Origin of the sequence: Pseudomonas paeninsulae, assembly GCF_035621475.1 — a bacterium.
GTDB lineage: Bacteria > Pseudomonadota > Gammaproteobacteria > Pseudomonadales > Pseudomonadaceae > Aquipseudomonas > Aquipseudomonas paeninsulae.
The window spans coordinates 970,103-1,026,515 of the sequence record NZ_CP141799.1 but is presented as its reverse complement, the minus strand read 5'-3'; the positions used below and the strand labels follow the sequence as shown (position 1 = coordinate 1,026,515).

Sequence of the window (56,413 nt, the reverse complement as noted above, 5' to 3'; positions counted from 1 at the left end):
ACTGGTGCCGGTCTTGCCAGCCAATGCCAGAGAGCTGGGCAAGCGGCTGTATACCGAACGTCCGGTGCCCTCTCGCATCGTGCGTTGCATGGCATTTTGCAGCAGGTATATAGCCCCAGCATCGAAGCGCTGCTGAATCTGATAAGGGTAGCGTTTGAGCGGCTCACCGTCGGCAGTCAGTACGCTACGGATACCACGCAAGGGTGTGTTGAAGCCGCCATTGGCCACGGTCTGATACATGCCCGCCACCTCCATCGGAGTCAGCGCGCCAGCACCCAGCAACATCGACGGATAGGCCGGCCATTTACGCGCAACCCCCAGACGTTCAAGAGTTTTGAGTACATTCGGCACGCCCAGTTCCAGCCCTAGCTTGGCACTGGACAAGTTGTAGGAATGGACCAGCCCCTGGTACAGGTAAACGGTGCCGTGAGACTTGCGGTCATAGTTTTGCGGGCTCCAGACTTGGCCGTCCTGCCCCTTGATCGAGAAGGGTTGATCCTCCAGAAAACTGGTCAAGGTGTACTGACTAGGGCGCTCCAATGCAGCCAGATAGATCGCCGGTTTGACCAAGGAGCCGATCGGTCTTAGTGCATCCAGGGCGCGATTGAAGCCGGCATAACCTGGCTGGCGACTGCCGATAAGCACCTGTACTTCGCCTGTTTCCGGGTTGGTCACGACCATTCCGGCTTCAACCTGGTCCACCCCCTTGCGGCCGGATAGACGTTTCAGCGAATCGGCCAGGGCACTTTCGGCCTTGAGCTGGAGAATCGGGTCAAAGCTGGTGAAAATACGCAGCCCTTCTTCGGTCAAATCCTCATCGCGGTAATCCTCACGCAACTGGCGTTTAACCAGATCGAGGAACGCCGGGTACGAGCTATCGGCCATGCTGCCGCGCTGGGTCACGCCGAGCGGCTTCTGCTTGGCCGCAACTGCCTGCTCGAGCGTTACCACGCCCTGCTGGACCAGCACATCAAGCACCAGATTACGCCGCGCCAGGGCGCGCTCGGGATTGCGCCGCGGGTTGTAATAGGTTGGACCCTTGACCATGCCGACCAGTAAAGCCACCTGTTCGAGTTTCAACTCGGACAGCGGCTGACTGAAGAAATACTGACTGGCCAAACCGAAACCATGCACCGCGCGTGCGCCGTCCTGGCCCAGAAAAACCTCGTTGAGATAGGCCTCGAGAATATCCTGCTTGTCGTAATGCAGTTCGAGCAGCACCGCCATCATGGCCTCGGTGGCCTTGCGGATCAGGCTGCGTTCATTGGTCAGATAAAAATTCTTCACCAGCTGTTGCGTCAGGGTGCTGCCGCCCTGAACAACCTGCCCGGCCGTGGCGTTGACCCAGACGGCGCGGGCGATCGACTTGGGTGACACCCCGAAGTGATTGAAAAACTCGCGATCTTCGACCGCTACCAGGGTTTCCACCAGATAGGGCGGCACCTGCTCCAGCTTGATCAGCAAGCGGTCTTCCCGATGCGCCGGATACAAACCGCCGATCAACATTGGCTCCAGGCGCGCCACAGCAAGGCTGCTGCCATCGGCCTGGCTCAGGCCGGCGACGTAATCGCCGGAAAAACGCACACGTACCTGCTGTGACGGCTCACGACTTTCATAGAATTGGAAGCCGCGCGTATGCAGTTCGAGGTTATTACCGGCTACCGACACGGCGCCCGGACCATTGCCCGCACTCTCCCGGCGATAACCGAGGGCATCGAGCTCCTGGAGAAAGTCGTTTTTGGTCAGTTTCTGGCCGACGAACAGCTCCAGCGGCCGGGCATAAACCTTGGCGGGCACGGTCCAGCGCTTGCCGGAAAATTTCTCCTGCACCACTGCATCGAGATAAACCGCAAAGCCGGCGAACACCACCAAGCCGACCAGACCAAGCTTGATAGCCCAGCCCAACCAGGGGCGCATGCCACGCGAGCGGCGCTTTGAACGAGAACGAGGAGATCGGGTACGAGTCATGGCGCGGCATTATACGCACTTTGCCAAGGACAAGCAGGAGCAGTCCGGCGGTTTGCACAGCGGCTCTCAGCGGCCATAATGCCCGCCTCTTATTTGTTTGAAAGCCAAGGATCGCCCATGAGCCAAGCTCTGATTGCCGCCCTGCAGAACCCGGCCCTATATCCCCATCCGGTAGAGGCTTTCCAGGTCATCGAGACGCATATCTCCTGGGTAGTGTTGACCGGCCCCTACGCCTACAAGATCAAAAAACCGGTGAATTTCGGCTTCCTCGACTTCAGCGAACTGGCCGCTCGCGAACACTTCTGCAAGGAAGAGTTGCGCCTCAACCAGCGCCTCACCCAAGGCCTGTATCTGGAAGTCTTACCGATCGGCGGCAGTACCGAAGCACCGCAACTGGGCGGCGATGGCCCGGTCATCGAGTACGCTCTGAAGATGCGTCAGTTCCCTCAGGACCAGTTGCTCGCCGAAGTGCAGGCGCGCGGCGAGCTGAGCGAGGCGCATGTCGATGCGCTGGCCGAACAAATCGCCCAGTTCCACCTCGACGCGCCACAGGTAGCCCAGGCCCATGAACTGGGTTCCCCAGACGCGGTCATGGCGCCAGTCAGACAGAATTTCGAGCAGATCCGCCCACTGCTCTCGGACAAGGCCGACCTGCAACAACTCGATGCCCTGCAAGCCTGGGCTGAAAGCAGTTTCGTACGGCTCGAGCCACTGCTGGCGCGGCGCAAGGCCGAAGGTTTCATTCGCGAATGCCATGGCGATATCCACCTGGGCAACGTCACCCAGCTCGACGGTCAGGTCGTGCTGTTCGACTGCATCGAATTCAACGAACCATTCCGCCTGATCGATATCGCCTCGGACGCCGCCTTCCTCGCCATGGATCTGGAAGATCGTGGCCTCAAGGCCTTCTCCCGACGCTTTGTCAGCGCCTGGTTGGAGCGCACCGGCGACTATGCCGCGCTTGAATTGCTGAATTTCTACAAGGCCTACCGCGCCATGGTGCGCGGCAAAGTCAGCCTGTTCCGCCTCGGCCAGGAGACCGATGCGGTCCAGCGCGCAGTGATCCTGCGCCAGTACCGCCGCTATGCCGTGCTGGCGGAGAGCTACAGCGCGATCCCCTCGCGCTTGCTGGCCATCACCCACGGGGTTTCCGCCGTTGGCAAGAGCCACGTGGCCATGCGCCTGGTCGAAGCTCTGGGGGCCATTCGTCTGCGTTCGGATGTCGAGCGTAAGCGCCTGTTCGGCGAGCAGAACACTGCCGACAAAGACCAAATGAGCGCCGGCATCTACAACCAGGATGCCAGTGCGGCTACCTACCAACGCCTGCATCAACTGGCCGATGCCGCGCTGCATGCCGGCTTCCCGGTGGTGATCGATGCCACCTACCTCAAGCAGGCACAACGCCAGGCGGCCGGCCAGATTGCCGAAGACACCGGCGTTCCCTTCCTGATTCTCGACTGCAACGCCCCCGACGCCGTGATCGCCAGTTGGCTGGCACTGCGCCAGGACGCGGCCCAGGATCCCTCCGACGCGACGATGGACGTGATCAAAGCCCAGCAAGCTAACCGCGAAGCACTCTCCCAAGACGAGCTCATCCTCAGCACGCGGGTCGACACCCATGAAAGCGCCAGCCTGGACAGCCTGATAGCGCGCATTCGTCAGCACCTGCCCGGCCTGTAAGCGCAGCGATACCGAAAAACCGCGACGGGCAAAGCGCGTCGCGGCTTCTATACTGGCAGGGAACCCACCACGGACGTCCCGCCCATGAGCCAGCCCTGTCAGCTCGATAGCCCGCTCTACCACCTGCTGCACAATGAAGACATTGCCGGCTTCAATGCCCAGAAGCCCAAGGATGGCGAGGTAGACCTGTGCAATGGCGACTTTCGCGGGCTTGACTTGCGCGCTATCGACGCCAAGCGGATTAACTTCAGCCATGCCTACTTCCGCGGTACTGATCTACGCGGGCTTGATCTGCGCGAGGCACTACTTGAAGGCGCCAGCCTGGCCCATGCACAGATTTCCGGAGCCTACTTCCCCGCCGACCTGAGTGCCGACGAGATCCTCATGTCGGTTAATTTCGGCACGCGCCTGCGCTACCGCACGCGATGATCATGAGCGAAATTGCCCAATTGTTCGGCGCCCGTGCCGGTGCCTACGCCAGCTTCCGCCCACACTACCCAGCAACCCTGTTCGACTGGCTGGTCAGCCACTGCTCCGAACGGCAATGCGCCCTGGACATCGCCTGCGGTAATGGCCAGGCCAGCGTGCCATTGCGTCAGCACTTTGCCCAAGTCCTGGCCTGCGATGCCAGCATTGAGCAACTGCGGGCCGCCGCAACGCCAGACGGCATCACCCTGTTCGCCGCCAACGCCGAAGCCCAACCCCTGACCAGCGCCAGCCTCGATTTGATCGTGGTCGCCCAGGCTTTGCACTGGTTCGCCACCCCGGCCTTCTTCGCCGAAGTCACCCGACTGCTCAAACCCGGCGGCCTGTTCGGTGCCTGGTGTTACGGCTTGATGCGCATAAACAGTCCATTGGATGAGCTGATCGACGACTTTTACCGGAGCACTCTGAAGGGCTATTGGCCGCCTGGACGCGCCAGTGTCGACAGTGGCTACCGTGATATCCAGATGCCCTTCCCGCCCCTCGAACCACCAGCGTTCGCCATCGAGGCACACTGGAGTTTTGCCCAGCTGACCGGCTATCTGCGCACCTGGTCGGCCGTGCAGTACTGGGAGCGCCAACAAGGCCGCGACCCGGTCAGCGAACTGGAGCCTGCGCTACTCAGCGCCTGGGGCGATATCAAACAGCCACGCTTTGTCCGCTGGCCACTACACTTGCGGGTAGGCATCGCGCACTGAGTGTTTGTTCAACTGCTCGCAAACAGCGCAAGGAGGCTGGATGAATGACGAATTGCAACATTTGAAGAACCTTGGCAAAACCTCCGCACAGTGGTTGCATGCCGTCGGCATCCACAGCGCCAACGATCTGCGCCGGCTGGGGGCAGTCGATGCCTACCGCGCCGTCCGTGCGCGCGGCTTCCGCGCATCCAAGGTTTTGCTCTACGCCATTGAGGGCGCCTTGCTCGATGTGCACTGGAGCGAATTACCACCCGCCCACAAAGCCGAATTGAATGGTCAACTCAATGCTTGTCCGGCGCACAACAAGAGCTAGCTCACAACCTCTACGCAGAATGATTTACCTGTGACCTGGCAGCGCTTATTGTCTCAGGGACGTTCGTGCGCTTTAGCCAGACTAGCCAGTTCAAGGAATTACGTTCATGTATTTACTCGGGGAGCAACCGGCTTACGCCGACCAACTGATCAACCGACTGCAAAGCATCCCCACCCAGCTCCTGGAAGGCCTGGTACCCAGTGGGCCCGCCCTGCAGCTGGAACGAGCTGAGGATCTGGCTCAAGAGCTGCCAGAGAACCAGCTGTTCATTATCGAGAATGGTTTGCTGCATGCCCTAGTCGACGAACGCCCGCTGTTCTACCTGCAGGAAGGCGATCTGGTCGGCCTGCGCCAGGGTATCGATTTACCCAGCTGCCGCTACAGCAGTGAAGAACCGCTCAGCCTGATCCCCTATTCACGCAGTGAAGTGTTCAAGCACATCTATGTCAGCGAGCCGCGCCAGGAGCTGTTCATCCAGTACCTGATCGGCCACACCGCCCTGCTCTCTGACGCCTTGGCGCGCCTTAAACAACCGGAAATCCGCCCCGCGACCGGCTTCCAGCACTTCGCCGCCGGTGAGGAATTGATCCACCAAGGCGATGCCGCGGATCATGTGTTCATCATCATCGAAGGCCACGCCACCGCCTATGTCGACGGTCACAAGGTCGGTGACGTGCAGAAAGACGAGATCTTCGGCGCCATGGCCGTCTTCACCCGCGAAAAGCGCAGCGCCACTGTTCTGGCCAACGAACCTTGCACGGTGATGGTAATCCCCAAGGAACAGTTTCTCAGCCTGATGCAGAGCAACCCACGCATTGCCCACAGCCTGATAGAAAGCATGGCACGGCGGATCGACCTGCTAAACAAGGAAGTAACCCAGCTGCGCCTGCCCGCAACTGCCTGACAGCCAGTCGTGCGTCGCACTCACAAACCCGGCCATGTGCCGGGTTTGCTGTTTTTATTCTGACCCTGACGACGAACTGGAGTTATTTTGGCAAAGACGATTGACATGTAAATGATAATCGCTATTATTAGCAATAGCTGGTCGCGAGATCAGCCGGTAAGCTCAAGAGACCTTCAGTCGGCCTCTTCAGATTATCTCCTCATCAGGCTAATCACGGTTTTGACCCGGCTCTTGCCGGGTCTTTTTTTGCCCTGAAGAAAGCCCTCGCTCGCCCAACCTGCGCCCTGGCGGTCTGTCGGACCACGCGAGTATCCTTTTTTAGCAGTGGCGGGCTGAAGCGGAACGCCGCCCGGCCCACCCTACGCCCTGCTCACCCCTGCGCTGAACCTGCACTCAATATTCGAGCTTGGCGTAGAGCGTCTTGCGTGACGCCTCGCGCGCCTGTTTGAGGGTGTGGATGCCACGCTCGGCCAGCAAGGGGATCAGCTTGAGGAACACCTCGCCCGTGACCATGGCATCGCCCAACGCGGTATGCCGGCCAACCACGTGCACACCGAGGCGCGCAGCGATCTGCTCCAGACGATGTTCGTCGGCGGCATGCCCCGGATGCACCAGGGCGGACAGCAGCAGGGTATCGAGTACGGGCTGGATAAAACGGATACCGGTCTGCGCCTCCTTGAGTTGCAGGAAGCGCATGTCGAAGGCGGCGTTGTGGGCCACCAGCACCGTGTCTTCGGCAAAACGCTGAAACAACGGCAGCACCTCGCCGATGCTCGGCTGCCCCGCCAGCATCTGTGCCGAGAGGCCATGTATCAGCTGTGATTCGCGCGGGATCGCTCGGTGCGGGTCGATCAGTTGCTCGAAGCATTCCTGCATCAGCAGACGGCCGTTGACGATACGCGCCGCACCGATCGAGATGATTTCGTCGCCCTCGGAGGGCGCTAGCCCAGTGGTTTCGGTGTCGAACACGGTGTAGGCCAATTCGCGCAACGGCAGTTCGTCGAGTTCGGGGGTCTGCCCCGGCTGGCTGAACAGGTCGAAGTCGTAATACACCGGCCGCCCCTGCACCCTGGCGGGTAGCGGCGCCTGTGCTTGCGGCTGGCTCACCGGCAACTGCAGATACAGGCGATTGTCACCGCTGAGCGCATCGGCCTGGCACCAGAGTTCGCCGCCGTGCCGCTCCAGCACCTCCTTGAGGGTGCACGCGGCGGCATCGTCTTCGGCAACCGGACTGCACGGCCGCTGCTCCCACTCATGCAACTGCTGGGGCTCGAGCGCCGCCCCGCTCCAGCGCAGGGCCAGACGCACGAAACGGCCTTCGACGGCCAGTTCGAACGTCACTTCACGAATGCCCAACGTGGCGACCATAGCGCCCATCAACTGAGTCAGCGCCTGCACCAGGGAATAACTGTCCAGGCTCAACCAGAGCGACTCGTCGCCGCCCTGGTAACGGGCGGCTACCCCAAGCGTGGCAGCAAAATTACGCTGCAGGGCAAGCAGCAGGTCGGTCGCCAGCATGTCCTCCAGCGGCCACTGAGGGCGCAGCAGGTCGGCATGCTGGCTCAGTGTCTGCTCGAGGTGCTGGGAAAGCCGCTGCGCCTCATCGCTGATCACCTTGCCGAAGCGTTGACGGTGTTCGGCATCCATCTGCGGGTATTGCTCGACGGTTTCCGCCGCCGCGCGGATATTGCCCAACGCCGCCCGGGTGCCTTCGGTAAGTTTCTGCAACAGCGCATCGCGGCGACTGTTGAGTTCGACCGAGCGGGTGATGTCATCGAGGATCAGGACGAAACCAATCAGCCCGCCCTGCTGATCCAGCACCGGCGCCATCTGTGCCCGCAGCAGATGGGCACCACGTGCCGTGACGAAATGCGCCACCGGGCTGGGATTGTCCTGTTGCAGATGCTGCCTGACCCGTTCTAGGGCATGCACGATTAGGCGCTGGTCGAGCATGCCGAAGATCGAGCGGCCCAACCCGACCGGCGCACCGGCCGGGCCACCGGCGTCCGGTTCCAGCAACAGGCTGGCACTGCTGTTGTAGAGCAGGATGCGGCCCTCGCGATTACACACCAGCACGCTTTGTTCGAGTTCCGACATCAGCGCGGCCAGGCGATTCTTCTCTTGTTCGAGACGGGCATTGGCCTCCTCGATACGCACCGCCACCTCGCGCTGCAGTGCGCAGTGCGCCTCGGCAAAGGCATTCAGGGCAGCGCCCAGCCGCCGCATGTCGCGGCTGCCAGTGAGGCCCACGCGGTGCGCAGGGTTGACCCGATGGATGATGCCGACTTCCTCGCTCAAACGGATCACCACCTCGGGGTAGGCCGCCAGCCACAGGCGCAGGAGCACGCCGAACGGGATCAGCAGCAGCCCGGAGAGCACCACCAGCAGCGCGCCACGCCCGGCCATCAGCGAGAGCACGGCGGCACGCTCCTGACTGTTCAGGTCGGCCCACAGCAACCCCCCGGCGAGCGCCAGCAAACTGCCGAGCAGCAGACTGAGGATGGCCAGCCAGAAGGCGAAGCGCAGACGTGGGCTCATCGGTTACTCGACCGCCAGCTGCGCGCCGATCTGCGCCAGCAACTCCTGGGTCGAGAACGGCTTGGTGATGTAGGCATTGGCCCCCAGCGCCAGGCCCTTGCTGATCTCGACCTCGCGGCCCTTGGCCGTCAACATGACAACGCGCATGTGCTGCCAATCCGGATTCTCGCGGATCTTCTGGCACACATCGAAACCGCTCAGGCGTGGCAGCATCACATCGAGCAGCACCAGGTCTGGTGGTTGCCGCTCAATGGCCTCCAGGGCCTCCTGACCGTCGTGCGCCACCAGCACCTGATAGCCGGCCTGTTCGAGCAGGAACTCCAGTGAGATGACGATGTTCGGCTCGTCGTCGGCGATTAATACGGTTTTGCTCATACGCCATACTCCGTCTCGCGGCCTGCGTCTGACGCGGCCGCATTCGCCTGCCCCAAGGGCAGGGTAAAGGAAAAGGTCGCCCCCTGTCCGCGCGCACTGCGCACCCACAACCGGCCGCCGAAGTGCTCGATGATCTGCCGGCTGATAGGCAGCCCCAGACCAGTGCCCTGCGGCTTCTCGGTGAGGTTGTCACCGGCCTGGCGAAACTTCTCGAAGATGATCTGCTGATCGGCCGGGCCGATACCGCAGCCGTTGTCGCGCACGTCCACCTGCAACGCCTCGGGTAGCACCTGCACAGTGATGCCGATGCGCCCCGCCTCGCGGTCGCAGAACTTCACCGCATTGGAGATCAGATTAAGCAGCACCTGCAGCAGGCGATCGCGGTCGCCCAGCACTGGCGGAATCTGCGCCGGCAGCTCGAGGCGCAGTTCCACGCCCTGCTCCTGCAACAGCTGGCTGGTGCTGGCCTGGGCATCCTCGATCACCTCTTGCAGATCGAGCGCGCTGGTGTGCCATTCGGCACGCCCCGACTCGAGCTTGGCCAGGTCCAGCACCTGGTTGATCATCCGCGTCAGGCGCTCGCTCTCCTTGACGATGATGCCGATGAAACGCGCGCGCTGCGCCGGGTCCAGCTCGGGGTTGTCGTTGAGAATCTCGGAGAAGGCGCGGATCGAGGTCAGCGGCGTACGCAGTTCGTGGGTCACGGTGGAGATGAAGTCGTCCTTCAAGCGGTCGAGTTCCTGCAGCCGCGCATTGGCCGCGCGCAGTTCGCCGGTGGCGACCTCAAGCGCGTGCGACTGCTGCTCCAGGCGGCGGCTGTAGGCGATCACCTGCGAGGCTTCGTCGAGGATGCCGAGCACCTCGTCCATGCCCAGCGGCTCCTCCTGCACCACCGAGGCCAGCATCACCCGCGCCGAGGCAGTGCCAATCGCCCCGGCCAGTTGTTGCTCGGCGAAGTGCACCAGATCGGCATCCGGCACCAGTTCGGCACCGGGCGCCAGGCCCCGCTGCGCCGCGTAGCCAGCGAAGGCCTCGCGGGCCCGCAGCGGACCGAGGAAGCGCCCGACCAAGGCAATCACCTCCGTCACCGAGGCGCTACCGCGCCACAGGCTGGAACCGCGCCCGGCGACCTTGAAGGCATCGACGAACAGCAGCGCCTGAGCATGCTCGCGGCTGCTCTGCTGACCGAACAGCGACACGCCGACATAGGCGCCGAGATTGGCCAACATACTCCAGAACAGCGAATGACCGATCTCGTCCAGCCCCGCCAGGCCGAACAGCGCCAGCGGCTTGAGCCAGGCAATAGCGAACGGCCCCTGCTCAATGAAACTCAGCGGCAACCAACCGGACTTGGCGAACGCCGGCAACAGCAGGGTGTACAGCCACAACAGAAAGCCCAACGACAGCCCACTCAGGGCGCCAGCGCGGGTGCCCTGCTTCCAGTACATGCCACCGAGCATCGCCGGGGCGAACTGCGCCACCGCGGCGAACGACACCAGGCCGATCGAGACCAGCGCGTAAGCCTCGCCCGCCGCGCGGTAATACACATAACCGAGCAGCATCAGCAGCAGGATGGCGCCGCGGCGGATGCCCAGCAGCAAGCCCGAGAGATCCGTGCGCTGCGCCAGGCCGAGGGCCTTCCAGCGCAGCAGCAGCGGCATCGCCAGGTCGTTGCAGATCATTGTGGACAGCGCGATGGTCTCGACGATGACCATGCCGGTTGCGGCCGACAGCCCACCGACGAACACCAGCAGCGCCAACGACTCCTGGCGCAGGGCCATGGGCAGGGTGAGGACGAAGGTATCGGCATCCACCGTGCCGGCGGGAAAATGCATCAAGCCGGCGAAGGTGATCGGCAGGACGAAGATATTGATCGCCAGCATGTACAGCGGAAATAACCAGATGGCCTTGGCCACGTGGTTCTCGTTGACGTTCTCGACCACGCTGATCTGAAACTGGCGCGGCAGAAACAGGATCGACAGCATCGACAGAAAGATCAGCGAACCCCAGGAACCATAAGTCCCGGCAGGACCGCCGAGGGTCAGCAGTTGGTCGACATCGGGCAAGCGCGCGGCCTGTTCGAACACGTCGGCGAAGCCATGGTAGAGGCCGAAAGTGACGTACAGGCCGACCGCCAGAAAAGCCAGCAGCTTGACCAGCGACTCGAACGCGATAGCCGCCACCATGCCTTCGTGGCGCTCGGTCGCATCGAGGTGACGGGTGCCGAACAGGATGGTGAAGATCGCCAGCAGCAGCGCCACATAGAGCGCGGTGTCCTGCAGGGGGCCGAGCGCCTGGCCCTGGCTCGGCATCTGAATCGTCGGGTACTGCCAGAGAATCAGAAAGCTACTGGACACCGCCTTGAGCTGCAGGGCGATATAGGGAATCACCCCGACCACCGCGATCAGCGTGACCAGGCCGCCGAGCAGCGCGCTCTTGCCATAGCGCGCGGCGATGAAGTCGGCGATCGAGGTGATGCGATTGGCCTTGCTGATGCGGATCATCTTGCGCAGCACCAGCCAGAACAGCGCCGCCATCAGGGTCGGGCCGAGGTAGATCGGCAGAAAACCGACGCCACTGACCGCCGCTCGGCCAACGCTGCCGTAGAAGGTCCAGGAGGTGGCGTACACCGCCATCGACAGCGCATAGATATACGGATTGGCGATGATCGAGCGGCCAGCATCGGCGCGCTTGTCACCCCAGTAGGCGATAGCGAAGAGGATGCCCAAGTAGGCGCAGGCGGTCAGCAGGATCAGGCCACCGAGCGGCATGGGCAGCGCCTCCTCATCGGCTCGAGCACTCGACGACCAGGATCATCGCGACAATCAGCAGGGCCCAGGCCACGAACAGGTAGGCAAACAGCCGCGGAATACCGAACACCTCGCCGCCGCTATCGAACAGCGCGAGCAACGGATAGCTGAACAGCAGACAACCCAGCATGAACAATGCCACCAGCCGCTGTGCCCGCAGTGTGCGATTGACCATAGCCCGTACCTCCTGAGGCTAAGTGTGGCCGATTATTCACCCGGCGCACTGCGCGACCTTGGTAGGGGCAGGTTTTGCCAGCGGCGCCAACAGGTTCGCGCTAACAGGGTGCACAGCCTTAGCCGGCGAAATCGGCGCAGTAGTCCCGCTCCGGCAACGCCGGGGTGTACCAGACGAAGTCGGCTTCTGCGGCGCTGACCAGCGTGCCCACTTCAGCCAAGATCAGGACCAGACTGGCCGCCTTATCGCCCAGGTCGCTCAGGTGCAAGGGCACCCCCAGATCACGGCGCACATGATAGACGCCAGCCAGCAGCAGACTTGGCGGCGGTGCTGCCAACAGTGCCTCGGCCATGCGGCGGTCACGCTGCTGCTGTACGGCGAGCATGGCCGGCATCTGGCTTTCCGGTAACTGGTCGCAATGGGAGACGCGGATCTGCGTTAGCAGCGCCTCCTGCACGCTTTGTGCGGTCGAGGCCGAGCCGCTCAATGCCGGCCGCTGACGATAAATCTGCAACACATCCGAGCGCTGCAGATTGGCCGCCAGCATGGGGTAAGGCTGAGCCAGGGCGTGCTGCACGATCGGCCCGTACAGCAACCAATCCCAGCCCCGCTGCCAGGCCAATGCCGCCGGAAGGTCGGCGACCTGCTGCCCGGCGGCCAAACGTGCGCGCACGGTGTCGACCTTGCCCTGCTGATCCGCCGTGAGCATTTCCAGCAGCAGGCTACCTTGCGCGCGCCGCGCCGCCAACGCCTGCAACAACCAGAGCTGCAAGGCATGGTGATCGGGATTGTCGTGCCGCTCGCCGACCAGCACGTGCGGAGCCGGCGCCAGGCGCGCGAGCAGTTGTTGCGGAGTCAGGCGCTGACCGCTGCGCAGTTCGACGATCTGTCCCAATTCGGCATGCTCGCGTCCTTCCGGGCTTTGCCAGGCCGGTAGCGGCGGCAAGGACGCCTGGCAGCCCGCGAGAAGAAATAACAATAGGCCGGCAATACGCATGGACACTCCTTTTAACGCGCGACTATCAGCGGATGACCGCGTTCAGGATGGCGCTGCACCAACACTTCCAGGCCGAATACCGCCTGCAGTGGCTCGGCGCGCAGGACCTGCTCCGGGCTGCCCAGCGCATGCGGGCGACCGCGATCGAGCAACAGCAAACGGTCGCAGTAACGCGCGGCCAGGTTCAGGTCATGCAGGATCACCAGCACCGCCGCGCCCCGTTCGGCAAAGGCCTGGGTGGCTTGCAGGGTGGTGTGCTGGTGCAAGGGATCGAGCATTGAGGTCGGTTCGTCGAGCAACAGGATCTGCCCCTCACCACCCGGCCAGAGTTGCGCCAACACCCGCGCCAGGTGCACGCGCTGCCGCTCGCCGCCGGACAAGGCCAGGTAGCTGCGCCCGGCCAGGTGAGCGGCATCCGCCGCCTGCAGCGCTTCGCCGATGATCTGCGCATCACGCAGATGACCGCTGGCATGGGGCAGCCGGCCCATGGCCACGACCTCCTCGACGCGGAAGGCAAAATTCAGCGTCGAGGTTTGTGGCAACACCGCCAGCCGCCGGGCGCGCTCGGCGCCCGGCCAGTCACCGAGGTGGCGCTGATCAAGCCATACCCGGCCGTGCGACGGGCTCAACTCGCCGCAGAGCGCACCGAGCAAGGTGCTCTTGCCGGCGCCATTGGGGCCGAGCACACCGAGCACTTCGCCAGGGCGTAGCTCCAGGTCGATATCCGTCAATACAGTTCGGGAGCCGCGCTGCACCGCCAGGTTTTCCGCTCGCAGCATCAGGCACGTTCCCGCAGCAATAGATAGAGAAAGAACGGCGCGCCAATCAACGCGGTGACGATCCCGATCGGCAGTTCCGCTGGCGCCAGCAGCAGCCGCGCGGCCAGATCGGCGAACAGCAGCAGGCTGGCGCCCGCCAGTGCCGAGGCCGGCAGCAGCACGCGGTGATCCGGGCCGACCAGCAAGCGCATCAGGTGCGGCACCACCAGGCCGATAAAACCGATCATCCCCGCCGCCGCCACGGCGGCGCCGACGCCGAGGGCGGTGCACAACACCAGTTCGCGCTTGATCCGCTCCACGGCAAAACCGAGGTGGCGCGCTTCCGACTCGCCGAGCAACAGGGCATTCAGCGCCCTGGCTCGCCGCGGCAACCACAGCGCCACCGCCAGGGTGACTAACAGCAACGGCCACAGCCGCGCATAGCTGGCGCCGTTGAGGCTGCCCAGGTTCCAGAAGGTCAGGGTGCGCAGCGTGGCGTCATCGGCCAGGTAAGTGAACAGACCAATCGCCGCACCGGCCAACGCGGTCAGGGCGATGCCGGCCAGGAGCATGGTCGCCACGCTGGTCTCACCGTCGCGCCGACCCAGGCGATAGACCAGGGCAGTCACCCCGAGGCCGCCGATAAAGGCGCACAACGACAACAGGTAAGGCGCGAAGACCTCCGGCAGGCCGCCCAGCGCCGCGCCACCGACAATCGCGACCGCCGCGCCCAATGCCGCGCCGCTGGAGACGCCGACCAGGCCGGGGTCGGCCAACGGGTTGCGGAACAGGCCCTGCATCGCCACCCCGCACAGCGCCAGCACCGCCCCGACGGTCAGACCCAGCAGGGTGCGCGGCATGCGGATCTGCCCGAGGATCAATTCGGCCTGCTCCAGTTCGACGCCACCCACAGGCATGCCGAGCAGGCGCAACGCCGCGTGCAAGGTATCGGCCAGCGGCAGGCTGACCGGCCCCAGCGCCAGGGATAACCAGAGCGCGAGCGCCAGCAACAGGCTCAGCGCAATAAACAGTGAGCGCGGCTGAATGACAGGATTCATGGCGTGGGCTGGGCTTCTGCGGTCAAAGAGTGGCTGGCAGGATAAGAGGCTGCGGCGCAGGCCGCCAGTCAATCCAGCGCGGCTGGGCATTCCAAGCGCCAGTTTTTCTGCGCCTGCGGGCGGACTGCGCTTGGCAAGCCCGCGCAGTCCGGGATAATGCCCGCCTACTCTGGAGATGCCGATGATGCGTTTATGCGCCCCGAATGAGCTGGCCGAAGGTCAGAGCCGGGGCTTCGTGATTGACGGCGAAAAGCTGTTTGCCGTGCGCAAGGACGGCCAGGTATTCGCCTACCGCAACCGTTGTCCGCACAAGGGTATCCCCCTGGAGTGGCTGCCAGACCAGTTTCTCGACCACAGCGCCAGCCTGATCCAGTGCGCCACCCACGGCGCACTGTTTCTCATCGACTCGGGCGAGTGCGTCGCCGGCCCCTGCGCCGGGCAATCGCTGCACGCACTGACCTGCGAGGAAGACCACGAAGGGATCTGGATCGAAGCGTAAGCCGGGTGCCGATGCGCAAGCCTCTCTGGACGTATACGGAGCATGGGCCAGGCCCCTACGCAACACCTGGCCCACGGCTGACGCGCGCAGTCTTGTGGGAGGGGCTTCAGCCGCGATAGAAAAAGCGTCGCGGCTGAAGTCCCTTCCACAAAAGCCCCATCCGCTACAACACCTTGTCGAACACCTGCGAACCATGCTGGCAACCCGGATGCAAGCAAGGAGACACCCAACGGCCGATAACCCAGCGCGAACCCCCTCTGGCTTTACAACTGCACCTCAAGCCGACGCACCAGGCGGATTTCCTGCGGGGTGATCTGGGCGCCATAGGCCAGCACCTCGACGCCGGCACTGACCGCTTCACGCAGGGCCGCGGCGTAGGCCGGATCGATCTCTTCGGCCGGGCGCACCGCATCGATCTCCGCCAGATTGACGCAATACAGTTGCACGGCACGAATCCCCTCTCGCGCCAACGTCGCCAGTTCACGCAGGTGCTTGGCGCCGCGCTCGGTGCGCGCATCGGGAAAAGCCGCCACCCGGCTATCGGCATAGCCCAGGGTCACGCTTTTGACTTCGACGAAAGCCGCGCCGTGCGGGTAATCCAGACGAAAATCGATGCGGCTGCGCTCCTGGCCATAGGGCACTTCACGCTTCAAGGCGCTGAAACCGGCCAGTTCAGTGATCAGTCCGCCACGCAGCGCCTCTTCGACCAGGCCGTTGGCGCGTGCGGTATTGATCACCGCCAGGCGACCATGCGGCGTTTCGCCGATTTCCCAGGTACCCGGCAGCTTGCGCTTTGGATCATTGGTGCGACTGAACCAGACCCGCGCGCCGTCACTCATGCAGTTGAGCATCGAGCCAGTGTTGGGACAATGAATGGTCAGCAGCTCGCCATCTGCGGTTTCGATATCGGCCAGAAAGCGTTTGTAACGACGCAGCAGTCGGCCCTGCTCCAGCGGCGGCTCAAAGCGCATCGGGACGCCAGCTTTTCAGGCCACGGGCAATCCGCTCGACGGCCTGTTGCAGGCGCGGCAGATCCTGGGTGTAGGAGAAGCGCACATGCTGGCTGGCCAGGTGACGACCGAAATCCAGCCCCGGGGTGAAGGCCACATACTCGGTTTCCAGGAAGTGCTGACAGAAGGCGAAAGCATCGCCGCCAAAGGCGCTGATGTCGGCATATAGATAGAAGGCGCCTTCGGGCTCAACGGCAATCTTGAAGCCCAGCTCGCGCAACGCCGGCAGCAAAAAATCGCGGCGGCGGGCGAATTCATGCCGGCGCTGCTCGAGAATCTCCAGGGTCGACGCCTCGAAACAGGCCAGCGCGGCATGCTGGGCCATGCTCGGCGCGCTGATATAGAGGTTCTGCGCCAGCTTCTCCAGATCGGCCACCGCCGCCTGCGGTGCCACCAGCCAACCGAGACGCCAGCCGGTCATGCCGAAGTATTTGGAGAAGCTGTTGAGCACAAAGGCTTCGTCGTCCACTTCCAGCACGCTGCTGGCGTCCACGCCATAGGTCAGGCCGTGATAGATCTCGTCGACCACCAGATGGCCACCGCGTTCTTTCAGCGCGCGGGACAGCCCGCCCAACTCCTCGCGGGACAGCAACGTACCGGTCGGGTTGGCTGGCGAGGCAACCAGCGCGCCGACGCTGTCCTTGTCCCAATAGCGCGCAACCAGATCCGCGGTCAGTTGATAACGCACCTCCGGCCCCACCGGAACAAGCTGCGCGGCGCCTTCGACCAGGCGCAGGAAATGTCGGTTGCACGGATAGCCCGGGTCGGCCAGCAGCCAGTGCTTGCCTGGGTCGACCAACAGACTGGTGGCCAATAACAATGCGCCGGAGCCACCTGGGGTAATCAAAATTCGCTCAGGGTCTATGCTCAGTCGATAACGTTGTTCGTAGAAGCCGGCAATCGCTTCACGCAGGGCCGGTATTCCTCGCGCAGCGGTATAGCGGGTATGCCCGGCTGCCAGGGCGGCCTGGCCGGCAGCGACGATCGGCGCGGCGGTGGTGAAGTCCGGCTCACCGATCTCCAGATGGATGACATCGACACCGGCGGCTTGCAACTGGTTGGCGCGAGCCAGCAAGGCCATGACATGAAAGGGTTCGATGGCGCGGCTGCGCGCACTGTAGGACGGGGCCATGGACCTGCCTTGATAGAGGTTGAGGCGCGGATTCTACCTAAGGTATGAGCGAAACGGCAGCAACCACGACAACCGGGAGTAGCGCTGCGGGTATTGTTCTGGTAAGTTCGCCCGCTTGCAGCCGCAGGGCCGAACATTTCCGGCAATGGATAACATCCTGCGCAGTGGATTAGAGAGAGTGAGAGGCGGTCATCCATGCCCACCAAAGTAAAAGAAAAAGCAAAAAGCAGCCAACTGATTCGTGGCTTCGAACCCTATAAAGAAGTAAAGGGTGAGGAGTACATGGGTGAGCCGATGCGCACCCACTTCACCGGCATCCTCAACAAGTGGAAGCTGGAGTTGATGCAGGAAGTCGACCGTACTGTGCACCACATGCAGGACGAAGCGGCCAACTTCCCCGATCCAGCGGACCGCGCCAGCCAGGAAGAAGAATTCAGCCTGGAACTGCGTGCTCGTGATCGTGAGCGCAAACTGATAAAGAAGATCGACGAAACGCTGCAACTGATCGACGACAACGATTACGGCTGGTGCGACTCATGCGGCGTCGAGATCGGCATCCGCCGACTGGAAGCCCGCCCCACCGCCACCTTGTGTATCGATTGCAAGACTCTGGCGGAAATCAAAGAAAAACAGGTCGGTTCCTGACCTTACCCACGGGGCGCTTCGGCGCCCCGTGTTGTTTCTGCTCCTGCGCTACCCCGATCTGCCCCAGTGGCAACGGCCGGCCGGCGATCCGTTGGGCGGCACCCCGCTTCAGCTGCAATAGTTCTCCTTTCCCCCGCATATGCCTCTATATTCGCCCGTATGAACGTTCCCGCTTATATCGGTCGCTTCGCCCCTACCCCCAGTGGTTACCTGCACTTCGGCTCATTGGTCGCGGCGCTGGCGTCCTACCTCGACGCGCGCGCGGTCGGCGGTCGCTGGCTACTGCGCATGGAAGATCTCGACCCGCCGCGTGAAGTACCCGGCGCGCAAGAGGCGATCCGCGGCACCCTGGAAAGCTACGGCCTGCACTGGGACGGCGAAGTGGTGCGGCAAAGCCAGCGGGATGCAGAGTACCAGGCACTGGTCGAGCGCTTGCTGCAGCAGGGCCTGGCCTATGCCTGCACCTGCTCGCGCAAGCAACTGGAGGGCTACCACGGCATCTACCCCGGCACCTGCCGCGATGCCGGGCACGCACCACAGAACGCCGCGATCCGCCTGCGCGTGCCGGAGCTGAGCTACGACTTTATCGACCGCGTGCAAGGCGAATACCGCCAGCACCTGGCCCGCGAGGTCGGCGACTTCGTCATTCGCCGCCGCGACGGGCTGTACGCCTACCAACTGGCGGTGGTGCTCGACGATGCCTGGCAGGGCGTCACCGACGTGGTGCGCGGCGCCGACCTGCTCGATTCCACCCCGCGCCAGCTGTACCTGCAGGAACTGCTCGGCCTGGTGCAACCACGCTACCTGCACGTACCGCTGATCATCCAGCCGGACGGCCACAAACTGGGCAAGTCCTACCGCTCGCCACCGCTGCCAACCGACCAGGCCGCGCCACTGCTGGTTCGCGCGTTACGCGCCCTGGGCCAAGAGCTGCCTGCCGAACTGGAGCACGCTCGCCCGCCCGAGCTGCTGACCTGGGCGAGCAGCCACTGGGACGTCAGCCGCATTGCGCGCAGCCGCACCCTGGCCGAAGCGCAGTTGCGCTGAGTCATCGAGCCGAAGCCCCCATGTTCATCGACAACGTCTGCGTCATCCACCCTACCCAGTTTTAGTCGCAGGATGCGATCCGACAAAACCTATCCCTCACTGCCTCCACCGGATTGCCTCCGGCTACTTTCTGAGCGTCAATACACCGCACTCCCTTATCCTTGCGCCCACTATGCAACAGCCCCACAGGACCGCACCGCTGAAAGCCCAGCTCGAAGGCGCGTTTTTTGGGGACCTCAGCACCGCCTAGGCAAACGGGGCGAAACTCAGGTGGCCGCCTATGTTTTGCTGACTTCTAGCAACCAGTTAGTCAGGCTCACGACCCGAAGGTCATGCTGGATTTCCTTTCTACAAATAATCCCCCACTGCCCCTGGCCCTCGGCAAAATGCTCGACCGGTTTAACTAACCGCCCTGAACGCAGATCGTTATCGGCAAGCGGCCCATTGACCAGCGCAATCCCCTCGCCATTGATGGCCATCTCCAGCGACATGGCCAGGGTATCGACCACAATCGGCACCGCCCTGCTGGCCATCTTCAGCCCGGCAGACTCAAACCATTGACTCCAGTTCCAGTACCTATCCTCGGAGTTAACCGCAATCAACGGATAGCGCGCGAGGTCTTTGGGGCGTAACTGCGTTGCTTTATCAGCTAACAACGTTGGGCTGCAAACCGGGAAGAATCTGGAATCGAACAGCTTCACCCAATGCAGGTGCGCAGGGATAGGTTCGCTGCGATAGATCACCCCAATGTCCGCACTGTCTTCGTCGAAATCCCAGCCGGCACCAGAGGTAGCCAAACGCAACTCGATTTCCGGGTGCAGTGTTCGAAAGTGCGTCAATCGATGCGCCAGCCAACAGATCGCAAAGCTGATGTAGGTCTGTACGCGCAGTGCAGGCGCTGACGCCATGTGCCGGATCGCCGCGCCGCCTTCAAGCAGCTGCTCAAGCGCGGCCAGCACGTAAGGGTAATAGCGTTCGCCTTCCGGGGTCAGAATCAGACTGCGCCCTTTACGAGCAAACAGTTTCACCCCGAGGTCAGCCTCCAGAACCTGCATCTGGTGCGTAATCGCAGGGTGAGTCAGATTCAGCTCTTCGGCCGCGCCCCTTACACTGCCCAGCCGCGCTGTCGCCTCGAACCCCTTCAGCGACTTCAGAGGGGGCAGTTTCCGCAAATCGATACCGCTCGCCATCATCACACCTCAAACCTGCAAACCAACGCGACTACTCGCGCCCTCGACCGTGCCCAAAATATATCCGGCGCCAGATCGCGAATGGTAGATTTTTTTTACCAGTCCGTAAAAAACATCTCAATTGTCCCCTCCTGTCACAGGTAATAGTTTGGCTTCCGAGCCGTCGACATCCTCACGCTGATTGACGAGCAGAAGAGGCCCATGCCGAGCAACGTGGTCTTCACCAGGCAGCTGAGTCTCGAGCAACCTTTGCCCACAACTTCACAGCAGAAATAAATAAGAGGGTTATATGAAAGTAGGATTTATTGGCCTCGGTAATGTCGGTGGCAAACTCGCTGGAAGTTTGCTGCGTAATGGTTATGACCTCACGGTGCGCGACTTGGACCCTGAGTTGGCGCAGTCCTTCCTGGATAAAGGGGCTCACTGGGCCGACTCGCCCAAAGAGCTCGCAGAAAAAGTTGATCTGATTATCACCTGCCTGCCGTCTCCGGCCGCCTGCTCCAAGGTGATGGAAGCCGAAGACGGCCTGGTTCATGGCCTGACAACCGGCAAAATCTGGCTGGAGATGAGCACCACCGATGACGCCGAGGTACGTCGCCTCGGCGCCCTGGTGGAAGCGACCGGCGCGCTGGCCATGGACTGCCCGGTTTCCGGCGGCTGCCACCGCGCCGCCACCGGCAATATTTCAATTTTTGCCGGCGGTTCACGCGCCGCCTTCGAGCGCGTACTTCCGGTGCTGTCGACCCTCGGTCGGCGCGTGCTACACACCGGCGATATCGGTTCTGCATCGGTACTCAAGGTGATGACCAACTACCTGGCCACCACGCACCTGTGCGCCTTGGCGGAAGCCTTGGTGGTCTGCAAAAAAGCCGGGCTGGACCTGGGCACCACCTATGAAGCGATCCGTATTTCTTCCGGCAACTCCTTTGTCCATGAGACCGAATCTCAGCTGATCCTCAACGGCAGTCGCGATGTCAATTTCACCATGGACCTGGTGATCAAAGACGTCGGCCTGTTCGACTCGCTGGCCAACCAGCTGGGCGTACCACTGGAGATTTCCCCTCTCATCCTGGACATCTTCAAAGACGGTCAGCAGCGCTTTGGCGCACGCGAGTGGTCCTCAAACATCGTCAAGCGGCTGGAAGAAGCCTGCGACCTGCAGGTACTTGCACCAGGGTTCCCAGCAGAGTTGGTGGACTACGAACCGGAAGAGCAAGGTGCCGAAGTCGTGCCGCCGGGCCGCAACGCTTAGGTCATCCAGCCAAGGGTCACGCGTCACTGGCCGCGCGACCCTTTGCCTGCAGCGATCGCATGCACTTGCAGGTCGCGGCCTTCTTCTACACGCAACCAAGGACTGAACCATGTCGACCGAAGCGCTAGTGGCAGTAACACCCGAGACCCTGCGTCAGCATGACTGGTGCAGTCTGGCGAAGAATCTGAAGATCGAAACCGGACTGTTTATCGACGGTCACTTTGTCGAGGCACTTAAAGGCAATCGTTTCGACAGCATTAACCCAGCCACCGGCGAAGTACTGGCTTCGGTTGCTTACGGCGACGAGAACGATATCAATCGCGCCGTGGCTTGCGCCAAACTCGCCTGGCACAGCGGACATTGGCGGCACATGGCGCCGCGCACGCGCATGAGCATTCTCATGCGCCTGGCCGACCTGATAGAGAGAAACGCCGCCGAGCTGGCCTTGCTGGAAACCCTGGACATGGGCAAGCCGATTACCGATGCCCTGACCATCGACCTGCCCGAAGTCGTCAACACGTATCGTTATTACGCCGAGTGCATCGACAAAATCGACGGCGTCGTCACCAATACTGCCCCCGAAGCGCTGCATATGATCCAGCGCGAGCCCCTGGGCATTATCGGCGCCATCTCGCCCTGGAACTATCCACTGCTGATGGCTTCATGGAAGGTGGCCCCGGCACTGGCGGCGGGTAACTGCGTGGTGCTGAAGCCGGCACAACAAGCACCCTTGAGCTGCCTGCGACTGGCCCAGTTGTTCATCGAAGCCGGTGGCCCACCAGGGGTGTTCAACGTGGTCAACGGTGACGGCCCCGTTACAGGCAAAGCACTGGCCCTGCATATGGATGTAGCCAAAATCAGCTTTACCGGCTCAACTGCGGTCGGCAAACAAATCATGATTTATGCCGGCCAGTCCAATCTCAAACGCGTGGCGCTGGAAACCGGTGGCAAGAGCCCGCAAATATTCATGGCCGACCTCGAAAACCTCGATGCGGCAGTGGAACGTGCCTACGGCGGCATCTTCGACAATGCGGGTCAGGTGTGTAACGCCGGCTCCCGGCTGCTGGTGCATCGCGACATTCATGACGCCTTCGTGGAAAGGTTTGTCGAACGCAGCAGCAAGGCCTATCAACCGGGCGACCCGCTGGATCCAGCAACGACCCTGGGGCCAGTGGTCACCCGCGCCCACCAGCAAGGCGTACTAGAGAAGATCAAGCAAGGCAGCGCGGAGGGTGCCCATCTTGCGTTGGGCGGATGCGCCCCAGCGGGCATGGAACAGGGAGCGTATGTAACGCCAACGCTGTTTACCGGCGTAGATCAAAACATGAGCATCGCCCGGGAAGAAATATTCGGCCCGGTAGCCTCGGTGATGAGCTTTGACAACGAAGCGCAAGCCATCGCCATTGCCAACGACTCCATCTACGGACTGGCGGCCAGCGTCTGGACACAAGACCTGAAGACGGCCCATCGCATGGTGCGCTCGATTGAAGCCGGGGTGATCTGGGTTAACTGCTTTGGGGATGGCGACATGACCCAACCCTTTGGCGGCTATAAGCAATCAGGCAATACACGCGACAAGTCCTTCGAGTGCCTGCTCGGTTACACCCAGAGCAAATCTGCCTGGTTTAATCTCGACTGAGGCGGCCAGGGCTACGACCCTATGTCCGCCACTGAGCATGCCAGCCATAAAAAAAACAGCCTCAAAGGCAATACATTTATTGATAGGCAGCTTAAACATTCACGCCCACTATCGGATGATATAAAAAATACGAAACGTTTGAACCGCACCATCAGCCAAGCCAATAAATACTTCGAATAGAACCACTCAGCACTTGCAGCGCACTTAAACCAAGCGAAAAACACTCTTTCGCCTCACATAAGCACAGAGGAATAACATGACTATAAAAATAATTCCCGCACTGATGAGTACGCTCCTATGCTTCAGCGCCGGAGACCTTCTAGCGCAAGAGCAAAGCTCATGCAAAACCATGCGCATAGCCGATATAGGCTGGGTCGATAACGCGGCCAACAATAGTGTACTGGTGGTGTTGTCTGAGGCGCTTGGCTATAAGCCGAAGAAAACCATGGTTTCCTTGCCTATCACCTTGGCGTCTATCCAAAAGAAGCAAATGGACGTTTATCTTGACTATTGGTCCCCGTCCACCGACGAAACAGTTAAACCATTCCGCGATAAAAAATCTGTAAAGATTTCAGCAGAACCCAACATGCGCGGCGCCAAGTACACCCTTGCCGTGCCGACTTATCTATATGAAAAGGGCCTGAAAAATTTCGCCGACATTGCCCGATTCGAGGAAGAACTCGACGGCAGGATCTATGGCATTGAAGCGGGCTCCGGCGGTAATAAGCAAATCAATAAAATCATCGGCGAAAACAAATTCGACCTGGGTGAGTTCACGCATATTGAGTCGAGCGAGGCAGCCATGCGGGTAGCGGTGGCCCGCGCGATCAAGAAGGAGGAGGCTATCGTTTTTCTCGCCTGGGCCCCGCACCCGATGAACCTGCAGTTTGATATGACCTACCTTGCGGGCGGAGATGATTATTTTGGTCCGAACTTAGGCGCAGCCGAGGTCTATACCATTACCGCTACGGACTATGATCAACGCTGCCCGAATGCGGCGAAACTTGTCTCAAACATGAAGTACACGGTTGAGATGGAAGCTGCGTTGATGGATCGGATCATGCAGAAAGAAGATCCCAACGACGTGGCTAGGGACTGGATCAAAAACAACCCTCAATGGCTCGACACCTGGCTGGCCGACGTAACCACCATTGACGGCAAGAATGGCCTGGACGCGGTGAAAAAACACCTCGGTATATAAGCCTTCTCCTGGTTTCGGGTTGCCTTTGACCCGAGACCAGGTTCTCCCGGCCATCTACTGGCTGCTGAAGACATACCTCCCCGAAACAGCCCTACTCCCCACGCCCTAACTGAAGACCGGGGCAGCTTCGCATTCTCCATGCACGCTGATCATCCGAGTAGCCATTGCCTGACGCAGATCGACCACCTGGGACTCGTCCTTGCGTGGCCAGCATCAAGGTCGCCTTCCCGGTATCCACGGAGCAGTCGAGTGTCCAGATGCAGGCACCCTTCCCGGTTGGCTCGGTGTTGATGGACCCTGTGCCGGCGAATACCGATTCCTCGGCACTCAGGTACCTGGGGGTTGAAAGACCCTCGGTGACTCAGCTATTAGTCGGCAGCGCACGCTGGCTAACACCCATGGTGTGCGGCAACGCTGCCAACCTGCCCCGCGCCTCCCACCCTGAAGGCCAGAGCCCGAGCGACATGACAGCGCTTGAGCTATCCTTGGCGCCCTTTTTTTCCTCAGGAATGTCCACATGAAAGCCCAGCTCGAAGAGTTGATCAGCAAGATAAGCTCGGGCTGCATGCTGGCCGAAGACGTCGCGCGCATTGCCGACGAGGCGGCCCTGGCCTACGCCTACCCGCAGGCCTTCCTCGCGGCCAACCCGGACATCAACTACGACGACAGCTTTCCGATCCCGCTCGGCGAGTGGGTGGCGGTCGGCAGCCTGCCAGATACCGTGCTGTTCCAGGCCGATAGCTACGACCAGTTGTTCCAGCAGATCGTCGACTCCTTCGGCCAGCAAGTCAGCTTCGTGCTCAAGCCCAAGCAGCTGGTCAAGGTCGAGCCGCTGAAAGCGCTGAACCGCATCCAGGTGCAACTCGGCAGCCTGTCAGCGGAAACCCAAGGCTATGTACTGGTCGATTTCAGCGAACCGCTGGATGACGAGCTGCAAGCTGTGCTGGTGTATAGAAGCGACCTGGCACGGGTGCTGGAATTGGCCGTGGAAATCGGCATCTATGCCGCACCGGCTTATGAAGCGATGCAAGCCGCGCAGACCGAGTAGGCTGAGCCGCTCGCATCAACGCTGCGCTGACGGCCCACGGGGAACTCATCCCCGCGGGCCTGATCCAAAGACTATTGCGAACAGCTCACTCAACCGCCTCATGCAGCCATGCGTGAGGCGATGTCTGGTGCTTGAGCAGAGGGATGCACCACTACACGCAATAGCCGTCTTGCACGACACACCAGTGAAAAGATCGAGCGCGTCCGCAGCAACCGGGCGTCTTTCACTACCACTCACGCCTGTAACCGCCATTACTGTGCATTAATGGCACGTCGATTCCCCGCAACACGCTGAACGTGTGCCGAGCTTGCTCAGACACGCTGAAGTTCGCCCTGTTTGTTCGCTTGAGGATCGCATCTTGAACACAACAACCATGCTCACCTGCGCCATCACCCTGGCCCTTCAGGCAGCGGCCGTACCGTTGGCATTCGCTAGCGCTGAACCACTCACAACCGAGGTCAGCGTAGCTGCGCTGCCGCTCACCGCCGAGTTCGCCAACGACGCCAGCCTGCGCGGTGAAGTCGGCCCGAAGCAGCACAACGTCGCAGTGCTGCGCGCGCAGATCCTGCTCGATCGCGCGCGCTTCTTTCCGGGCGAGATCGACGCCAGTTTCGGCTCGAACACCCGTATCGCCATCAGTGGCTTCCAGAAAAACAACGGCCTGCCAGTCAGCGGCGTCATGGACGAAGCCACCTGGGTTGCACTCAACGCCGACGTCGAGCCAGTGCTCGTTTCCTATACCATCACCGACACCGACGCCGCCGGGCCCTTCCAGCAGATTCCAGCCGACATGATGGACAAGGCCACGCTGACAACCCTGGGTTACCGCGACCTGACAGAAGCGCTCGGCGAGAAATTTCACGCCAGCCCCAGGCTGCTGACACTACTGAATCCGGGCAAAGATCTGAGTCGCGCCGGCGAGGCCATCGTCGTACCCAACCTCGCCGACGCCGCGCCCCTGCCCAAGGCTGCACGGGTGGTCGTCGACAAGTCCGACTCGACCGTCACCCTCTTCGATGCCGCAGATGCCATCATCGCGCAATTCCCCGCCTCCACCGGTAGCGGGCGCGATCCGCTGCCACTCGGCGACTGGAAGATCCTCGGTGTGGCCAGAAATCCAGTGTTCCAATACAACCCCGAGCTGTTCTGGGACGCCAACCCCGGCCACGCCAAGGCGACCATCCCGGCCGGCCCGAACAACCCCGTCGGCGTCGCCTGGGTCGCCTTGTCCAAGCCGCATTACGGCATCCATGGCACGCCGGAGCCGTCGAAGATCGGCAAGACTCAATCGCACGGCTGCATCCGCCTCACCAACTGGAACGTCACAGCGATGGGGCATGCAGTCAAGCCCGGGCTACCCGCCCTTTTGCAAGAGTAAACAGACCCCGCCATGAAGAGCATTCTGACTTTCGCAACCGGCGCTCTCGTTGGCGCCGCGGGCCTGTTCTATGTCCTGCAGAACGACATCGCCACGCCTGGCGTGGCGGTCATCACGCAGTCCGTAGCAGCCCATGGCGAACCCGTGCAGCCTACGCCGGCAGCTGTCGCGCCCAGCGCGCAGGAGCCAGATACCACACAGGCCGCACCGGCGACGGCTCAGGTTGCGAGCGTAATAACCACCCGCACAACCAGCGCCAAGGCGACGCCCATCGAGATGCCGGAAGCACCGCCAACCGAGCCCCCGACTGACAGCCCGATTACCCAGGAGCCGAGCGACATTGCACCGAGCACCCCGCCCCCGGCGATCGAGGAAGCCCGCGTGCAGACAAAGCCCGTCGAGCCCTTGCAGGTGCACCCCGGCGCGCTGCTGATTCCCGTGACCGGCATAACCGCGGCGCAACTGAGCGACACCTTCAACGACAAGCGCGGCACCGACCGAATCCACGAAGCGCTCGACATCATGGCGCCGCTCAAAACCCCGGTGGTCGCGGTCGACGATGGCAAAGTGGTGAAACTCTTCGACAGCGTGCCCGGCGGCCTCACCGTCTACCAATACGATACGAGCGGCACCTTCGCTTATTACTACGCCCACCTGGACAGCTACGCGGCGGATCTGGTGGAGGGCCAGGAGCTCAAGCGCGGCGACCTGCTCGGTTACGTCGGCGCCACTGGCAACGCCAACCCGCTTGCACCGCACCTGCATTTCGCCATTTTCGAACTGGGTCCCGAGAAGCGGTGGTGGAAGGGCACGGCAATCAACCCTCTGCCCTTATTCAAACGCTGAGTTCGAGGCCGCCCCGCCCTACAGGTATGGAGCTACTGCCGTAGCCCAACTTAACGGCTATGTACCCGTTATGTACTGCATGTGCCGATGCTTTTGGCGGAGCGGGCTTGCCCGCGAATTCAAGCACCAACCAAACTTCATGAGCAAGGCGGATCAGCTATCCACAGCACATGTGGCGTGGCGCGTGCCCGGCTCGGGTAGGGCGGACCGGAACGCCGGCCGCTCAGGCGCGAAGCGAACAGTCCGCCATTTGTGGCAAGACAACGTACAGCTTCGCGAGTACGCGCTACCACCGAGAGATTGTTCAAGGAGATGACTGTTATCCGGTTACGCTAACCGGCGGCGCGCTACAACAGCCATTACGACCCGGAAATGGCCTGTTTAAGGGCTGACAACGCGGTCTTTCTGGATGAATTACGCTAACTTTCAGTCGGTTGAGTAGGTCCGACCTCGAGTGCAAGCTGCAGGTGCTGGGCACCCCAGGCCTTAGAAGTTGTGAACATATTGACCGCCGTCGCGAGGCCGGCTCCAGATGTTCGCGCCGGGGGGGGTGCGTTGCCAGCCCCCAGAAGCCTTGGTTTGGCTCGAGCGACACACTGCACTATGCTCGCTCAAACCAAGGGAATGCCAGCCAACCCCGCCTGCCCGGAAAGGACCGCCGCCACTCCCCGTATTTTTGACCATTCAGTCGCCAGCCCCGTTATGCGCAGGGGCGGCGGTAGCCTGCCTGAATCACCGCTAGCAGCCTGTCGGCCTTGACCGTCCGGGTAATAGGAGACCACGGATATCTCGGTGAAGAGTTGCAGCGTAAATCGTGTCCCCTGTGCTGCTCAACGGGCTTCTTGGCTCGTACTATCCCCTCCAGCCAGGGCAGGTCGACCTTCATTACTTTCTTGTAGAGGAACAACAACGCCGCCAGGGCCTAATTCTGCGTCGCCGCCGCCACATTGCGGTTGACCGCCAGATGGGTCAAAAACGCCTCAACCTCAGGCGCCCCCATCTCGGCCGGGTGGCGATAGTGGTGAAAGCGGATATAGCGCTTGACCCATTCGGCATAGACAGCCTCGGTCCGAATGGAATAGTTTCTGAGCCGAATCTGCTGGCGCACCTGCTCCAGCAGTTTGGGCTTGGCGTCATCCATGTCGCGTTTCTCCCTGTGTGATGTCGCGTTTCCTGCGACAAGCCAAGGTTAGACAAGGACTTAAAGGACGACAAGGAATGTTATACGACACAATGTCGCCTTTAAACGCGACATGATGTGTCGCCTAATTATAGTTACCCAACGATAGTGAAATCGGCGTCCAAGGACACGTAAATGACATGGAATCAAGGTGACCAAAAAGCAAAAAATATGCTATTAAGCGAAACCAAACAGCGCTGTCGCCTAACTGCTGTTAAGGCAAACAGCGCTGTTTGGTTTCGCTGGAAGCCGCTGTTTTCTGATTTCCCCCCCTTGAATTTTACCTGGGCGGCCGCGGAAACTGAGTGCAACACCTGACCTTTCCGGTAAGGTGCGGCCCAATGGAATATCACGAACTCAGCATTGAAGAGCGCGCCACGATTCAAGTGGGTCGGTTGCATGGCATGAGCCAGCAAGCAATTGCCCAAGCACTTGGTCGCAACCGCTCCACGATCAGTCGTGAACTGCGACGTAACACCGGCTCCAACGGCATCTATCACGCACCTACGGCCCAGGGGCATATGCGTCAACGTCGAGAGGCGTGTCGCCCGCAAAAGAAGCTAGTGCCGGGCAGCGAACTGCTTGAGTTGGTGGTGGAGTTGCTGCGAAAAAACTTCTCTCCCGAACAGATTGCCGGCAAGCTGCGCAGCATGGATATTCCCAGTTTTGAAGATGCTTACGTTTGCCGCGAGACGATCTACAGCGCGGTCTATGCCCTGCCTGTGGGCGAGCTGCGCAAGGAGCTGATCCAGTGCCTGCGCCAGGGCAAGAGTACGCGTAGGCCGCGTGCAGGGGGCGTTGATCGGCGCAACCAGATCCCGGAGATGGTGAGCATCCATCTGCGTCCGCCAGAGATTGAAGACCGCTTGATGCCGGGGCACTGGGAAGGTGATCTGATCAAAGGCAAGGCCAACGCCTCTGCTGTGGGCACGCTGAACGAGCGCAGTAGCAATTACCTGATGCTGATCAAGATGAACGATGCAACGGCAACTTCGGCGGTTGAGGGTTTCAGTGCGGCCCTCAACCGGATGCCGCTGGCTGTGCGCAAGAGCATGACCTACGACCAGGGCAGGGAAATGACCCGGCATGCTGAGATCACCCAGAAAACAGGGGTGGCAATCTACTTCTGCGACCCGCACAGCCCCTGGCAGCGCGGCAGCAACGAGAACATCAATGGCCTGATTCGCCAGTATCTGCCCAAGGGCACGGACTTGTCTGTATGTAGCCAGGAACAGCTGGATGCCATCGCTTATGAGTTGAACATTCGTCCACGTAAGCGCTTCAACTGGAAGTGCCCAATTGAGGTGATGTCAGAGATGATGGAAAAAGCGATGACGATGCAACATGATGCGCCCGCTTCAATTCAATAACCGTGTTGCACTCAGCTCCTGCAACCGCCCTGCATTTACCTGCCCGCTTCGCGGGCGAGTGCAAATCGTCGGATAACTACTCACTAGAGCGAACACTTCGTGTCGCTCACCTCGAACGTTATGTCTTAGGCGAAGATCATGGATTATGAACTAGACATCAAAGAAAATGCCTTAGACAGTTTCAATGAGGCCCTAGAAAAATTCGAACAAGGCGAGAGCGGCAATGCCAAATCGTATAAGTTCGCAATTCTGCACGCATCTCACTTCCTAGAATTAATATTAAAAATATACATAATCTCCGTGGATGAGAACCTTGTTTTCTCAAAATGCTATCGGCACGTTGCCAAAAAGGCCAACGAAGAAAAGACAAGTATTCTAGAAGCCTTTGAAAAAATCACGGAAGAAAAATTTGATCTTAAGTCACTTATAGCTTCGGATAGCAGCCCCCACACAATCACTCTTGATCAAGCGTTGGAATTTGCAAAGTGCGAGAAATGCAAAATTACAGGCGTTAACTTTGTTGACACTGCGTTTTGTAGCGACATCGAATGGATTAAAGGACTGAGAAACAATATTGAGCACTTCCAATTCAAACTTGAGCCTAAGGAGGTTCGGCTTTGTCTCGGTCGTTTAGTTAGAGGCGTAATTGAGTTTCTTGATATTTTCAGCCTAATGGATCTAGAGAACGAAATCGGAAAGGATAGATTTCACATCTTTGAAATGCTAGCCGATGAATACACTCAGCTTTTGAGAGAAGCCACCCGAGAAGTTAAAGAGCAAGAGTCTGAAACCTTTAGGGGCATCAGACCCAAACACTATGCATTTGTCGAGTGGAATGTATATTTATGCCCCGAATGCAACAACAACACAATGATTCCTAATCGTGAGTCCAGTACTGGGTACAAATGCACCTTCTGTAAAAATGAAGAAAGCGGTGAGATTGAAGTCCCATGTGATTGCTGCGGCGCACCTTCACCTTCCGATGAAATGGATACATGGTCTATGGATGACGGTTCAATCGAATATAGATGTTACTTTTGCTCTGGCCAGCACCAAGTAGACAAAGGTGATTAACATAACAACTGGTTCAAATCGTTCGCTTCGCTCACTGGGACGGGCTAAAGCCCGCCCCTTAACCAAACGTTAGGCCCCAAATCATGCGCTTAGAATTCAGTGATGCACAAAAAGCAGAAATCTTCGTCCGTGATCGTGGCGTTTGTGCCTTTTCTGGGAAAAGCCTTTGGATGCTCGACTATGGTGTCAGCCCAACTTATGGCATTGACTGGGTTGATCACATTATTCCTGCTGCTCGAGGCGGAGACAACTCCACAGAAAACGGAGTTTGCGCAAGCCACTTCTACAACTCCAAGAAGCGTGATAATTCTAACGACAACAAATTCATGTTTCGCAATGGAAGACCCACAAGCTATTTCTTCTATTTCTATGAGACGCTTCCATTAAATATCGCAGATCACTTGTCACGATTTTCCCAGGCTCAACCATCAGATTGGTATTTCAACCGCGCACTATTTCGCTTTATGCTCGGCGTAGCGAGTATTCGTGCAAGAGAAACAGGGAAGGTGAACAAACGTGATGAGAACTACTATGCGAAGTCCACGCTAAAAATTCTAAATAAATGGAAGTACCTTGCCATGGGGTCGAAATCAATTCACCTCAGAGGACTGGCCCCAGAAAACTGTACTGACGACCAATTGGCATTGCTGAAAATCGCGCAATTTAATGATCAAGAACAATTGGCAGAGCATATGCGTGCCTGCTACCCGTGGTTTTCGACCTCTTGCACTGCAATAAATCTTCTAGCTCATGCGAACAGCCCTCAAGAAATTAATAGTATTGCAGCTCAAATTGATCTAGAAAAATTACCTGCCAGAGTTGCCTCAATGATGCAGAAGAACCTTGAGCTTCTGCCGGCCGCCTACACAAACAGTGAAGTTGTGGCCTAACAATGCGTATATGGACTCTCCCCCGCAAGCAGTGAGTAACGCTCTTCCAGCCCTGTCGTCAGTGCGGTTGCATTCGTATATCCGGCCTGTGTTGGGCGTTGCCACCCTGGCCACTCTGTAGTTCGCGCAACGGCGGCCAAGCGCTCAATCGATCACGGGGATCAGACTTGTTATCGGCCTTGTTCCGCTGCAGGACTCGCCTGTTCCGACAGTGCTTGGCGCTCACCACAACCACGTGAAACTGCTTGCTGATTACTGCCGCCGTCAGCGGGCGCTTTGCTTGGCCAGGTGCCGCTCATGGGCGGCCGACGCTCCGGCCGCCCTACGCGTCTCAGACCCTCCATCCTTTGCGCTCAAGGTCTCGCAAGCATGTCATCTGCCTCCCGCTTGAATTCACTCCACCCTATAGGTTCCCGTGCAACGCCTTCTCGAACAGCCGACTGTACTCACTCGCGCTAAAGGCAATCGGGTTGGTCCCAGCCGAGGGGTCGACTGCGGCCATTTGTCCGATCTGCTCGATGCGGCTGTTGTCGATGCCGATCTCGGCCAGGCTGTGGGGGATACCGACTTCGTTGCGCAGGTGCAGCACCCAGTCGAGTACGCCGATAAAACCTAGCCTGGGCAGGTTGAGGTAGCGCGCGAGGCGTTCCATTTGTGGCTCGATGCTGGCGCGGTTGGCTTGCAACACGTAGGGCATCAGCACCGCATTGAGCAGGCCGTGGTGGGCGTCGTACAGCGCGCCGATTGGATGGGCCAGGGCGTGCATCGCGCCGAGACCGCGCTGGAAGGCGGTGGCGCCCATGGTCGAGGCCACCAGCATTTGCAGGCGGGCCTCGACATCGCTGCCCTTGGCCACCGCGCGCGGCAGGTACTGCTGGACCAGGCGCATGCCTTCCAGGGCGATGCCCTCGGCCATGGGGTGGAACAGCGGCGAGCAGTAGGCCTCAAGGCTGTGCGACAGGGCGTCCATGCCGGTGGCGGCGGTGATCTTCGGCGGCAGGCCGATGCTCAGTTGCGGGTCGAGGATGACCAGGGCCGGGAGCATCCTGGGGTGGAAGATGATGCGTTTGATGTGCTCGGCGTCGTCGGTGATCACCGAGGCGCGGCCGACTTCCGAGCCGGTGCCGGCGGTGGTCGGCACCGCCACCAGCGGAGCCATGCCGGCGACGTCGACGCGGTTGCAGTTATCGCCCACGTCTTCGAAATCCCACAGCGGGCGGCTCTGGCCGACCATCAGGGCGATGGCCTTGCCGGCGTCCAGCGCCGAGCCGCCGCCGAAGGCGATCACTCCGTCATGGCCGCCGGCCTTGAAGGCGGCGACGCCGTCGGTGACGTTCTGCCCGGTGGGGTTGCCCTTGATCGCCGCAAACAGCCCGGCCTTGAGGCCGTCGTCGCGGCACTGCAGCAGGGCGTGGTCGATCATCGACAGGGCGGCCAGGCCGGGGTCGGTAACCAGCAGCGGCGCGCTCATGCCGAGGGCGCGGCAGGCTTGCGGCAGTTCGGTGATGCGCCCGGCGCCGATGCGGATCGAGGTCGGGTAGTTCCAGTTCATGCGGTATTGATTCAGGTCCATGGGACGCCTCACAACTGGGTCTTGAAGTGGAAGGATTTCGGCCGGGTCAGGTGCTCGTAGCCGATGCTCGACAGGCTGCAACCGCGCCCGGAGTTTTTCACCCCGCTCCAGGCCAGGGCCGGGTCGAGATAATCGCAACGGTTGAGGAATACGCTGCCGGCCTCGACCCGCTCGGCCAGGGCCAGGGCGGCCTCGACATCGCGGCTGAAGATCGCGGCGGTGAGGCCAAACTCGCTATCGTTCATCAGCGCCACGGCCTCCTCGTCGTCCTTGACCTTCTGGATGCCGACCACCGGACCGAAGGATTCCTCGGTCATCACCCGCATGCCGTGGAAGACGTCGGTCAGCACCTGCGGCGCCAGGTAGGCCGAGCCGGGCCGATCGAGGGCAAAGCTGGCCGGGTCGATATGGGCGACCGCGCCCTGGGCCACGGCCTCGTTGATCTGCCGGCGGACGAAATCCGCCGCCTCGCTGCGCACCAGCGGGCCGAGGGTGGTTTCCGGATCGTCGGAGCGGCCCAGTTTGTAGTGCCTGACCAGCGCCACCGCCTGTTCGACGAAGGCGTCGTACAGCGACTCATGCACGTAGATGCGCTCGATACCGCAGCAGGACTGGCCGGAGTTGAAGAAAGCGCCGTCGATAGTGGTTGCCACCGCATGCGCCAGGTCGGCATCGGCGCGCACGTAGGCCGGGTCTTTGCCGCCCAGTTCCAGGCCGACGCTGATGAAGCGCCCTGCCGCCGCGCGCTCGACCATGGCGCCGCCCGGCACCGAGCCGGTGAAGGATACGTGCTGGATCGCCGGGGCCTGGATCAGCTGCTCGGTATCGGCGTGGCTCATGTGCAGGTACTGGAATACCCCATCCGGCAGGCCGGCTTCGCTGAAGGCCTCGACCATGCGCTCGGCGCACAGCGGGGTCTGCGCCGAGTGTTTGAGCAGCACCGCATTGCCGGCCAGCAGCGCCGGCATTACCGCGTTCACCGCCGTCAGATAAGGGTAGTTCCAGGGCGCGATGACCAGGGCCACGCCAAGCGGTTCGCGGCGAATAAAGCGGGTGAAGCCGGGCTGGTCGGGCAACTGGATATCGGCCAGGGCGCTCTCGGCGATATCGACCATATGGCTGGCGCGCTCGACGAAGCCACGAATCTCGCCGGCGGCGTAGCGGATCGGCCGGCCCATCATCCAGCACAGTTCCTCGGCGAGCTGCTCTTCCCTGGCGGCGAAGGCGGCGATAGCTAGGCGGCCGATAGCCACCCGCTCGACCAGCGAGGTCTGCTGCCAGCCCTTCTGCGCCAACGCGGCCGTGGCCAGGGCCGCCTGGATTTCACGGCCCGTGGCCAGCTCGCGCTCGACATACACCGAGCCGTCGATGGGGGATATGCATTGCAACTTGCTCATTGCTCACTCCGTAGGATGCTGTCTCGGTTAACACGTAGATCCCATTTTCATGTGCAGCCTCGCCGGACGTAAGAGCGGCGGGGACGCCGAGTCGGGGGCGCCTAGCTGGGGGCGTCCAGCGCCATGAGCGCGATAGCGTGCGCCAGCAAAAAGCATCGCGGGCATGGCCCGCTCCTACGCAATGCCCGATAACTGTTCCATTCAACCCATAGCCCGGATTGCATCCGGGCTATGGGTTTCGGCTGTTGCGCCGGAGCCGGGGCGTTGCGCCTAAACACAGGATCTGCGCACAGGGATTGCCGATCATTCAGATGATTTCAAAGTAGCGATCCAGCTCCCAATCGCTGACATGCCGACGGTATTCACGTTCCTCCCATTCGCGGCTGGCGGCGAAATGCTCGACGAACGGATCGCCGAACAACTCGCGGGCCGCCGCGGAGGCTTTCAGGCGCTGCGCCGCATCCCACAGGGTGCGCGGCAGGGCCAGCTCCGGCGGGTGTTTCTGCGCGTAGGCATTGCCAACCACCGGATCGGTCGGCTGCCACTGCTGCATCACCCCGTACAGACCGGAGCCGATGGCCACGGCGAGGGTCAGGTAGGGATTGCCATCCGCCGCGCCGAGGCGATATTCCTGGCGCTGCGACTTGTCGCTACCGGGGATCACCCGTAGCGCCGCGGTGCGGTTCTCCACGCCCCAGGTAGCGTCGGTCGGCGCCCAGAAGCCGGGAATCATCCGCCGGTAACTGTTCAGGGTGGGCGCCACCATGCACAGGAACTCCGGCATCAGGCGCTGCTGGCCGGCGAGGAACTGGCGCTGGATCAGGCTCATGTTGTGCGCCTGGCTCGGGTCGTGGAAGGCCGACTTGCCGCTGGTGCGGTCACGCAGGGAAACGTGGATATGCCCGCTCTGCCCTGGGTACTTGCCCGACCACTTGGCCATGAAGGTGGCCATCAGGCCGTTGCGCTGGGCCAGCACCTTCATGAAGGTCTTGAACAGCGCGCCCTTGTCGCCTGCGGCTTCGGCATGGTCATAGGCGATGGCCGCTTCCAGCACACCAGGGCCGGTCTCGGTGTGCAGGCCTTCGATGGGGAAGTCCATCTGCTCGGCCATTTCGAGAATCTCGTGATACAGCTCGGCATGCACCGAACTGCGGATCATCGAGTAGCCGAACCAGTCCGGGGTGAAGGGTTTGAGGTTGCGGTAACCCTTTTCCCGCGCCGACTCCGGGGTTTCATCGAACATGAAAAATTCGTACTCCAGCGCCGCGAAGGGATCGAAGCCCATCTCATGACAGCGCTCGATCACCCTGCGCAGGGTGGCGCGGGGGCAGACCTGCTCGGCGGCCTCGGCGAACTCGCAGATAAACAGCAGCATGCCGTTCTCGAAGGGAATGTCGCGGCAGGTATGCGGCAATACACGCACCGGCGCGTCCGGGTAGCCGGTGTGCCAGCCGGTGTAGCTGGCGTTGTCGTAGAGCTGATCCTTGACGTCCCAGCCGAGCACCACGTCGCAGAAGGCGAAACCTGAGTCCAGGGCGGAGAAGAACTTGCTGCGGCTCAGGTACTTGCCGCGCATCACGCCGTCGTTATCGAACACCCCGACCTTGATGTGACTGAGACCGCGCTCCTCGACGATGCGCCTGGCATCCTCGCTGGTTTTTACATCCCGCGGATTGAGCATATGCACCCCTTGGTCTTGTTATTGCCGACCTCCACTGTCGGCTGGTTGAGTCCGGTCATCCTGACACGCGCCAGCGATGCCGCCCCGTAACGCAGCACGCCCGCACCCTCGTCGACAGGGATGCGGGCGCATTGTCCTCTGGCTCAGTAGCGATAGGGCGGGCCGGCCTTGGTCATCAGGGCGTTGTACTTCTTGAAGATATCCACGACCTTGGCCGCACGCGGGCTGGTCTTGGCGATCTCGTCCCAGAACTTCTGCGCCTCGGCCTCGACCGTGGCCCACTCGGCATCGGGAATAGTGGTCAGTTCAAGCTTGCCGCCCTCGACCCGCAATTGCGCTTCGCCGCCCCAGTACCAGTGCTGGCGATAGTAGTGGGAGCTGTCCATGCACAGTTTGAACAGGGTCTTGAGGTGCTCGGGTACTTCGGCCCACTTCTCCGAGTTGGCGAAATAGGAGCCTATCCAGGCCCCGGAGATGTTGTTGGTGAGGAAGTACTTGGTCACGTTGGCCCAGCCGACGGTGTAGTCCTCGGTGATGCCCGACCAGGTGATGCCGTCCAGTTCGCCGGTCTGCACCGCCACTTCGACATCCTCCCAGGGCAGGGTCACCGGGATCACGCCGAAACGGGCGAGAAACTTGCCGGCGGTGGGAAAGGTAAAGATGCGCTTGCCCTTGAGGTCGGCCAGGCTTTTGATCGGCTCGACGGTGGCGAAATGGCACGGGTCCCAGGCACCAGCACCGAGCCAGGTGACGCCCTCAACCTCGCCGTAGGCCTCCTCCCAGATCTGCCGCAGGCCGTACTTCTCGAACAGCACCGGCACGTCCAGGCTGTAGCGGGTGGCGAACGGAAAGTAGCCACCGAATACCGAGACGTCCACCGGCGCGGCGATCGAGTCGTCGTCGCTCTGCACCGCATCGATGGTGCCGCGCTGCATGGCGCGGAACAGTTCGCCAGTCGGCACCAGTTGGTCGGCGTAGTAGAGCTGGATCTCCATCTGGCCGTTGGCCGCCTTATTGAAGGCATCGATGGACGGTTTGATCACATGCTCGCCGAGGGCCGGGCCGGCATAGGTTTGCAGGCGCCAGGTGATCTTCTTCGGCTCCTCGGCATAGATGTGCGCCGACCCCAGAGCGGTGGCCCCCGCCGCGCCAGTGGTGACCGCGGCGGTCTTGAGGAAACTACGTCTCGTACTCATGCGGTTATCTCCAATAGTGTCGATTCAGATGTCATACATCCGCATAGCACCACTGCGACCCGGCAAGGTCGGTGCAGCGTTTCAGGTGGGCAACTTGATCCTCATGGGTGGCTGTACCGTTGTGGTGCGCCGCAACAATCCAATCGTTATTTACTGCCGTTCCTGAATTCGTGGGTTCAACGTGCGTAGTGCCACTGCGGCAGCCACAGGGCAATTTGCGGAAAAATCATCACCAGCACCAACGCCAGGAGCATCACCAGCACGAAGGGCGTGACCGAGACGTAGATGTCCCTCAAGGTCACTTCCGGCGGCGCCATGGCGCGCATGAGGAATAGGTTGTAGCCAAAGGGCGGGGTCATGTAGGCGATCTGGCAGGTGATGGTGTAGAGCACGCCGTACCAGATCAGGTCGAAGCCCAAAGCGCCGACCAGCGGCACATAGAGCGGCGCGACGATCACCAGCATGGCGGTGTCGTCGAGGAACATGCCCATGATGATGAACGACAGCTGCATCATGATCAGCACCTGCCAGGGCCCCAGGTCCAGACGATCGATAAAGAACCCCTCGATAGCTTTCACCGCGCCGAGGCCATCGAATACCGCACCGAAGCACAAGGCGGCGAGGATGATCCACATGAACATGCAGGTGATACCGAGCGTCTTGCGCAGGGTTTCCTCCATCACCTTGGCGGTCAGCCTGCGCTTGACCAGGGCGGCTAGGGTCGCCGCCGCCGCGCCCACCGCCGAGCTCTCGACCAGACTGGTGATGCCCATCAGGAACAGGCCGGTCATCGAGAAGAAGATAAACAACGGTGCGATGCCGGCGTTGAGCAGCCGCAGTTTCTCGCCCCAGCTGATCGCCTGGCGCTCCTCTTCGGGCAGGGCGGGTCCCAACGCCGGGTTCAGGCGACAGCGAATGACGATATACAGCACGAACATGCTCGCCATCATCAGCCCGGGAAAGACCCCGGCCAGCCACAATTGGCCCACCGGCTGACGGGCGATCATGCCGTACAGCACCAGCACCACGCTGGGCGGAATGAGGATGCCCAGCGAACTGCCGGCCTGGATCACCCCGGTGACCATGATCTTGTCGTAGCCGCGGCGCAGCAGCTCAGGCAAGGCGATGCTGGCGCCGATGGCCATGCCGGCCACGCTCAGCCCGTTCATCGCCGAGATCGCCACCATCAGGGCGATGGTGCCAATGGCCAGGCCTCCGTGCAACGGCCCCATCCAGACATGGAACATGCGGTAGAGGTCATCGGCCAGCCCGGATTCGGAGAGCATGTAGCCCATGAACACGAACATCGGCAAGGTCAGCAGCGGATACCACTTCATCAACTTCATCGCGGCGCTGAAGGCCACTTCGGCACCACCGTCGCCCCACAGCAGCAGGGCCGCGGCTACCGCGACGAAGCCAATGGCACCGAACACCCGCTTGCCGGTTAGCAGCAGCAACATCATCGTGGAGAACATCAACAGCGCGATGAGCTCGTAACTCATTAAAGAGTCTCCCCGCGGGCTGCTGCGAGATCCCTGAAGAAGGTCGCAATCGACTGCAGCAGCATCAGTGCCACGCCGATGGTCATGATGATTTTGATCGGCGCCATATACGGCGACCAGGCCGAGTAGCTGGTTTCGCCATATTGAAGGGCATACAGCGTCGAGGAGATCCCGCCATAGAGCAGGAACACCAGATAGAAAATCAGGAAGCCGATGGTGATGGCATCCATCAACGCGGCGGTGCGCGGCGACCAGCGGCTATAGAACAGGTCCATGCGCACATGGGCATCGAGCTGCATGGAGTAGCCGCCGCCCAGGAGGAAGTAGGCGACCATCAGGAACTGCGCGGCTTCCAGGGTCCAGATCGCCGGATCGGCGAAGGTCTTGCTGACCGAGGAGTACAGCAGCACCGCCAGCATGACGAAGATCAGGTACATGGCGAAGCGACCGATGACCCGATTCATCGCGTCTACCGCTCGCACGAACACCCGTATGGCCTTAGGCATGCCACAGTCCCACAAAAGATTGGCTATTCCGAAACTCTAGTTGAACATTCGATAAAGCCAACCTGAACCGGGCAATCTGCCAGCAGCCGGAGCCTGGCAGCCCGGCTTACGCTGGCGCTGCCTGGAGCCGTGCGCCCTTACAACCCGGCGTCGTGCAGGCGCCGGGCATGCGCCACGAACAACCCAACCGGATCGGCGCCCTTGCCGACCAGGCCGAAGGTCTGGTTGACGATGTCGAAGTGGTCGAGCGGAAAGTCATCGCCGATCACCGTGCCCAGGTGCGAGCTGTAACGCCCGACCATGCCGTCGCAATGCCCAGCTTCGCGGCGAAAGGTGCGGGCGAATATTCGGCAGGCACGGTTTGGCCCGTCGAAGCGGTTGCCGCCACGATCGGTGATGCCGGGTTGCAAGGTGCCGGACCAGGAGTAATAGCGCACGCCATTGACCTCGGCAGCACCCTCGCCACCCCAGGTATCCGGCAGGCCTTGGGGGAATTGCCGATTGAAGGCGGCGACGCCCTCGGTGGTCAGCGACTGCTGGGCGGCGGCGACATCGACGGGCAGGCGCGGGCCTTTGTAGCCGGTCTCCAACCAGGCCATGCAGCGAGCCACGCCGCGCAGCACGGCGGCCAAAAATCTCTCGCGCCAGCTGCCCTGGACCGCCTTGCGCTGGAGAAAGTCGGCCAGCTCCGATCCATGATTGGGACCGGCGACCGAGGTCACCGAAGCCACCCACGCGGGCTTCAGTGCGGCGGCGTAACGCGCAGTCAGCGCGCCCTGGCTATGACCGATCAGGTGCACCTTGTCGGCACCGGTTTCCTTGAGGATCTGGGCGATGCGTTCGAGCAGTTGCTCGCCTCGCACCTCGCTGGAGTGCACCGCGGACACCAGCACCGGGAATACCCTGGCGCCCTGGCGGCGCAGCGCCGCGATGATGCCGAACCAGTAGGAATAACCGAGCAAACGGATGAAGCCGAGCAAGCCCGGCACCAACACCAGGGGATAACGAGGCGCAGCAGTAGTCGACATAACTGATCATCCCTGTTTGAAACGTATGGATCGGCGCCGCTGGCAGCAACGCCGGTAGGTGCGCAACGTGCGGCCACCATAACCCGAAGTCGGCGCAAACATGGCTGGCGCAGCGGCGGCGCCATAATCACCAAGATCGATGGGCACTATCAGACCGCTTAACTTCTTATTCGCAGCCAGGTCCCTAGTATTGGCTCCCATAGCCATTGATCTCCATCTGGAGGAGCCAATCATGAAACGTACCATCGTCATCAGCCTGCTGCTGGGTCTGTTCGCCGGCAATGCGGCGGCGCTGCCGAGCCAGAGCCCGATGCCATTGCTCGGTGAAGCGAGGGACAGTCAGCAAGAAACCCTGCCGCAGGATCTTCATGTCGCCGAAGGCGCTGCCGAGCATCTGCTGGAACAGCGGCGCAACGGTTGAGTCACGCGGCTCAGAGTAGCGTGAGCATCCACAACGGCAGCGTCAGCGCCGCCAGCACGGTAGAGAGGAAGACCGTCGAACTGACGTTGCGGGTGTCTTCCGGGGTTTTGGCGAAGGCCAGGATATTGACCCCGCTGGGACACGCCGCCAGCAGCACCAGCACGGTACGCGACGCCTCGTTCAGCCCGGGCAACTGGCCACTCAACCACCAGACCATGGCCGGGAACAGCAGCAGCTTGGCCGACGCCAGCCCCAGCACCGTGCGACTAGGGCGCAGGCGATAGCGCGACAGGCTGGCGCCCAGCACGATCAGGGCGCAGGGCAGCGCCGCTTGGGCCAGCCACTCAACGACCCGCCACAATGGCTCCGGCACCCGCAAGCCGGACACATTGAGCAGCGCGCCCAGCAACAAGCCGATGATCATCGGATTGGCCAGATTCTTCAGCAGCGCCCAGCCATTGACCCGCTCTTGCCCACCGAACGCGGCGTAGAAGCTGTGCAGGGAAAACAGCGTGAGGCTATGGAACACCAGGATGGCGAAGACATAGACCAATCCCTCCGGCCCCATCAGGCTGGTGACCAGGGGAATGCCCACCAGCACGTTATTGGAAAAGGCGGCAGTCAGGCCCAGCGGCGTAGCCGTGCCGCGCTGCCTGTGGGCAAGCAGATTGACCAGGCCGAACACCAGCAGCACCGGCAGGTAATAGGCCAAGAGCAACATCGGCGACAAACCATCGCCCAGGGAGGCCTTGGCAATGCCGGCGAACAGCAACGTCGGCATAAACAGTTTGAAGGTGATATTGGCCAGCCCGGCCGCCGATTCGGCGCTCAGCCATTGGCGCCAGCCGAGCAGGTAGCCCAGCAGCACCAACGCGAAGATCGGCAGAATCGCCTGAACAGCTACCATCAATGGAGAGGCTCCTGAACCACGCAACGAAAATGCAAACGTCGCTCGCGGGGGCGTGTTTGTGAGGGCGCAAGTGTATGCGCGCACCCGCCGCAATACGACTCACCCCATGCGCGTTGCGGACACTGCCTACCGGCTTTTGCGGTTCCAATAAGCTGTAGCTGGGACAGGCTCGCCACAAGGGAAGACACCATGTACATGCGAACCCTGAGAGTTGCCGGTGTGCTGGCGGCGTTGGCCGGGTGTGCCGGCCAGGCAGAGAACCCGATCGACTACCTGACCTATCGCGACGAGCCATTGGTACAGAAAGTGGCTCTAGACATGCACAAACAGCACGTCCTGGAAATCGCCGGCCCCCCGTCCAGCGAGGAGCCGCGCACGATCAACCCCGGCACCTGCAATAACTACATTCTCCATAAGGAAGGTCAGCAGCAGGCCTATTACGTCAGTTTCAACTCGGCGGACCGCGTCGATGGCAGAGGCTTTATGAGTTGTCAGCAGATGGAGAAAAACCAACGCGCACGCGCCCGTGCGCCGGTCTTCGACCGTGGCGGTGGTTATTGAGGCGGACAAGCCAGCAACACCGCCCCCAAACCGCGCAGTGCAGTGCAGTGCAGTGCAGTGCAGTGCAGTGCAAACAGTAGGGGCTGTGGCGACACTGTGCTTGCCTCACTACCGGTTCTGCTCGATGCAGGTGAGCCTGGCGCTAGGCGTGGTTTGTTTTCGCGGACGCCAACTGTGTGCCGGCGTGCAGTCGGCACACCATGAGCACCCAATCGGTGCATCAGAAACCGCGGCGCACCAAATAAACCCGAGCCACGCCTCATTGTTGTCACCCTCCTCGCCCCAGGCCCGTACCTCTCGACATTAGTGCAGGTTGGCAAGTCCCTTGCTCTGCTCCTGGCATTGAACTGCCGGAAACTGACCCATGCTGGTGATCCACCGACGCATCCCCGCCCAGGACCACTGCGACGCGGAGCTGGAATTGAGCTTCGAGGCTCGCAGCAAAATCCGCCTGCGCTGCTTCAGCCGCAGTGGCGAAGAGGTCGGCCTGTTCCTCGAACGCGGCCAGCCACCGCTGCACGACGGCGAATGCCTGAGGGCCGAAGACGGCCGCGTGGTCCGCGTGCGCTCCCGCGCCGAAACGCTGTTGCACGTCACCTGCGCCAATCCCTTCGAACTGACTCGCGCCGCCTATCACCTGGGTAACCGCCACGTGGCCCTGCAACTGGGCGACGGCTGGTTGCGCCTGCCCGATGACTACGTGCTCAAAGCCATGCTCGAACAACTGGGCGCCAAGGTCACGCTGATCGAGGCGCCCTATCAACCTGAACACGGCGCTTACGGCGGCGGTCATCACCACTCCCATGCCGGCGAGGCCGAGTTCAGCTACGCGCCGCGCCTGCATCAGTTTGGGGTACGCAAGTGAACCGGGCTTGGGCTTCATTCAGGCTGGCCAGCCTGCAATTACCGAATTGCCTGCCAGTTACCGCTCAGCGCCGCCTTCGGCTCGGTGTGTGCCGATGAATAAAGCCTGGGCGCTACTCAGACTGGCCAGCCCGCAATTACCAATCGGCGGCTACAGCTACTCGCAAGCCCTGGAAATGGCGGTCGAGCAAGGCCTGGCCCATGACCCAGAAAGCGCCAAAGGCTGGATCGCCGATCAACTCCTGCTCAACCTGGCGCGCTTCGACGCGCCGCTGCTGCTGGCCCACTGCGAGGCTGCAATCGCCGACGATTGGGCGACCCTGCAAAACCTCGCCGCCCAGCAGCGCGCCAGCCGCGAAACTCGCGAACTGCGCCAGGAAAGCCGGCAGATGGGCTATTCCCTTGAGCAACTGCTGAGCGGCTTGCCCGAGTTGGACCCGGCGGCCCGCGAATTGTTTGCCGAACTGGATGAACCCGGCCTGGCCGTCGCCTGGGCGCTGGCCGCCCGCGCCTGGCAAATCAGCCCGCAAGACGCCCTCGCGGCCTGGCTGTGGGGTTGGCTGGAGAACCAGCTGGCGGTGCTGATGAAAACCCTGCCGCTCGGCCAGCAAGCCGCCCAACGCCTGACCTCGGAGCTGTTGCCATTGCTCGAACTGGCGCAGCGGCAGGCCACCCAACGACCTCCCGAACAGTGGGGCAGCGCCGCCTTCGGCCTGACCCTGGCGAGCATGGCGCACGAGCGCCAGTACAGCCGCCTGTTCAGGTCATAGCCTGATGATCCCTGCATCGACCGTAGGCGTGGGCCATACCCGCGATTGGTTGTTCACGGCCATGGGACCAGGCGTTGCCCCCACTCCGCCCCATCAACTCGACGGCCGCAACGCTTCCGCCGCGAACCCTGCAACAGAGGAAACCCACAGATGAACAGCCAACCCCTGCGTATCGGCATCGGCGGCCCGGTGGGCTCCGGCAAGACCGCCCTGACCCTGGCCCTGTGCCTGGCCCTGCGCGAGCGCTACAACCTCGCAGTGGTGACCAACGACATCTATACCCAGGAAGACGCCCAGTTTCTGGTGAGCAACCAGGCCCTGGCGCCAGAGCGGATCATCGGTGTGGAAACCGGCGGCTGCCCGCACACGGCGATCCGCGAGGACGCCTCGATCAACCTGGAGGCGGTCGACCAACTCAACCGGCGCTTTCCCGGTCTCGACCTGATCATCGTCGAGTCCGGCGGCGACAACCTGTCGGCCACCTTCAGCCCGGAATTGTCCGACCTGACTATTTACGTGATCGACGTCTCGGCCGGCGACAAGCTGCCGCGCAAGGGCGGCCCGGGCATCTGCAAATCCGACCTGCTGGTGATCAACAAGATCGACCTGGCGCCCCTGGTCGGCGCTTCGCTGGAGGTGATGGAACGCGACACCCTGAAGATGCGCGGCGACAAGCCCTTCGTCTTCAGCAACCAGAAAATCGGCCAGGGCCTGGATCAGATCATCGCCTTCATCGAACGCCACGGCATGCTCAACGTCGCCTGAGCCGACTCACTTCCCCCCCGTAAGGAGCCACCCATGACCCTGCGCACATCGCTGTTCGCCCTCGCCCTGCTCCTCAGCCCGGCCGCGGCTTTCGCCCACACCGGCCATGCGCATGCTGGCTTGCTCGCCGGTCTGGCCCACCCGCTATTGGGCCTCGACCATTTGCTGGCAATGCTCGCCGTCGGCCTCTGGGCCGCGCAGCAGACTGGCGCGGCGCGCTGGGCGCTGCCATTGACCTTCGTCACCAGCATGCTGCTCGGCGGCCTGTTCGGCTTCGCCGGCATGCAGATTCCGCTGCTGGAAACCGGCATCGCCGGCTCGGTACTGGCCTTCGGCCTGCTGGTGGCGGTCGCGGCGCGCCTGCCAATGGCCCTGGCGCTTGGCCTGACCGCGCTGTTCGCCCTGAGCCACGGCGTGGCCCATGGCCTGGAACTGCCGGCACTGAGCAGCCCCTGGAGTTACGCGCTCGGTTTCGTCAGCGCCACCGCCGCCTTGCACGCCAGCGGCTACCTCATGCTGCGCATGCTGCCGCAAGCGGCGGCGCCGCTGTTGCGCCTGGCGGGCGCCGCCTCGGCGGTCACCGGCGTGTGGCTGCTGGCCAACTCCCCGTAGATGCATCCACCCGATGCTGTGGCCGTCTCCCGTTGATCCTATGTTCACGGGCAAGATCTGCGACAGTCGAGATACAAGGGTGGATGACGCTTTATCCATCCACCAATCGCGACGGGGGATGAAGAGACGTCATCCACCCAACTCTCGTGGCCCCGGATAAGCCTTGGCGCATGCCGGGACGGCCCTGGCTGTAAGGGTCTGCCGCCTGGCGTCATTCACCTCTCGCCCGACGCCGATTGCTTTGGCATAGTCCGGTTGTCAGTTTCGCCCGCGAACAGTTGGAAATGCCTATGCTGCGCTTCGCTCGTTTTCTTTTCGCCCCGTTGCTGTTGATCGCCATCGCCGTGCTGGTGCTCGCCCTGACCAGCCGGCCGGCGACCCAACCGGCAGTGCTGGCGGCATTCGCTGATCAGCCACTGGTCATCGCCCATCGCGGCGGCAAGGGCCTGTGGCCGGAAAACAGCCTGTTTGCCTTCGAGCGCGCCCGGGCCTTGGGCGTGGACATGCTGGAAATGGACTTGCAGCTCTCCAGCGACGGCGAACTGGTGGTGATTCACGACAGCACCCTGGAGCGCACGACCAACGGCCAAGGCGCCGTCGTCGCGCACAGCGTGGCGCAATTGCAGGCACTGGACGCCGGTTACCGCTGGAGCGCCGATGGCGGCGCAAGCCATCCCTACCGCGATCAGGGCATTGCCATTCCCACATTTGCCGAAGTGCTCGAACGCTTTCCAGGCATGCCCAAGGTGATCGAAATCAAAGCCCCGGATGCCGGCATGGCTGCGCAACTGTGCACAGCCATCGTGGCTAACGACCAGCAGGACCGGGTGCTGGTCGGCAGCTTCCATGAGCGCAGCCTGCAGTCGTTCCGCCAACACTGCCCGCTAGTCGCCACCTCCGCCGGCCCCGGTTCGATACGCCTGTTGCTGGCGCTCAACTGGCTGGGCCTGGGCAGCCTGCTGTCGCCGTCCTACCAGGTGCTGCAAATCCCCGAGCGCCATAGCGGCGTGCAGATCGCCAGCCCACGCCTGCTGCGCACCGCCCAGGCACGTGGCCTGAACGTGCAACTGTGGACCATCAACGAACAACCGGCGATGCGTCGCCTGCTCGAGCAAGGCGCCCACGGCCTGATCACCGATTACCCGGACCGCGCCCTGCAACTGCTCGGCCGCTCGACGCAGCTCGGTGCGCTGGATCAGTAACCAAAGCTGCAATTGAACAAAAAACCAGCAGCTATAGCCACGCCTAGTCCGGTGTGGCCTGGGCACAAGCGCGCTCAGCTTATCCACAGATCGTTCCACAGCTGCACTGGATAACTATTCGGAGAGTGCCTGACACCCCGGACAAACCCTTGAAATAACTGGATTATTCCTTGACCAGAAGCGACTCGCCATGCCCTCGCCGGGCGTTCCGCCGTATTGATCAAAAGCTGATCAACCCGCGCAAAGCCACGACTAGCAAGGCATTCAGCCAGGCATACAGAGTTACCCACAGGCCTACCCACAATAGTCGTGGACAACTTTCTGCTTTTATCCCCAACCTCTGAATAACTCAACCAAGCATTTGTTTTATCGATAAAAAACAGGCTGGTCAAAAAACATACAAGCAGTCCAAACCGCCGCACAACTAAGCCTGCATAAGCCTACACCCACCTTATCCACAGCTCGTTCCACAGTCTCTGTGGAGAACTCGACTGCAGACTTATCCACTTGCCCAGTGACCCCTGAAGCTATCGTCATCATCGAGACAATCAACCAGCCTGAACGACTCCAGAGTTGTAGCCTGAGCGCCAGACAACAGGAGAACATCCATGCCGCTCAATGATTTGCTCCACAGCCTGCTCGTCGCCTATGCCGGTGGCGCCTGCGGCAGCAGTACCGAATAAGCAGCCTGATCGCTTGGTAGACGCCCGCAGACTGGCTAACCTGTGAACCCTTTCACTGTCAGGAAGCGAGCATGACTTTGCGTTCAATTTGCGTGTTCTGCGGCGCCAGCCCCGGCGCCCAACCGATCTACCGCCAGGCGGCGGAAAACCTCGGGCGTCATCTCGCGGAACAGGGCCTGCGCCTGATCTATGGTGGCGGCGCGGTTGGCCTGATGGGGGTGGTTGCGGATGCGGCCATGGCCGCTGGCGGCGAAGTCATCGGCATCATCCCGCAGAGCCTGGAACGCGCCGAAATTGGCCATCAAGGCCTGACCCGCCTGGAAGTGGTGGATGGCATGCATGCGCGCAAAGCCCGCATGGCCGAACTCAGCGACGCTTTTATCGCCCTGCCCGGTGGGCTCGGCACCCTGGAAGAACTGTTCGAGGTGTGGACCTGGGGCCAGCTCGGTTACCACCGTAAGCCGCTTGGCCTGCTCGATGTGGGCGGTTTCTACAGCAAGCTCGGCGATTTTCTCGATCACCTGGTCAGCGAAGGTTTCGTGCGCGGCCAGCACCGCGCCATGCTGCAACTCGGCGAGTCGCCGCACGAACTGCTGCAGCTGTTACGTAGCTGGCAACCGAGCGGCGAGCCCAAGTGGGTTGCGCGCGAACCCGATTGAGGGCTACTAGAGCGCCGAATACAGCTGGACTTCCACGACGGCATCGGCATGGGCTGGCTGCGCCACCCCGGTCAGCTCGCTGATCAGCGCCCACTGCTGGTCGAGCTCTTTGCTAACCGCCTCCAGCCTGACGATCATCCGCGAGCCGGCACCGCGCACACCGGGATCGGTGCTGCGCATCAGGTCGAAAGACAGGGAGGTTATCGCGGCGGTCAGGTGGGTGAGGCTGCGCGAGGTGAGCGCGAGGAGTTCGGTGAGCTGCTGGTCTTTGGGTGACATATGGGCCTTTCCTTGGCAGGTATGAGCGGTGTGTATAAAGCGTAGCGAGGACTCTCGCAGGCGCCTGCCACTGCAGTGGACCAAATATTACTCCAGCGGTTCATCAGTGCAAGCAGCGTATGCCCCCGACTACCCTGATCATTTGGCCGGATGCACGCTGCCATTTTGATCCGGTAAGTGGCCTCGGCCTACGCAGCCCGGCGCGCATCCGTTACCATCGCGCCACTCACGAAAAGAGATGCGGCATGTATATCTATCGATTGGTTCTGATCCTGGTAGTGGGGATCTACCTGTTCTCCCCAGCGATCATGGACTGGTGGATCGACCCCAATGGCGCGTGGTACCGGCCCTATTTGCTCTGGCTGATCCTCATCGTGGTGACCTTTATCCTGCAGAGTCAACGTGATGCTGACGAGCTTTAGCCTTAGCCAGCTGATCCTGATCAGCGCCGCCTACCTGCTGGTGCTGTTCGGCGTCGCCTGGGTTAGCGAACACGGACTGATCCCGCGCTGGATCATCCGCCACCCGCTGACCTATACCCTCTCGCTCGGCGTGTATGCCAGCGCCTGGGCCTTCTACGGCACGGTGGGCTTGGCCTATCAGTACGGCTACGGTTTTCTCGCCAGCTACCTGGGGGTGTCCGGGGCCTTTCTGCTGGCGCCGGTGCTGCTCTATCCGATCCTGCGCATTACCCGCACGTATCAGCTTTCGTCGCTGGCCGACCTGTTCGCCTTCCGCTTTCGCAGCACCTGGGCCGGCGCCCTGACCACCGTTTTCATGCTGATCGGCGTGCTGCCCTTGCTGGCTCTACAGTTCCAGGCGGTGGCCGACTCGATCGGCATCCTCACCCGCGAGCCGGTGAAGGAACGGGTGGCGCTGGCCTACTGTGGACTGATCATCCTGTTCACCATCCTGTTCGGCGCCCGCCATATCGCCACCCGCGGCAAACACGAAGGCCTGGTGTTTGCCATCGCCTTCGAGTCGGTGGTCAAGCTGGTCGCCGTCAGCATCATCGGCATCTATGCGTTGTATGGCGTGTTCGACGGGCCGCAGGACCTGGAACACTGGCTGGTGCAGAACCAGGCCGCCCTGGCCAGCCTGCATACGCCGCTGCAGGAAGGCCCCTGGCGCACCTTGCTGCTGGTGTTCTTCGCTTCGGCCATCGTCATGCCGCATATGTACCACATGACCTTTACCGAAAATCTCAACCCGCGGGCGATGGTCAGCGCCAGTTGGGGCCTGCCGTTGTTCCTGCTGTTGATGAGCCTGGCGGTGCCCTTGATTCTCTGGGCGGGCCTCAAGCTTGGCGTCACCACCAACCCGGAATATTTCACCCTCGGCCTGGGCATCGCGGTCAACAGCCAGACCCTGGCGCTGATCGCCTATGTCGGCGGTCTGTCGGCGTCCAGCGGACTGATTATCGTCACCACCCTGGCGCTGTCCGGCATGGTGCTCAACCATGTGGTGTTGCCGCTCTATCAGCCACCCACCGAAGGCAATATCTACCGCTGGCTGAAGTGGACCCGGCGAGCGCTGATCTTCGCCATCATCATGGCCGGTTACGGCTTCTATCTGCTGCTGGGTGCCGAACAGAACCTGGCCAACCTGGGCATCGTCGCCTTCGTCGCCACCCTGCAGTTCCTCCCCGGCGTGCTCTCGGTGCTGTACTGGCCGACGGCCAACCGCCGCGGCTATATCGCCGGCCTGCTGGCAGGCATCAGCGTCTGGACAGTCAGCATGCTCCTGCCGATGCTGGGCAACCTGCAAGGCTTCTACATCCCCGCACTCAACCTGATCTATGTGCTGGACGACAGCAGCTGGCACCTGGCGGCCATCGCCTCGCTGGCGGCCAACGTGCTGGTGTTCACCCTGGTATCGCTGTTCACCGAGGCCAGCCCCGAGGAGAAGAGCGCCGCCGAAGCCTGCGCTGTGGATAACGTGCGGCGCCCGCAACGGCGCGAACTGCTGGTCCAATCGCCACAAGAGTTCGCCGCTCAACTGGCCAAACCGCTCGGCGCCAAGACCGCCCAGCGTGAAGTCGAGCAGGCCCTGCGCGACCTGCACCTGCCCTTCGACGAAAGCCGGCCCTATGCTCTGCGCCGTCTGCGCGACCGCATCGAGGCCAACCTCTCCGGCTTGATGGGGCCGAGCGTGGCCCAGGACATAGCCGAGACCTTTCTGCCCTATAAATCCGGCAGCGAAACCTTCGTCACCGAAGATATCCACTTCATCGAGAACCGCCTGGAAGACTACCATTCGCGCCTCACCGGCCTGGCCGCGGAACTCGACGCGTTGCGCCGCTACCACCGCCAGACCCTGCAGGAGCTGCCGATGGGCGTCTGCTCGCTGGCCAAGGATCAGGAGATCCTGATGTGGAACAAGGCCATGGAGGAGCTGACCGAGATTCCGGCGCACCGCATCGTCGGCTCACGCCTGTCGGCGCTCGGCGAGCCCTGGCGAGAACTGCTGCAGCACTTCATCGAACTGCCCGACCAGCACTTACACAAGCAGCGCCTGGGCCTGGACGGCCAGACCCGCTGGCTCAACCTGCACAAGGCGGCAATCGACGAACCCCTGACGCCGGGTAACAGCGGCCTGGTGCTGCTGGTCGAAGACCTCACTGAAACCCAGTACCTGGAAGACAAGCTGGTGCATTCCGAGCGCCTGGCCAGCATCGGCCGCCTGGCTGCCGGAGTAGCCCACGAGATCGGCAACCCGATCACCGGCATTGCCTGCCTGGCGCAGAACCTGCGCGAGGAGCGCGAAGGCGACAACGAGCTGACCGAGATCAGCGGACAGATCCTCGAGCAGACCAAGCGGGTCTCGCGCATTCTCCAGTCGCTGATGAGCTTCGCCCATTCGGGCGGCCATCAACAGGCCGACGAACCGGTGTGCCTGGCCCAGGTGGCGCAGGAAGCCATCGGCCTGCTGTCACTCAATCGGCGTAGCGTCGAAGTGGAATTCTTCAATCTGTGCGACGCCGATCACTGGGTTGACGGCGACCCGCAGCGCCTCGCCCAGGTGCTTATCAACCTGCTATCCAACGCCCGCGATGCCTCGCCCCCCGGCGCCGCGATTCGAGTCAGAACTGAAGCGTCAGAACACGCCGTCGACCTTATCGTGGAAGATGAAGGCAGTGGCATTCCCAAGGCGATCATCGACCGTTTGTTCGAACCTTTCTTCACCACCAAAGACCCAGGCAAAGGCACGGGGCTTGGCCTCGCGCTGGTCTATTCCATCGTGGAAGAGCATTATGGCCAAATAATAATCGACAGCCCGGTCGACCCCGAGCACCAACGCGGCACCCGTATCCGGGTGACGCTGCCGCGGCATGTCGAAACGACGTCCATAGCGAATTGAACCAGCGACCTGAGACCGTCGAGAGACCGAATTAATGCCCCATATTTTGATCGTCGAAGACGAAACCATTATCCGCTCTGCCCTGCGCCGCCTGCTCGAGCGCAACCAGTACCAGGTCAGCGAAGCCGGCTCGGTACAGGAAGCGCAAGAACGCTTCAGCATTCCCGGCTTCGACCTGATCGTCAGCGATCTGCGCCTGCCTGGCGCACCCGGCACCGAGCTGATCAAGCTCGCCCAAGGCAAGCCCGTGCTGATCATGACCAGCTACGCCAGCCTGCGCTCTGCCGTCGACTCGATGAAGATGGGCGCGGTCGACTACATCGCCAAACCCTTCGACCACGACGAGATGCTCCAGGCCGTAGCGCGCATCCTGCGCGATCGCCAGGAAGCCAGGCAGGTGCCAAATACACCGGCCAGCGCCACTACTGGCCGCAGCAACGAAAAAGTCGTCGACAACAGCAATGGCGAGATCGGCATCATCGGCTCTTGCCCGGCCATGCTGGAGATGTACAGCAAGATCCGCAAAGTCGCGCCGACCAGCTCCAACGTCCTGATCCAGGGCGAATCCGGCACCGGCAAGGAACTGGTCGCGCGCGCCCTGCACAACCTGTCCAAGCGCGCCAAGGCCCCCTTGATTTCGGTGAACTGCGCGGCCATCCCGGAAAGCCTGATCGAGTCCGAACTGTTCGGCCACGAGAAAGGCGCCTTCACCGGCGCCAGTGCCGGCCGCGCCGGCCTGGTCGAAGCGGCTGATGGCGGCACCCTGTTCCTCGACGAGATCGGTGAGCTGCCACTGGAGGCCCAGGCCCGCTTGCTGCGCGTGCTCCAGGAAGGCGAGATTCGCCGGGTCGGCTCGGTGCAGTCGCAAAAAGTCGATGTGCGGCTGATTGCTGCGACTCACCGCGACCTGAAAGGCCTGTCCAAGGTCGGTCAATTCCGTGAAGACCTGTATTACCGCCTGCATGTCATCGCCCTGAAACTGCCGGCACTACGCGAGCGTGGCAGCGACGTCAGTGAAATCGCCAATGCCTTCCTCAAGCGTCAATGCACGCGCATGGACCGCGACGACCTGCATTTCGCCCCGGATGCCGAGCAGGCCATCCGTCATTACGCCTGGCCAGGCAACGTGCGCGAACTGGAGAACGCCATCGAGCGCGCAGTCATCCTCTGCGAAAGCACGGCTATCTCGACCGAGCTACTGGGCATCGACATCGAGCTGGACGACCTGGGTGAGGACGACTTCAGCGGTCTGCCGGCAATGACCGGCAGCAATAGCAACGAACCGACCGAGGATCTTTCGCTGGAAGACTATTTCCAGCACTTCGTCCTCGAACACCAGGATCACATGACCGAAACCGAACTGGCGCGCAAACTCGGCATCAGCCGCAAATGCCTGTGGGAACGCCGCCAGCGCCTGGGTATTCCACGGCGCAAGAGCGGCGCGACCACCGGTTAGCAGGCCACTGCATGACTGGACAGGCTAGCCATCTTGGGTAAGCCCATCGAACCGAGCAGTACCCACATGCTCGGTTCGAACATCCCGCCTCACCCTACCGCCTGCGTCCATGCAGTTGGCGGCCCCCTCTTTTCAGCTCGATCTCCTGCGCCCGACTGATTCGCACAGCTAAAGCCTTTAAAACCTTGTCCCTGGCGCCACGACGCATTGCTGCCCCTCTCCACGGCCCGCCGGCCCGGAAGCCAATCATGAGGGGATGGACACATACTGGCAGCCGTACGAGAGAGGTGGCAGCCGGCACCTGCTCTCCACTTTTTTCGACGACCCGCCGGCCGAGGCGAGGTGACAGATTGCCGAGCGCAAGGTTCCCCTCGCTGTTACCGCGTCAATACCTCGTAACAAAGTCCGGGTCTTATGGTAACGAGCGCATGCCTTTCCATCCCGAACGCCCACCCAGAAATAAGCTTAAGCCCTTGTTTTAAAAGGATTCACAAAAACTGGCACGGCTCATGCTCTATCTCTTGGACAACAACAATAACAAGCGCTACCCAAGATAATAAAAACAAGACGTATCGACTCCAGCACAATAAAAACAACACGGCGGAGGCGCAGCTAACTGATTCTTTTGGAAAGGAATTGCCGTTGGGGCTTGCCCCACAACCAGACAGAGAACAACAAAACTGCCTCGAGGCAGATCCCGTACTGGTTGGGTCACAACACGATCATGGCAGCGTCAGCATTCAAAACAATCCGTTTGCTATTGACTCCTGGCTTGGGAGGATTTCAGACAGTCTTTGACTGGATGGAACGGGCAACTCAACAAAAACAACAAGCCCGCCATAATAATAAAAACAAAGCACGCACCTACTTGGGGGGGAGCTTCGGCTCCCTCAGTAGCTTGTGCGAAGCACCTCTCTCCCGTTGCTTCCTACACCATCTCCCGACTCAATGCTAGAATCCGCGCCATTCCAGTGGTCAGCGTTTATCCTGGCCTGTCATTTCGTCAAACAGTGCATCCCATGCTGAAAAAGCTGTTCAAGTCTCTACGCTCGCCCCTGCGCCGTGGCAAACACCCGCACAGCACCCCCGAAGTGCTGAGCAGTAGCCAGCACCCGATCAACCGTGCGGAAATCAGCCGTTACGCCACCAGCGTGGTCGAACGCCTGCAACACGCCGGCTACCAGGCCTATCTGGTTGGTGGTTGCGTGCGCGACCTGCTGCTCGACATCGACCCCAAGGATTTCGATGTGGCCACCAGCGCCACCCCCGAGCAGGTACGCGCCGAATTCCGCAATGCCCGCGTAATCGGTCGGCGCTTCAAGCTGGTGCATGTGCACTTCGGTCGCGAAATCATCGAAGTCGCTACCTTCCGCGCCAATCACCCCGAAGGCGATGATGAGGAGAACAGCAACCTGTCTTCACGCAACGAAAGCGGACGCATTCTGCGCGACAACGTCTACGGCAGCCTGGAGAACGACGCCCAGCGCCGCGACTTCACGATCAATGCGCTGTATTACGATCCGGCCACCGAGCGCATTCTCGATTACGCCAATGGCGCGCACGACATTCGCAACCACCTGATCCGCCTGATTGGCGACCCGACCCAGCGTTATCAGGAAGACCCGGTACGCATGCTGCGGGCCGTGCGCTTCGCCGCCAAGCTGGACTTCGATATCGAGAAGCACAGCGCCGCGCCGATCTACAAGCTGGCGCCGATGCTGCGGGAAATTCCGTCGGCGCGCCTGTTCGAAGAAGTGCTCAAGCTGTTCCTCGCCGGCTACGCCGAGTTCACCTACGAACTATTGGTCGACTACGGTTTGTTCGGCGAGCTGTTCCCAGCCAGCGCCGCGGCGCTCAAGGCCGACCCGGACTATACCGACAAGCTGATTCGCAACGCCTTGATCAGCACCGACCTGCGCATACAGCAGAAGAAAACCGTAACCCCGGCTTTCCTCTTCGCCGCCATGCTCTGGCCCGCCTTGCCGGCACGCGTAATCAAGTTGCAGGACCGTGGTATGCCGCCGATCCCGGCGATGCAGGAAGCGGCGCACGAGCTGATCAGCGAACAGTGTCTACGCATTGCCATCCCCAAGCGTTTCACCATGCCGATCCGCGAGATCTGGGATATGCAGGAACGCCTGCCGCGACGCAGTGGCAAGCGCTCCGACCTGCTGCTGGAAAACCCGCGCTTTCGTGCCGGTTACGACTTCCTCCTGCTGCGCGAAAGCGCCGGTGAGCAGACCGGCGGTCTCGGCGAGTGGTGGACGGTTTATCAGGACGCCAGCGACAGTGAAAGACGCGGCATGATTCGCGACCTCAGCAGCCAGGACGACAGCAGCGGTGCACCGCGCAAACGGCGGCGCAGTGGCAGCAAGCGCAAACGCGCGCCTGGCGCCGATGGTGCGCCCAAGCCTACTGCCAGCGAATAATGCAGCGGGTGTATCTCGGCCTCGGCAGCAACCTTGCCGAGCCCCTCGCGCAACTGCACGGCGCCCTCACGGCGCTGGCCGCACTGCCGCAATCGCAGTTAGTCGGCACGTCCTCCTTCTATGCCAGCGACCCGCTCGGCCCGGCCAATCAGCCGCGCTATGTCAACGCCGTGGCGGCGCTGGACACCGAACTGACTCCGCTGCAACTGCTCGACGCCCTGCAAGCCATCGAACTGAATCAGGGTCGTGAGCGCAAAGCCGAACGCTGGGGACCGCGCACCCTCGATCTGGATATCCTGCTATTCGGCGACCTGATGCTGGACGAGCCGCGCCTGCGCGTGCCGCATTACCACATGCACGCCCGCGCCTTCGTACTCTATCCGCTGGCCGAACTGGCCCCT

52 protein-coding genes (2 of these 52 cut by a window edge) are annotated in these 56,413 nt (G+C 61.6%); 31 read left to right on the top strand and 21 right to left on the bottom strand.

What is annotated here, in order from left to right; all coding sequences use genetic code 11:
• Positions 1 to 1,968, bottom strand: partial view of a penicillin-binding protein 1B gene (gene mrcB, locus VCJ09_RS04615; RefSeq protein ID WP_324733326.1) — the 5' portion only. It extends 351 nt beyond the left edge of the window; the window shows 1,968 of its 2,319 coding nt (coding positions 1–1,968); the start codon lies at positions 1,966 to 1,968; the stop codon falls past the left edge of the window.
• 117 nt (positions 1,969 to 2,085) lie between these two features.
• On the opposite strand from mrcB, the gene VCJ09_RS04610 reads away from it, so the two are divergent.
• From VCJ09_RS04610 to VCJ09_RS04590, 5 genes are all read left to right on the top strand, one after another.
• A complete protein-coding gene (locus VCJ09_RS04610) occupies positions 2,086 to 3,648 on the top strand; it encodes a bifunctional aminoglycoside phosphotransferase/ATP-binding protein (RefSeq protein ID WP_324733325.1) in 1,563 nt (520 codons plus the stop codon).
• An 84-nt stretch (positions 3,649 to 3,732) separates the two neighbouring features.
• Positions 3,733 to 4,077 carry a pentapeptide repeat-containing protein gene (locus tag VCJ09_RS04605; RefSeq protein WP_079204836.1) on the top strand — a complete coding sequence of 115 codons (345 nt, stop codon included), beginning with the start codon at positions 3,733 to 3,735 and terminating at the stop codon, positions 4,075 to 4,077.
• A gap of 2 nt (positions 4,078 to 4,079) precedes the next feature.
• Positions 4,080 to 4,829 (top strand): class I SAM-dependent methyltransferase, encoded by a 750-nt coding sequence (locus VCJ09_RS04600; protein WP_324733324.1) that lies wholly within the window; start codon positions 4,080 to 4,082, stop codon positions 4,827 to 4,829.
• 40 nt (positions 4,830 to 4,869) lie between these two features.
• Entirely contained in the window at positions 4,870 to 5,142 is a 273-nt protein-coding gene (locus VCJ09_RS04595) for a TfoX/Sxy family protein (protein WP_079204834.1), read from the top strand.
• A 106-nt stretch (positions 5,143 to 5,248) separates the two neighbouring features.
• Entirely contained in the window at positions 5,249 to 6,046 is a 798-nt protein-coding gene (locus VCJ09_RS04590; RefSeq protein WP_079204833.1) for a Crp/Fnr family transcriptional regulator, read from the top strand.
• A 393-nt stretch (positions 6,047 to 6,439) separates the two neighbouring features.
• On the opposite strand, the gene VCJ09_RS04585 is transcribed toward VCJ09_RS04590, so the two are convergent.
• The 7 genes from VCJ09_RS04585 to VCJ09_RS04555 all read right to left on the bottom strand — a co-directional run bounded on the left by VCJ09_RS04585 (position 6,440) and on the right by VCJ09_RS04555 (position 14,757).
• Positions 6,440 to 8,584, bottom strand: a complete 2,145-nt coding sequence (locus VCJ09_RS04585; protein ID WP_324733323.1) for a 3'-5' exonuclease — start codon at positions 8,582 to 8,584, stop codon at positions 6,440 to 6,442.
• A gap of 3 nt (positions 8,585 to 8,587) precedes the next feature.
• On the bottom strand, positions 8,588 to 8,959 hold the full coding sequence (locus tag VCJ09_RS04580) for a response regulator transcription factor (RefSeq protein WP_079204831.1): 372 nt from the start codon (positions 8,957 to 8,959) through the stop codon (positions 8,588 to 8,590).
• Positions 8,956 to 11,730 (bottom strand): sensor histidine kinase, encoded by a 2,775-nt coding sequence (locus VCJ09_RS04575; RefSeq protein ID WP_324733322.1) that lies wholly within the window; start codon positions 11,728 to 11,730, stop codon positions 8,956 to 8,958. Before VCJ09_RS04575 ends, VCJ09_RS04580 begins: the two co-directional genes overlap by 4 nt.
• A 13-nt stretch (positions 11,731 to 11,743) precedes the next feature.
• Complete coding sequence (locus VCJ09_RS04570) at positions 11,744 to 11,944, bottom strand: hypothetical protein (RefSeq protein WP_324733321.1); 201 nt, start codon at positions 11,942 to 11,944, stop codon at positions 11,744 to 11,746.
• 118 nt (positions 11,945 to 12,062) lie between these two features.
• Positions 12,063 to 12,941 carry a ChaN family lipoprotein gene (locus VCJ09_RS04565; RefSeq protein WP_324733320.1) on the bottom strand — a complete coding sequence of 293 codons (879 nt, stop codon included), beginning with the start codon at positions 12,939 to 12,941 and terminating at the stop codon, positions 12,063 to 12,065.
• Between the two features lie 11 nt (positions 12,942 to 12,952).
• Positions 12,953 to 13,720 carry a heme ABC transporter ATP-binding protein gene (locus VCJ09_RS04560; RefSeq protein ID WP_324733319.1) on the bottom strand — a complete coding sequence of 256 codons (768 nt, stop codon included), beginning with the start codon at positions 13,718 to 13,720 and terminating at the stop codon, positions 12,953 to 12,955.
• A complete protein-coding gene (locus tag VCJ09_RS04555) occupies positions 13,720 to 14,757 on the bottom strand; it encodes a FecCD family ABC transporter permease (protein ID WP_324733318.1) in 1,038 nt (345 codons plus the stop codon). Before VCJ09_RS04555 ends, VCJ09_RS04560 begins: the two co-directional genes overlap by 1 nt.
• A gap of 181 nt (positions 14,758 to 14,938) precedes the next feature.
• On the opposite strand from VCJ09_RS04555, the gene VCJ09_RS04550 reads away from it, so the two are divergent.
• Entirely contained in the window at positions 14,939 to 15,256 is a 318-nt protein-coding gene (locus VCJ09_RS04550; protein ID WP_324733317.1) for a Rieske (2Fe-2S) protein, read from the top strand.
• 263 nt (positions 15,257 to 15,519) lie between these two features.
• Here the strand turns inward: VCJ09_RS04550 and sfsA are convergent, their stop codons facing one another.
• Both sfsA and VCJ09_RS04540 read right to left on the bottom strand, forming a co-directional pair.
• Complete coding sequence (gene sfsA, locus VCJ09_RS04545; protein ID WP_324733316.1) at positions 15,520 to 16,227, bottom strand: DNA/RNA nuclease SfsA; 708 nt, start codon at positions 16,225 to 16,227, stop codon at positions 15,520 to 15,522.
• A complete protein-coding gene (locus VCJ09_RS04540; RefSeq protein WP_324733315.1) occupies positions 16,217 to 17,398 on the bottom strand; it encodes a pyridoxal phosphate-dependent aminotransferase in 1,182 nt (393 codons plus the stop codon). The genes sfsA and VCJ09_RS04540 overlap by 11 nt, the downstream gene beginning before the upstream one ends.
• A gap of 195 nt (positions 17,399 to 17,593) precedes the next feature.
• Here VCJ09_RS04540 and dksA point away from each other — a divergent pair, with 195 nt between their 5' ends.
• A complete protein-coding gene (gene dksA, locus VCJ09_RS04535) occupies positions 17,594 to 18,043 on the top strand; it encodes an RNA polymerase-binding protein DksA (RefSeq protein ID WP_324733314.1) in 450 nt (149 codons plus the stop codon).
• Between the two features lie 159 nt (positions 18,044 to 18,202).
• Positions 18,203 to 19,090, top strand: coding sequence for a tRNA glutamyl-Q(34) synthetase GluQRS (gene gluQRS / locus VCJ09_RS04530; RefSeq protein ID WP_324733313.1), 888 nt, complete (start codon positions 18,203 to 18,205; stop codon positions 19,088 to 19,090).
• A 278-nt stretch (positions 19,091 to 19,368) separates the two neighbouring features.
• Here gluQRS and VCJ09_RS04525 read toward each other — a convergent pair whose 3' ends face one another.
• Positions 19,369 to 20,280, bottom strand: a complete 912-nt coding sequence (locus VCJ09_RS04525; RefSeq protein ID WP_324733312.1) for a LysR substrate-binding domain-containing protein — start codon at positions 20,278 to 20,280, stop codon at positions 19,369 to 19,371.
• A 289-nt stretch (positions 20,281 to 20,569) separates the two neighbouring features.
• On the opposite strand from VCJ09_RS04525, the gene VCJ09_RS04520 reads away from it, so the two are divergent.
• The 6 genes from VCJ09_RS04520 to VCJ09_RS04495 all read left to right on the top strand — a co-directional run bounded on the left by VCJ09_RS04520 (position 20,570) and on the right by VCJ09_RS04495 (position 27,644).
• On the top strand, positions 20,570 to 21,532 hold the full coding sequence (locus tag VCJ09_RS04520) for an NAD(P)-dependent oxidoreductase (protein ID WP_324733311.1): 963 nt from the start codon (positions 20,570 to 20,572) through the stop codon (positions 21,530 to 21,532).
• 109 nt (positions 21,533 to 21,641) lie between these two features.
• Complete coding sequence (locus VCJ09_RS04515) at positions 21,642 to 23,171, top strand: aldehyde dehydrogenase (protein ID WP_324733310.1); 1,530 nt, start codon at positions 21,642 to 21,644, stop codon at positions 23,169 to 23,171.
• Positions 23,172 to 23,427: 256 nt separating this feature from the next.
• Entirely contained in the window at positions 23,428 to 24,372 is a 945-nt protein-coding gene (choX, locus tag VCJ09_RS04510) for a choline ABC transporter substrate-binding protein (protein ID WP_324733309.1), read from the top strand.
• Positions 24,373 to 24,889: 517 nt separating this feature from the next.
• Complete coding sequence (locus VCJ09_RS04505; protein WP_324733308.1) at positions 24,890 to 25,420, top strand: hypothetical protein; 531 nt, start codon at positions 24,890 to 24,892, stop codon at positions 25,418 to 25,420.
• Between the two features lie 358 nt (positions 25,421 to 25,778).
• Entirely contained in the window at positions 25,779 to 26,798 is a 1,020-nt protein-coding gene (locus VCJ09_RS04500; RefSeq protein ID WP_324733307.1) for a L,D-transpeptidase family protein, read from the top strand.
• Between the two features lie 12 nt (positions 26,799 to 26,810).
• Positions 26,811 to 27,644 (top strand): M23 family metallopeptidase, encoded by an 834-nt coding sequence (locus VCJ09_RS04495; protein WP_324733306.1) that lies wholly within the window; start codon positions 26,811 to 26,813, stop codon positions 27,642 to 27,644.
• Between the two features lie 922 nt (positions 27,645 to 28,566).
• Here VCJ09_RS04495 and VCJ09_RS04490 read toward each other — a convergent pair.
• A complete protein-coding gene (locus tag VCJ09_RS04490) occupies positions 28,567 to 28,785 on the bottom strand; it encodes a site-specific integrase (protein ID WP_324733305.1) in 219 nt (72 codons plus the stop codon).
• 174 nt (positions 28,786 to 28,959) lie between these two features.
• Between VCJ09_RS04490 and VCJ09_RS04485 the strand changes: the two genes are divergently transcribed.
• From VCJ09_RS04485 to VCJ09_RS04470, 4 genes are all read left to right on the top strand, one after another.
• Complete coding sequence (locus tag VCJ09_RS04485) at positions 28,960 to 29,142, top strand: hypothetical protein (protein ID WP_324733304.1); 183 nt, start codon at positions 28,960 to 28,962, stop codon at positions 29,140 to 29,142.
• Between the two features lie 23 nt (positions 29,143 to 29,165).
• Positions 29,166 to 30,194 (top strand): IS30 family transposase, encoded by a 1,029-nt coding sequence (locus tag VCJ09_RS04480; protein WP_324730628.1) that lies wholly within the window; start codon positions 29,166 to 29,168, stop codon positions 30,192 to 30,194.
• 138 nt (positions 30,195 to 30,332) lie between these two features.
• Positions 30,333 to 31,268: a hypothetical protein gene (locus VCJ09_RS04475; RefSeq protein WP_324733303.1), complete on the top strand. Its 936-nt coding sequence runs from the start codon at positions 30,333 to 30,335 to the stop codon at positions 31,266 to 31,268.
• Positions 31,269 to 31,351: 83 nt separating this feature from the next.
• Positions 31,352 to 32,158 carry an HNH endonuclease gene (locus VCJ09_RS04470; protein ID WP_324733302.1) on the top strand — a complete coding sequence of 269 codons (807 nt, stop codon included), beginning with the start codon at positions 31,352 to 31,354 and terminating at the stop codon, positions 32,156 to 32,158.
• A gap of 403 nt (positions 32,159 to 32,561) precedes the next feature.
• Here the strand turns inward: VCJ09_RS04470 and VCJ09_RS04465 are convergent, their stop codons facing one another.
• From VCJ09_RS04465 to VCJ09_RS04435, 7 genes are all read right to left on the bottom strand, one after another.
• On the bottom strand, positions 32,562 to 33,731 hold the full coding sequence (locus VCJ09_RS04465) for an iron-containing alcohol dehydrogenase (RefSeq protein ID WP_324733301.1): 1,170 nt from the start codon (positions 33,729 to 33,731) through the stop codon (positions 32,562 to 32,564).
• Between the two features lie 8 nt (positions 33,732 to 33,739).
• Positions 33,740 to 35,128 carry an aldehyde dehydrogenase family protein gene (locus tag VCJ09_RS04460; RefSeq protein WP_324733300.1) on the bottom strand — a complete coding sequence of 463 codons (1,389 nt, stop codon included), beginning with the start codon at positions 35,126 to 35,128 and terminating at the stop codon, positions 33,740 to 33,742.
• A 307-nt stretch (positions 35,129 to 35,435) separates the two neighbouring features.
• Entirely contained in the window at positions 35,436 to 36,809 is a 1,374-nt protein-coding gene (locus VCJ09_RS04455; protein WP_324733299.1) for a glutamine synthetase family protein, read from the bottom strand.
• A 143-nt stretch (positions 36,810 to 36,952) separates the two neighbouring features.
• Positions 36,953 to 38,005: a TRAP transporter substrate-binding protein gene (locus tag VCJ09_RS04450; RefSeq protein WP_324733298.1), complete on the bottom strand. Its 1,053-nt coding sequence runs from the start codon at positions 38,003 to 38,005 to the stop codon at positions 36,953 to 36,955.
• A gap of 176 nt (positions 38,006 to 38,181) precedes the next feature.
• The gene (locus VCJ09_RS04445; RefSeq protein WP_324733297.1) at positions 38,182 to 39,507 is read right to left on the bottom strand and encodes a TRAP transporter large permease; all 1,326 of its coding nucleotides are present in this window, start codon (positions 39,505 to 39,507) and stop codon (positions 38,182 to 38,184) included.
• The gene (locus VCJ09_RS04440) at positions 39,507 to 40,013 is read right to left on the bottom strand and encodes a TRAP transporter small permease subunit (protein ID WP_324733296.1); all 507 of its coding nucleotides are present in this window, start codon (positions 40,011 to 40,013) and stop codon (positions 39,507 to 39,509) included. Before VCJ09_RS04440 ends, VCJ09_RS04445 begins: the two co-directional genes overlap by 1 nt.
• Before the next feature lie 137 nt (positions 40,014 to 40,150).
• The gene (locus VCJ09_RS04435) at positions 40,151 to 41,041 is read right to left on the bottom strand and encodes an esterase/lipase family protein (protein ID WP_324733295.1); all 891 of its coding nucleotides are present in this window, start codon (positions 41,039 to 41,041) and stop codon (positions 40,151 to 40,153) included.
• Positions 41,042 to 41,273: 232 nt separating this feature from the next.
• Here VCJ09_RS04435 and VCJ09_RS04430 point away from each other — a divergent pair, with 232 nt between their 5' ends.
• Positions 41,274 to 41,462: a hypothetical protein gene (locus VCJ09_RS04430; protein ID WP_324733294.1), complete on the top strand. Its 189-nt coding sequence runs from the start codon at positions 41,274 to 41,276 to the stop codon at positions 41,460 to 41,462.
• A gap of 10 nt (positions 41,463 to 41,472) precedes the next feature.
• On the opposite strand, the gene VCJ09_RS04425 is transcribed toward VCJ09_RS04430, so the two are convergent.
• The gene (locus tag VCJ09_RS04425) at positions 41,473 to 42,369 is read right to left on the bottom strand and encodes an AEC family transporter (protein ID WP_324733293.1); all 897 of its coding nucleotides are present in this window, start codon (positions 42,367 to 42,369) and stop codon (positions 41,473 to 41,475) included.
• A 192-nt stretch (positions 42,370 to 42,561) separates the two neighbouring features.
• Between VCJ09_RS04425 and osmE the strand changes: the two genes are divergently transcribed.
• The 7 genes from osmE to VCJ09_RS04390 all read left to right on the top strand — a co-directional run bounded on the left by osmE (position 42,562) and on the right by VCJ09_RS04390 (position 48,488).
• Complete coding sequence (osmE, locus tag VCJ09_RS04420) at positions 42,562 to 42,933, top strand: osmotically-inducible lipoprotein OsmE (RefSeq protein ID WP_324733292.1); 372 nt, start codon at positions 42,562 to 42,564, stop codon at positions 42,931 to 42,933.
• Between the two features lie 364 nt (positions 42,934 to 43,297).
• Positions 43,298 to 43,798, top strand: a complete 501-nt coding sequence (gene ureE / locus VCJ09_RS04415) for an urease accessory protein UreE (RefSeq protein WP_324733291.1) — start codon at positions 43,298 to 43,300, stop codon at positions 43,796 to 43,798.
• 94 nt (positions 43,799 to 43,892) lie between these two features.
• On the top strand, positions 43,893 to 44,567 hold the full coding sequence (locus VCJ09_RS04410) for an urease accessory protein UreF (RefSeq protein WP_324733290.1): 675 nt from the start codon (positions 43,893 to 43,895) through the stop codon (positions 44,565 to 44,567).
• 150 nt (positions 44,568 to 44,717) lie between these two features.
• Positions 44,718 to 45,332 (top strand): urease accessory protein UreG, encoded by a 615-nt coding sequence (gene ureG / locus VCJ09_RS04405; RefSeq protein ID WP_079204801.1) that lies wholly within the window; start codon positions 44,718 to 44,720, stop codon positions 45,330 to 45,332.
• A gap of 33 nt (positions 45,333 to 45,365) precedes the next feature.
• Positions 45,366 to 45,944 (top strand): HupE/UreJ family protein, encoded by a 579-nt coding sequence (locus VCJ09_RS04400; protein WP_324733289.1) that lies wholly within the window; start codon positions 45,366 to 45,368, stop codon positions 45,942 to 45,944.
• Positions 45,945 to 46,234: 290 nt separating this feature from the next.
• On the top strand, positions 46,235 to 47,146 hold the full coding sequence (locus VCJ09_RS04395; RefSeq protein ID WP_324733288.1) for a glycerophosphodiester phosphodiesterase: 912 nt from the start codon (positions 46,235 to 46,237) through the stop codon (positions 47,144 to 47,146).
• 754 nt (positions 47,147 to 47,900) lie between these two features.
• Complete coding sequence (locus VCJ09_RS04390; RefSeq protein WP_324733287.1) at positions 47,901 to 48,488, top strand: LOG family protein; 588 nt, start codon at positions 47,901 to 47,903, stop codon at positions 48,486 to 48,488.
• Between the two features lie 6 nt (positions 48,489 to 48,494).
• Here VCJ09_RS04390 and VCJ09_RS04385 read toward each other — a convergent pair whose 3' ends face one another.
• Entirely contained in the window at positions 48,495 to 48,767 is a 273-nt protein-coding gene (locus tag VCJ09_RS04385) for a hypothetical protein (RefSeq protein ID WP_079204798.1), read from the bottom strand.
• A 245-nt stretch (positions 48,768 to 49,012) separates the two neighbouring features.
• Here VCJ09_RS04385 and VCJ09_RS04380 point away from each other — a divergent pair, with 245 nt between their 5' ends.
• The 5 genes from VCJ09_RS04380 to folK all read left to right on the top strand — a co-directional run.
• A complete protein-coding gene (locus VCJ09_RS04380) occupies positions 49,013 to 49,189 on the top strand; it encodes a hypothetical protein (RefSeq protein WP_003244646.1) in 177 nt (58 codons plus the stop codon).
• Entirely contained in the window at positions 49,173 to 52,127 is a 2,955-nt protein-coding gene (locus tag VCJ09_RS04375; RefSeq protein ID WP_324733286.1) for a sensor histidine kinase, read from the top strand. Before VCJ09_RS04380 ends, VCJ09_RS04375 begins: the two co-directional genes overlap by 17 nt.
• Positions 52,128 to 52,161: 34 nt before the next feature.
• Positions 52,162 to 53,583: a sigma-54-dependent transcriptional regulator gene (locus tag VCJ09_RS04370; protein ID WP_324733285.1), complete on the top strand. Its 1,422-nt coding sequence runs from the start codon at positions 52,162 to 52,164 to the stop codon at positions 53,581 to 53,583.
• Between the two features lie 1,019 nt (positions 53,584 to 54,602).
• Positions 54,603 to 56,012, top strand: a complete 1,410-nt coding sequence (locus tag VCJ09_RS04365; RefSeq protein WP_324733284.1) for a polynucleotide adenylyltransferase PcnB — start codon at positions 54,603 to 54,605, stop codon at positions 56,010 to 56,012.
• On the top strand, positions 56,012 to 56,413 hold the 5' portion of the coding sequence (gene folK / locus VCJ09_RS04360) for a 2-amino-4-hydroxy-6-hydroxymethyldihydropteridine diphosphokinase (protein ID WP_079204794.1). Its footprint extends 84 nt past the window's final position; the window shows 402 of its 486 coding nt (coding positions 1–402); it begins with the start codon at positions 56,012 to 56,014; its stop codon lies beyond the right edge, outside the window. The genes VCJ09_RS04365 and folK overlap by 1 nt, the downstream gene beginning before the upstream one ends.

Excerpts from the sequence above, each read along its gene's own strand:
- VCJ09_RS04610 (WP_324733325.1), top strand. The coding sequence starts at position 2,086 with ATGAGCCAAGCTCTGATTGCCGCCCTGCAGAACCCGGCCCTATATCCC.
- VCJ09_RS04605 (WP_079204836.1), top strand. The coding sequence starts at position 3,733 with ATGAGCCAGCCCTGTCAGCTCGATAGCCCGCTCTACCACCTGCTGCAC.
- VCJ09_RS04600 (WP_324733324.1), top strand. The coding sequence starts at position 4,080 with ATGAGCGAAATTGCCCAATTGTTCGGCGCCCGTGCCGGTGCCTACGCC.
- VCJ09_RS04595 (WP_079204834.1), top strand. The coding sequence starts at position 4,870 with ATGAATGACGAATTGCAACATTTGAAGAACCTTGGCAAAACCTCCGCA.
- VCJ09_RS04590 (WP_079204833.1), top strand. The coding sequence starts at position 5,249 with ATGTATTTACTCGGGGAGCAACCGGCTTACGCCGACCAACTGATCAAC.
- VCJ09_RS04585 (WP_324733323.1), bottom strand. The coding sequence starts at position 8,584 with ATGAGCCCACGTCTGCGCTTCGCCTTCTGGCTGGCCATCCTCAGTCTG.
- VCJ09_RS04580 (WP_079204831.1), bottom strand. The coding sequence starts at position 8,959 with ATGAGCAAAACCGTATTAATCGCCGACGACGAGCCGAACATCGTCATC.
- VCJ09_RS04575 (WP_324733322.1), bottom strand. The coding sequence starts at position 11,730 with ATGCCGCTCGGTGGCCTGATCCTGCTGACCGCCTGCGCCTACTTGGGC.
- VCJ09_RS04570 (WP_324733321.1), bottom strand. The coding sequence starts at position 11,944 with ATGGTCAATCGCACACTGCGGGCACAGCGGCTGGTGGCATTGTTCATG.
- VCJ09_RS04565 (WP_324733320.1), bottom strand. The coding sequence starts at position 12,941 with ATGCGTATTGCCGGCCTATTGTTATTTCTTCTCGCGGGCTGCCAGGCG.
- VCJ09_RS04560 (WP_324733319.1), bottom strand. The coding sequence starts at position 13,720 with ATGCTGCGAGCGGAAAACCTGGCGGTGCAGCGCGGCTCCCGAACTGTA.
- VCJ09_RS04555 (WP_324733318.1), bottom strand. The coding sequence starts at position 14,757 with ATGAATCCTGTCATTCAGCCGCGCTCACTGTTTATTGCGCTGAGCCTG.
- VCJ09_RS04550 (WP_324733317.1), top strand. The coding sequence starts at position 14,939 with ATGATGCGTTTATGCGCCCCGAATGAGCTGGCCGAAGGTCAGAGCCGG.
- sfsA (WP_324733316.1), bottom strand. The coding sequence starts at position 16,227 with ATGCGCTTTGAGCCGCCGCTGGAGCAGGGCCGACTGCTGCGTCGTTAC.
- VCJ09_RS04540 (WP_324733315.1), bottom strand. The coding sequence starts at position 17,398 with ATGGCCCCGTCCTACAGTGCGCGCAGCCGCGCCATCGAACCCTTTCAT.
- dksA (WP_324733314.1), top strand. The coding sequence starts at position 17,594 with ATGCCCACCAAAGTAAAAGAAAAAGCAAAAAGCAGCCAACTGATTCGT.
- gluQRS (WP_324733313.1), top strand. The coding sequence starts at position 18,203 with ATGAACGTTCCCGCTTATATCGGTCGCTTCGCCCCTACCCCCAGTGGT.
- VCJ09_RS04525 (WP_324733312.1), bottom strand. The coding sequence starts at position 20,280 with ATGGCGAGCGGTATCGATTTGCGGAAACTGCCCCCTCTGAAGTCGCTG.
- VCJ09_RS04520 (WP_324733311.1), top strand. The coding sequence starts at position 20,570 with ATGAAAGTAGGATTTATTGGCCTCGGTAATGTCGGTGGCAAACTCGCT.
- VCJ09_RS04515 (WP_324733310.1), top strand. The coding sequence starts at position 21,642 with ATGTCGACCGAAGCGCTAGTGGCAGTAACACCCGAGACCCTGCGTCAG.
- choX (WP_324733309.1), top strand. The coding sequence starts at position 23,428 with ATGACTATAAAAATAATTCCCGCACTGATGAGTACGCTCCTATGCTTC.
- VCJ09_RS04505 (WP_324733308.1), top strand. The coding sequence starts at position 24,890 with ATGAAAGCCCAGCTCGAAGAGTTGATCAGCAAGATAAGCTCGGGCTGC.
- VCJ09_RS04495 (WP_324733306.1), top strand. The coding sequence starts at position 26,811 with ATGAAGAGCATTCTGACTTTCGCAACCGGCGCTCTCGTTGGCGCCGCG.
- VCJ09_RS04490 (WP_324733305.1), bottom strand. The coding sequence starts at position 28,785 with ATGGATGACGCCAAGCCCAAACTGCTGGAGCAGGTGCGCCAGCAGATT.
- VCJ09_RS04485 (WP_324733304.1), top strand. The coding sequence starts at position 28,960 with ATGACATGGAATCAAGGTGACCAAAAAGCAAAAAATATGCTATTAAGC.
- VCJ09_RS04480 (WP_324730628.1), top strand. The coding sequence starts at position 29,166 with ATGGAATATCACGAACTCAGCATTGAAGAGCGCGCCACGATTCAAGTG.
- VCJ09_RS04475 (WP_324733303.1), top strand. The coding sequence starts at position 30,333 with ATGGATTATGAACTAGACATCAAAGAAAATGCCTTAGACAGTTTCAAT.
- VCJ09_RS04470 (WP_324733302.1), top strand. The coding sequence starts at position 31,352 with ATGCGCTTAGAATTCAGTGATGCACAAAAAGCAGAAATCTTCGTCCGT.
- VCJ09_RS04465 (WP_324733301.1), bottom strand. The coding sequence starts at position 33,731 with ATGGACCTGAATCAATACCGCATGAACTGGAACTACCCGACCTCGATC.
- VCJ09_RS04460 (WP_324733300.1), bottom strand. The coding sequence starts at position 35,128 with ATGAGCAAGTTGCAATGCATATCCCCCATCGACGGCTCGGTGTATGTC.
- VCJ09_RS04455 (WP_324733299.1), bottom strand. The coding sequence starts at position 36,809 with ATGCTCAATCCGCGGGATGTAAAAACCAGCGAGGATGCCAGGCGCATC.
- VCJ09_RS04450 (WP_324733298.1), bottom strand. The coding sequence starts at position 38,005 with ATGAGTACGAGACGTAGTTTCCTCAAGACCGCCGCGGTCACCACTGGC.
- VCJ09_RS04445 (WP_324733297.1), bottom strand. The coding sequence starts at position 39,507 with ATGAGTTACGAGCTCATCGCGCTGTTGATGTTCTCCACGATGATGTTG.
- VCJ09_RS04440 (WP_324733296.1), bottom strand. The coding sequence starts at position 40,013 with ATGCCTAAGGCCATACGGGTGTTCGTGCGAGCGGTAGACGCGATGAAT.
- VCJ09_RS04435 (WP_324733295.1), bottom strand. The coding sequence starts at position 41,041 with ATGTCGACTACTGCTGCGCCTCGTTATCCCCTGGTGTTGGTGCCGGGC.
- VCJ09_RS04430 (WP_324733294.1), top strand. The coding sequence starts at position 41,274 with ATGAAACGTACCATCGTCATCAGCCTGCTGCTGGGTCTGTTCGCCGGC.
- VCJ09_RS04425 (WP_324733293.1), bottom strand. The coding sequence starts at position 42,369 with ATGGTAGCTGTTCAGGCGATTCTGCCGATCTTCGCGTTGGTGCTGCTG.
- osmE (WP_324733292.1), top strand. The coding sequence starts at position 42,562 with ATGTACATGCGAACCCTGAGAGTTGCCGGTGTGCTGGCGGCGTTGGCC.
- ureE (WP_324733291.1), top strand. The coding sequence starts at position 43,298 with ATGCTGGTGATCCACCGACGCATCCCCGCCCAGGACCACTGCGACGCG.
- VCJ09_RS04410 (WP_324733290.1), top strand. The coding sequence starts at position 43,893 with ATGAATAAAGCCTGGGCGCTACTCAGACTGGCCAGCCCGCAATTACCA.
- ureG (WP_079204801.1), top strand. The coding sequence starts at position 44,718 with ATGAACAGCCAACCCCTGCGTATCGGCATCGGCGGCCCGGTGGGCTCC.
- VCJ09_RS04400 (WP_324733289.1), top strand. The coding sequence starts at position 45,366 with ATGACCCTGCGCACATCGCTGTTCGCCCTCGCCCTGCTCCTCAGCCCG.
- VCJ09_RS04395 (WP_324733288.1), top strand. The coding sequence starts at position 46,235 with ATGCTGCGCTTCGCTCGTTTTCTTTTCGCCCCGTTGCTGTTGATCGCC.
- VCJ09_RS04390 (WP_324733287.1), top strand. The coding sequence starts at position 47,901 with ATGACTTTGCGTTCAATTTGCGTGTTCTGCGGCGCCAGCCCCGGCGCC.
- VCJ09_RS04385 (WP_079204798.1), bottom strand. The coding sequence starts at position 48,767 with ATGTCACCCAAAGACCAGCAGCTCACCGAACTCCTCGCGCTCACCTCG.
- VCJ09_RS04380 (WP_003244646.1), top strand. The coding sequence starts at position 49,013 with ATGTATATCTATCGATTGGTTCTGATCCTGGTAGTGGGGATCTACCTG.
- VCJ09_RS04375 (WP_324733286.1), top strand. The coding sequence starts at position 49,173 with ATGCTGACGAGCTTTAGCCTTAGCCAGCTGATCCTGATCAGCGCCGCC.
- VCJ09_RS04370 (WP_324733285.1), top strand. The coding sequence starts at position 52,162 with ATGCCCCATATTTTGATCGTCGAAGACGAAACCATTATCCGCTCTGCC.
- VCJ09_RS04365 (WP_324733284.1), top strand. The coding sequence starts at position 54,603 with ATGCTGAAAAAGCTGTTCAAGTCTCTACGCTCGCCCCTGCGCCGTGGC.